This is a genomic window from Staphylococcus sp. SB1-57, assembly GCF_017086425.1.
GTDB classification, from domain to species: Bacteria; Bacillota; Bacilli; order Staphylococcales; family Staphylococcaceae; genus Staphylococcus; species Staphylococcus warneri_A.
In genome coordinates this window covers 749,728-807,398 of record NZ_CP070964.1, presented here as the reverse complement: position 1 = coordinate 807,398, position 57,671 = coordinate 749,728, and the positions used below count along the sequence as shown (strand labels likewise).

Annotated in this window: 58 protein-coding genes, 2 tRNA genes, 3 rRNA genes, 1 pseudogene and 1 riboswitch (2 of these 65 only partly in view); of the genes and pseudogenes, 7 read left to right on the top strand and 57 right to left on the bottom strand. The window is 33.9% G+C overall.

From position 1 onward, the window contains the following. From leuC to ilvA, 3 genes and pseudogenes are all read left to right on the top strand, one after another. A protein-coding gene (gene leuC, locus JX000_RS03955) for a 3-isopropylmalate dehydratase large subunit (protein WP_206140908.1) crosses the window boundary here: on the top strand, positions 1–1,080 show its 3' portion. The gene continues 291 nt to the left of window position 1, outside the view; only the last 1,080 of its 1,371 coding nucleotides appear in the window; its start codon lies beyond the left edge, outside the window; the stop codon is at positions 1,078–1,080. Next, complete coding sequence (gene leuD, locus JX000_RS03950) at positions 1,081–1,650, top strand: 3-isopropylmalate dehydratase small subunit (protein ID WP_002452029.1); 570 nt, start codon at positions 1,081–1,083, stop codon at positions 1,648–1,650. A gap of 12 nt (positions 1,651–1,662) precedes the next feature. Continuing rightward, a pseudogene (ilvA, locus tag JX000_RS03945) lies at positions 1,663–2,930 on the top strand (threonine ammonia-lyase IlvA). A 460-nt stretch (positions 2,931–3,390) separates the two neighbouring features. Here the strand turns inward: ilvA and rrf are convergent. From rrf to JX000_RS03840, 21 genes are all read right to left on the bottom strand, one after another. Continuing rightward, positions 3,391–3,505 (bottom strand): 5S ribosomal RNA (gene rrf / locus JX000_RS03940). A 70-nt stretch (positions 3,506–3,575) separates the two neighbouring features. Next, positions 3,576–6,497: ribosomal RNA gene (locus tag JX000_RS03935) — 23S ribosomal RNA — on the bottom strand. A gap of 380 nt (positions 6,498–6,877) precedes the next feature. Beyond that, a 16S ribosomal RNA gene (locus JX000_RS03930) occupies positions 6,878–8,430 on the bottom strand. The 16S, 23S and 5S rRNA genes sit together here with 2 tRNA genes alongside, the layout of an rRNA operon. A 118-nt stretch (positions 8,431–8,548) precedes the next feature. After that, positions 8,549–8,622: transfer RNA gene (locus tag JX000_RS03925), tRNA-Gly, on the bottom strand. A gap of 23 nt (positions 8,623–8,645) precedes the next feature. Beyond that, positions 8,646–8,731 (bottom strand) — tRNA-Leu (locus JX000_RS03920). A 274-nt stretch (positions 8,732–9,005) separates the two neighbouring features. Then, entirely contained in the window at positions 9,006–9,464 is a 459-nt protein-coding gene (locus JX000_RS03915) for a SprT family protein (RefSeq protein ID WP_124227710.1), read from the bottom strand. Then, positions 9,457–11,607 (bottom strand): Tex family protein, encoded by a 2,151-nt coding sequence (locus JX000_RS03910; RefSeq protein WP_206140907.1) that lies wholly within the window; start codon positions 11,605–11,607, stop codon positions 9,457–9,459. Before JX000_RS03910 ends, JX000_RS03915 begins: the two co-directional genes overlap by 8 nt. Before the next feature lie 212 nt (positions 11,608–11,819). After that, on the bottom strand, positions 11,820–12,590 hold the full coding sequence (gene sigB, locus JX000_RS03905) for an RNA polymerase sigma factor SigB (protein WP_002451621.1): 771 nt from the start codon (positions 12,588–12,590) through the stop codon (positions 11,820–11,822). Continuing rightward, on the bottom strand, positions 12,565–13,044 hold the full coding sequence (gene rsbW, locus JX000_RS03900; protein WP_206140906.1) for an anti-sigma B factor RsbW: 480 nt from the start codon (positions 13,042–13,044) through the stop codon (positions 12,565–12,567). Before rsbW ends, sigB begins: the two co-directional genes overlap by 26 nt. 1 nt (position 13,045) lies before the next feature. Beyond that, a complete protein-coding gene (locus tag JX000_RS03895) occupies positions 13,046–13,372 on the bottom strand; it encodes an anti-sigma factor antagonist (RefSeq protein ID WP_002466754.1) in 327 nt (108 codons plus the stop codon). Between the two features lie 94 nt (positions 13,373–13,466). Continuing rightward, positions 13,467–14,468 (bottom strand): SpoIIE family protein phosphatase, encoded by a 1,002-nt coding sequence (locus JX000_RS03890; RefSeq protein ID WP_075778711.1) that lies wholly within the window; start codon positions 14,466–14,468, stop codon positions 13,467–13,469. Between the two features lie 326 nt (positions 14,469–14,794). Continuing rightward, complete coding sequence (locus JX000_RS03885) at positions 14,795–15,157, bottom strand: type II toxin-antitoxin system PemK/MazF family toxin (protein ID WP_002451625.1); 363 nt, start codon at positions 15,155–15,157, stop codon at positions 14,795–14,797. Beyond that, the gene (gene mazE, locus JX000_RS03880; protein ID WP_002451626.1) at positions 15,154–15,324 is read right to left on the bottom strand and encodes a type II toxin-antitoxin system antitoxin MazE; all 171 of its coding nucleotides are present in this window, start codon (positions 15,322–15,324) and stop codon (positions 15,154–15,156) included. Before mazE ends, JX000_RS03885 begins: the two co-directional genes overlap by 4 nt. 91 nt (positions 15,325–15,415) lie before the next feature. Continuing rightward, the gene (alr, locus tag JX000_RS03875; protein ID WP_002451627.1) at positions 15,416–16,564 is read right to left on the bottom strand and encodes an alanine racemase; all 1,149 of its coding nucleotides are present in this window, start codon (positions 16,562–16,564) and stop codon (positions 15,416–15,418) included. Positions 16,565–16,615: 51 nt separating this feature from the next. Beyond that, positions 16,616–16,990, bottom strand: coding sequence for a holo-ACP synthase (acpS, locus tag JX000_RS03870; protein WP_206140905.1), 375 nt, complete (start codon positions 16,988–16,990; stop codon positions 16,616–16,618). A 32-nt stretch (positions 16,991–17,022) separates the two neighbouring features. Next, the gene (locus JX000_RS03865; RefSeq protein WP_002451629.1) at positions 17,023–17,520 is read right to left on the bottom strand and encodes a PH domain-containing protein; all 498 of its coding nucleotides are present in this window, start codon (positions 17,518–17,520) and stop codon (positions 17,023–17,025) included. After that, entirely contained in the window at positions 17,507–19,033 is a 1,527-nt protein-coding gene (locus tag JX000_RS03860; RefSeq protein WP_206140904.1) for a PH domain-containing protein, read from the bottom strand. The genes JX000_RS03865 and JX000_RS03860 overlap by 14 nt, the downstream gene beginning before the upstream one ends. Further along, entirely contained in the window at positions 19,026–19,499 is a 474-nt protein-coding gene (locus tag JX000_RS03855; protein WP_002451631.1) for a PH domain-containing protein, read from the bottom strand. Before JX000_RS03855 ends, JX000_RS03860 begins: the two co-directional genes overlap by 8 nt. A 197-nt stretch (positions 19,500–19,696) precedes the next feature. Continuing rightward, entirely contained in the window at positions 19,697–21,226 is a 1,530-nt protein-coding gene (gene cshA, locus JX000_RS03850) for a degradosome RNA helicase CshA (RefSeq protein ID WP_015364831.1), read from the bottom strand. Between the two features lie 298 nt (positions 21,227–21,524). Beyond that, the gene (locus JX000_RS03845) at positions 21,525–22,886 is read right to left on the bottom strand and encodes a UDP-N-acetylmuramoyl-tripeptide--D-alanyl-D-alanine ligase (RefSeq protein WP_206140903.1); all 1,362 of its coding nucleotides are present in this window, start codon (positions 22,884–22,886) and stop codon (positions 21,525–21,527) included. A gap of 15 nt (positions 22,887–22,901) precedes the next feature. Continuing rightward, positions 22,902–23,972, bottom strand: a complete 1,071-nt coding sequence (locus JX000_RS03840) for a D-alanine--D-alanine ligase (RefSeq protein WP_206140902.1) — start codon at positions 23,970–23,972, stop codon at positions 22,902–22,904. Positions 23,973–24,330: 358 nt separating this feature from the next. Between JX000_RS03840 and JX000_RS03835 the strand changes: the two genes are divergently transcribed. After that, positions 24,331–25,521, top strand: coding sequence for an FtsW/RodA/SpoVE family cell cycle protein (locus JX000_RS03835; protein WP_049425344.1), 1,191 nt, complete (start codon positions 24,331–24,333; stop codon positions 25,519–25,521). Between the two features lie 142 nt (positions 25,522–25,663). Here JX000_RS03835 and JX000_RS03830 read toward each other — a convergent pair whose 3' ends face one another. The 3 genes from JX000_RS03830 to csoR all read right to left on the bottom strand — a co-directional run bounded on the left by JX000_RS03830 (position 25,664) and on the right by csoR (position 26,451). Next, positions 25,664–25,801, bottom strand: coding sequence for an Lmo0850 family protein (locus tag JX000_RS03830; protein WP_002451636.1), 138 nt, complete (start codon positions 25,799–25,801; stop codon positions 25,664–25,666). A 178-nt stretch (positions 25,802–25,979) separates the two neighbouring features. After that, the gene (locus JX000_RS03825; protein WP_206140901.1) at positions 25,980–26,147 is read right to left on the bottom strand and encodes a heavy-metal-associated domain-containing protein; all 168 of its coding nucleotides are present in this window, start codon (positions 26,145–26,147) and stop codon (positions 25,980–25,982) included. A 10-nt stretch (positions 26,148–26,157) separates the two neighbouring features. Then, a complete protein-coding gene (csoR, locus tag JX000_RS03820; protein ID WP_002451638.1) occupies positions 26,158–26,451 on the bottom strand; it encodes a copper-sensing transcriptional repressor CsoR in 294 nt (97 codons plus the stop codon). A 188-nt stretch (positions 26,452–26,639) separates the two neighbouring features. Here csoR and cls point away from each other — a divergent pair, with 188 nt between their 5' ends. Then, positions 26,640–28,124: a cardiolipin synthase gene (gene cls, locus JX000_RS03815; protein WP_124227716.1), complete on the top strand. Its 1,485-nt coding sequence runs from the start codon at positions 26,640–26,642 to the stop codon at positions 28,122–28,124. 129 nt (positions 28,125–28,253) lie between these two features. Beyond that, positions 28,254–28,898 carry an HD domain-containing protein gene (locus JX000_RS03810; protein ID WP_206140900.1) on the top strand — a complete coding sequence of 215 codons (645 nt, stop codon included), beginning with the start codon at positions 28,254–28,256 and terminating at the stop codon, positions 28,896–28,898. A 39-nt stretch (positions 28,899–28,937) separates the two neighbouring features. Here the strand turns inward: JX000_RS03810 and yidC are convergent, their stop codons facing one another. The 7 genes from yidC to JX000_RS03775 form a co-directional block, all read right to left on the bottom strand. Beyond that, a complete protein-coding gene (gene yidC / locus JX000_RS03805; RefSeq protein WP_002451641.1) occupies positions 28,938–29,807 on the bottom strand; it encodes a membrane protein insertase YidC in 870 nt (289 codons plus the stop codon). An 88-nt stretch (positions 29,808–29,895) separates the two neighbouring features. Beyond that, positions 29,896–30,537 carry a thiamine phosphate synthase gene (gene thiE / locus JX000_RS03800; RefSeq protein WP_206140899.1) on the bottom strand — a complete coding sequence of 214 codons (642 nt, stop codon included), beginning with the start codon at positions 30,535–30,537 and terminating at the stop codon, positions 29,896–29,898. Then, on the bottom strand, positions 30,538–31,329 hold the full coding sequence (thiM, locus tag JX000_RS03795; RefSeq protein WP_002451643.1) for a hydroxyethylthiazole kinase: 792 nt from the start codon (positions 31,327–31,329) through the stop codon (positions 30,538–30,540). Beyond that, positions 31,322–32,143 (bottom strand): bifunctional hydroxymethylpyrimidine kinase/phosphomethylpyrimidine kinase, encoded by an 822-nt coding sequence (thiD, locus tag JX000_RS03790; RefSeq protein ID WP_002451644.1) that lies wholly within the window; start codon positions 32,141–32,143, stop codon positions 31,322–31,324. Before thiD ends, thiM begins: the two co-directional genes overlap by 8 nt. After that, complete coding sequence (gene tenA / locus JX000_RS03785) at positions 32,136–32,825, bottom strand: thiaminase II (RefSeq protein WP_002451645.1); 690 nt, start codon at positions 32,823–32,825, stop codon at positions 32,136–32,138. Before tenA ends, thiD begins: the two co-directional genes overlap by 8 nt. Positions 32,826–32,901: 76 nt before the next feature. Next, positions 32,902–33,003: riboswitch (TPP riboswitch) on the bottom strand. A 162-nt stretch (positions 33,004–33,165) separates the two neighbouring features. Further along, positions 33,166–33,897, bottom strand: coding sequence for a transglycosylase family protein (locus JX000_RS03780; RefSeq protein ID WP_206140898.1), 732 nt, complete (start codon positions 33,895–33,897; stop codon positions 33,166–33,168). Positions 33,898–34,312: 415 nt separating this feature from the next. Further along, positions 34,313–34,690 (bottom strand): single-stranded DNA-binding protein, encoded by a 378-nt coding sequence (locus tag JX000_RS03775; RefSeq protein WP_107532713.1) that lies wholly within the window; start codon positions 34,688–34,690, stop codon positions 34,313–34,315. A gap of 187 nt (positions 34,691–34,877) precedes the next feature. Here JX000_RS03775 and JX000_RS03770 point away from each other — a divergent pair, with 187 nt between their 5' ends. Then, positions 34,878–35,318: a YwpF-like family protein gene (locus tag JX000_RS03770; protein ID WP_002451648.1), complete on the top strand. Its 441-nt coding sequence runs from the start codon at positions 34,878–34,880 to the stop codon at positions 35,316–35,318. Between the two features lie 46 nt (positions 35,319–35,364). Here the strand turns inward: JX000_RS03770 and fabZ are convergent, their stop codons facing one another. The 26 genes from fabZ to JX000_RS03640 all read right to left on the bottom strand — a co-directional run. Further along, on the bottom strand, positions 35,365–35,805 hold the full coding sequence (fabZ, locus tag JX000_RS03765) for a 3-hydroxyacyl-ACP dehydratase FabZ (RefSeq protein ID WP_002451649.1): 441 nt from the start codon (positions 35,803–35,805) through the stop codon (positions 35,365–35,367). 43 nt (positions 35,806–35,848) lie between these two features. Then, complete coding sequence (murA, locus tag JX000_RS03760; protein ID WP_002466773.1) at positions 35,849–37,114, bottom strand: UDP-N-acetylglucosamine 1-carboxyvinyltransferase; 1,266 nt, start codon at positions 37,112–37,114, stop codon at positions 35,849–35,851. Between the two features lie 111 nt (positions 37,115–37,225). After that, positions 37,226–37,459: a DUF1146 family protein gene (locus JX000_RS03755; RefSeq protein WP_002451651.1), complete on the bottom strand. Its 234-nt coding sequence runs from the start codon at positions 37,457–37,459 to the stop codon at positions 37,226–37,228. A 151-nt stretch (positions 37,460–37,610) separates the two neighbouring features. Continuing rightward, complete coding sequence (locus JX000_RS03750; RefSeq protein WP_002451652.1) at positions 37,611–38,015, bottom strand: F0F1 ATP synthase subunit epsilon; 405 nt, start codon at positions 38,013–38,015, stop codon at positions 37,611–37,613. A 19-nt stretch (positions 38,016–38,034) separates the two neighbouring features. After that, a complete protein-coding gene (gene atpD / locus JX000_RS03745; protein WP_002451653.1) occupies positions 38,035–39,447 on the bottom strand; it encodes a F0F1 ATP synthase subunit beta in 1,413 nt (470 codons plus the stop codon). Between the two features lie 21 nt (positions 39,448–39,468). Further along, positions 39,469–40,335 carry an ATP synthase F1 subunit gamma gene (gene atpG, locus JX000_RS03740; protein ID WP_049423687.1) on the bottom strand — a complete coding sequence of 289 codons (867 nt, stop codon included), beginning with the start codon at positions 40,333–40,335 and terminating at the stop codon, positions 39,469–39,471. Between the two features lie 30 nt (positions 40,336–40,365). Beyond that, positions 40,366–41,874, bottom strand: a complete 1,509-nt coding sequence (gene atpA, locus JX000_RS03735; RefSeq protein WP_049423690.1) for a F0F1 ATP synthase subunit alpha — start codon at positions 41,872–41,874, stop codon at positions 40,366–40,368. 22 nt (positions 41,875–41,896) lie between these two features. Further along, positions 41,897–42,436 (bottom strand): F0F1 ATP synthase subunit delta, encoded by a 540-nt coding sequence (locus tag JX000_RS03730; RefSeq protein ID WP_002451656.1) that lies wholly within the window; start codon positions 42,434–42,436, stop codon positions 41,897–41,899. Continuing rightward, positions 42,436–42,957 (bottom strand): F0F1 ATP synthase subunit B, encoded by a 522-nt coding sequence (locus JX000_RS03725; RefSeq protein WP_002451657.1) that lies wholly within the window; start codon positions 42,955–42,957, stop codon positions 42,436–42,438. Before JX000_RS03725 ends, JX000_RS03730 begins: the two co-directional genes overlap by 1 nt. 95 nt (positions 42,958–43,052) lie before the next feature. Next, positions 43,053–43,265 (bottom strand): F0F1 ATP synthase subunit C, encoded by a 213-nt coding sequence (gene atpE, locus JX000_RS03720; RefSeq protein WP_001048816.1) that lies wholly within the window; start codon positions 43,263–43,265, stop codon positions 43,053–43,055. A gap of 40 nt (positions 43,266–43,305) precedes the next feature. After that, a complete protein-coding gene (gene atpB, locus JX000_RS03715) occupies positions 43,306–44,034 on the bottom strand; it encodes a F0F1 ATP synthase subunit A (protein ID WP_002451658.1) in 729 nt (242 codons plus the stop codon). A gap of 25 nt (positions 44,035–44,059) precedes the next feature. Beyond that, the gene (locus JX000_RS03710; protein ID WP_206140897.1) at positions 44,060–44,410 is read right to left on the bottom strand and encodes an ATP synthase subunit I; all 351 of its coding nucleotides are present in this window, start codon (positions 44,408–44,410) and stop codon (positions 44,060–44,062) included. Between the two features lie 164 nt (positions 44,411–44,574). Then, complete coding sequence (gene wecB, locus JX000_RS03705; protein WP_037552380.1) at positions 44,575–45,693, bottom strand: non-hydrolyzing UDP-N-acetylglucosamine 2-epimerase; 1,119 nt, start codon at positions 45,691–45,693, stop codon at positions 44,575–44,577. A 40-nt stretch (positions 45,694–45,733) separates the two neighbouring features. Continuing rightward, a complete protein-coding gene (gene upp, locus JX000_RS03700; RefSeq protein ID WP_002451661.1) occupies positions 45,734–46,363 on the bottom strand; it encodes a uracil phosphoribosyltransferase in 630 nt (209 codons plus the stop codon). 36 nt (positions 46,364–46,399) lie between these two features. Next, a complete protein-coding gene (glyA, locus tag JX000_RS03695; protein WP_124227722.1) occupies positions 46,400–47,638 on the bottom strand; it encodes a serine hydroxymethyltransferase in 1,239 nt (412 codons plus the stop codon). A 22-nt stretch (positions 47,639–47,660) separates the two neighbouring features. Then, positions 47,661–48,185, bottom strand: coding sequence for a TIGR01440 family protein (locus JX000_RS03690; protein WP_002451663.1), 525 nt, complete (start codon positions 48,183–48,185; stop codon positions 47,661–47,663). 92 nt (positions 48,186–48,277) lie between these two features. Continuing rightward, positions 48,278–48,718, bottom strand: coding sequence for a low molecular weight protein arginine phosphatase (locus JX000_RS03685; protein WP_002451664.1), 441 nt, complete (start codon positions 48,716–48,718; stop codon positions 48,278–48,280). Further along, the gene (locus JX000_RS03680; RefSeq protein ID WP_002451665.1) at positions 48,715–49,758 is read right to left on the bottom strand and encodes an L-threonylcarbamoyladenylate synthase; all 1,044 of its coding nucleotides are present in this window, start codon (positions 49,756–49,758) and stop codon (positions 48,715–48,717) included. Before JX000_RS03680 ends, JX000_RS03685 begins: the two co-directional genes overlap by 4 nt. Positions 49,759–49,926: 168 nt before the next feature. Continuing rightward, positions 49,927–50,763 carry a peptide chain release factor N(5)-glutamine methyltransferase gene (prmC, locus tag JX000_RS03675; RefSeq protein ID WP_206140896.1) on the bottom strand — a complete coding sequence of 279 codons (837 nt, stop codon included), beginning with the start codon at positions 50,761–50,763 and terminating at the stop codon, positions 49,927–49,929. Further along, positions 50,750–51,826, bottom strand: coding sequence for a peptide chain release factor 1 (prfA, locus tag JX000_RS03670; RefSeq protein ID WP_049423703.1), 1,077 nt, complete (start codon positions 51,824–51,826; stop codon positions 50,750–50,752). The genes prmC and prfA overlap by 14 nt, the downstream gene beginning before the upstream one ends. Continuing rightward, entirely contained in the window at positions 51,826–52,425 is a 600-nt protein-coding gene (locus JX000_RS03665) for a thymidine kinase (protein ID WP_002451668.1), read from the bottom strand. Before JX000_RS03665 ends, prfA begins: the two co-directional genes overlap by 1 nt. Positions 52,426–52,674: 249 nt before the next feature. After that, positions 52,675–52,932, bottom strand: a complete 258-nt coding sequence (locus JX000_RS03660) for a type B 50S ribosomal protein L31 (RefSeq protein WP_002451669.1) — start codon at positions 52,930–52,932, stop codon at positions 52,675–52,677. A gap of 111 nt (positions 52,933–53,043) precedes the next feature. Then, positions 53,044–54,360 (bottom strand): transcription termination factor Rho, encoded by a 1,317-nt coding sequence (rho, locus tag JX000_RS03655; RefSeq protein WP_124227724.1) that lies wholly within the window; start codon positions 54,358–54,360, stop codon positions 53,044–53,046. A 264-nt stretch (positions 54,361–54,624) separates the two neighbouring features. After that, positions 54,625–56,052, bottom strand: coding sequence for an aldehyde dehydrogenase family protein (locus JX000_RS03650; protein WP_002451671.1), 1,428 nt, complete (start codon positions 56,050–56,052; stop codon positions 54,625–54,627). A gap of 274 nt (positions 56,053–56,326) precedes the next feature. Then, on the bottom strand, positions 56,327–56,665 hold the full coding sequence (locus JX000_RS03645) for a winged helix-turn-helix transcriptional regulator (protein WP_002451672.1): 339 nt from the start codon (positions 56,663–56,665) through the stop codon (positions 56,327–56,329). Positions 56,666–56,752: 87 nt separating this feature from the next. After that, positions 56,753–57,671 carry the 3' portion of a UDP-N-acetylglucosamine 1-carboxyvinyltransferase gene (locus JX000_RS03640; protein WP_124227726.1) on the bottom strand. It continues 341 nt past the right edge of the window, so 919 of the gene's 1,260 nt are visible here — the last part of the coding sequence; the start codon falls outside the window, past its right edge — the gene reads right to left on this strand; it ends in the stop codon at positions 56,753–56,755.

Below are 57,671 nucleotides of genomic sequence, written 5' to 3'. Positions count from 1 at the left end.
GATATGGGATCAGATGAACAAGGTATCGTGCATATGGTTGGTCCTGAGACTGGATTAACACAACCAGGAAAGACCATTGTATGTGGCGATTCTCATACTGCTACACATGGGGCATTTGGTGCCATTGCTTTTGGTATCGGAACTAGTGAAGTAGAACATGTCTTTGCTACACAAACACTTTGGCAAACTAAACCAAAAAATTTGAAGATAGATATCAATGGAAACTTACCTAAAGGTGTTTATGCCAAAGATATTATTCTTTATCTTATTAACCAATTCGGTGTAGACTTTGGTACTGGTTATGCTTTAGAGTTCACTGGTGAAACAATCAAAAAGCTTTCAATGGAAGCTAGAATGACCATATGTAATATGGCTATTGAAGCAGGTGCTAAATATGGAATCATGCAACCAGATGAAACTACATTTGAATATGTAAAAGATAGACCATATGCTAACAATTTCGACCAATCCATATCTGAATGGAAACAACTATATTCTGATGAGGATGCTATTTTTGACAAAGTCATTGAAGTAGATGTTTCTGATTTGGAACCTCAAGTAACTTGGGGTACTAATCCAGAAATGGGCGTTAATTTTAATACTCCCTTCCCTACAATTAAAGATTCTAATGACGAACGTGCTTATCAATATATGGGACTCGAACCAGGACAAAAAGCTGAAGATATCGAATTAGGATATGTCTTTTTAGGATCATGTACTAATGCTAGAATTACTGATTTAATCGAAGCTAGTCATATTGTGAAGGGCAATCATGTACATCCTAATATTACAGCTATTGTTGTACCCGGATCTCGAACAGTTAAAAAAGAAGCAGAATCAATGGGACTCGATAAAATATTTAAAGAAGCGGGCTTTGAATGGCGAGAACCAGGTTGTTCAATGTGTCTGGGTATGAATCCAGACCAAGTACCTGAAGGCGTCCATTGTGCGTCTACAAGCAATCGTAACTTTGAGGGCAGACAAGGTAAGGGAGCAAGAACTCATCTCGTTTCCCCTGCTATGGCCGCTGCAGCAGCAATTAATGGGCGATTTGTTGATGTTAGAAAGGTGGTCGTATAGATGGATATCAAACCAATCACAACATATACAGGGAAAATTGTCCCTCTCTTTTACGATAATATTGATACAGATCAAATTATACCTAAAGTTCATTTAAAACGTATTTCAAAAACTGGTTTTGGTCCATTTGCGTTTGATGAATGGCGCTATTTACCAGATGGAAGCGATAATCCAGACTTCAATCCAAACAAACCCGAATATCAAGGAGCTAGTATTTTAATCACTGGCGATAATTTCGGTTGCGGTTCAAGTAGAGAACACGCTGCTTGGGCATTGAAAGACTATGGTTTTAGTATCATCATTGCTGGAAGTTATAGCGATATCTTTTATATGAATTGTACTAAGAATGCGATGCTCCCTATCGTATTAGATAAACCTTCACGTGAACATCTTGCAACATTCAACGAAATCACAATTGATTTACCAAATCAAACTGTATCATCACCAGAACAAACCTTCCACTTTGATATTGATGAAACTTGGAAGAATAAACTGATCAATGGTCTTGATGATATTGATATTACTTTACAATATGAAGATTTAATTGAAAAATATGAAAAAGCACATTAAGGTGGGAATATTATGACAGTAAAAACAACAGTTTCAACCAAAGATATTGACGAAGCTTATTTACGTCTTAAGAATATAGTTAAAGAAACGCCTTTACAATTAGATCACTATTTATCTCAAAAGTATGATTGTAAGGTATATTTAAAAAGAGAGGACTTGCAATGGGTACGTTCCTTTAAATTACGTGGTGCTTATAATGCTATTTCAGTCCTTTCTGATGATATTCAAAGTAAAGGGATTACATGTGCTAGTGCTGGAAACCATGCTCAAGGTGTCGCCTACACAGCTAAAAAACTTAATCTAAAAGCTGTCATTTTTATGCCCGTCACTACGCCTTTACAAAAAATTAATCAAGTTCAATTCTTTGGAAATGGCAATGTTGAAATTAAATTAACTGGTGACACATTTGACCATTGTTTAGCAGAAGCGCTTGAATATACTAAACAAAATAATATGACATTTATTGATCCATTTAATAATGTTTATACTATTGCAGGTCAAGGTACTTTAGCTAAAGAAATGATTACACAATCTCGCGAGGAAAATATCAATTTTGATTATTTATTTGCAGCTATTGGCGGTGGTGGTTTAATTTCAGGTATTAGTACTTATTTTCATGATTATTCTCCACAAACTAAAATCATTGGAGTAGAACCTGCTGGAGCTAGTAGTATGTATGAATCTGTAGTAGTTAATAACAAAATTGTAACATTAGAAAACATTGATAAATTTGTTGACGGTGCATCAGTCGCTAGAGTCGGTGATATTACATTTGAAATTGCTAAATCTTTCGTACATGACTATGTGCAAGTGGATGAAGGTGCAGTTTGTTCAACAATTCTAGATATGTATTCTAAACAAGCAATTATTGCCGAACCAGCTGGAGCATTAAGTGTAGCAGCATTAGAAGACTATCGTGAATCAATCAAAGGAAAAACAGTAGTTTGTATCGTAAGTGGTGGTAATAATGATATTAACCGTATGAAAGAAATTGAAGAACGTTCATTATTATACGAAGAAATGAAGTATTATTTCATTCTTAATTTTCCACAAAGACCTGGTGCACTTAGAGAATTCGTTAATGATGTACTAGGACCACAAGATGATATTACTAAATTTGAATATCTAAAAAATCATCTCAAAATACTGGTACTGTTATTATAGGCATTCAACTAAAAGATCACACAGATTTACAACAATTAAAAGAAAATGTAAATCAATTTGATTCTTCAAACATTTACATTAATGAAAATAAAATGCTATATTCATTATTAATTTAAAACGGACGAAGCTATGTAAACGTGCATGGCTTCGTTTTAGTTTATACTTTGAACTATTAGCTCGACTAAGCTCGTTGCACTCATTCTTCAATTCATCATCTAAACGCATTTGCTCTGCGTTGACTTTCTTTTTTGAATATAAAAAAAAGAGACCTTACGGTCTCAATTATATTTGCGCGGCATGAGCTATTAAGTAAGTAAAACATGTGATTTTCAATCACTGTTTTGCTTTAGAACGTTAGTCTGCTACCTTCGGCGCTAAGGAGCTTTTTCAACTTGAGAGAAATACGCTTATACTTCTTCATTTTCATCTCTCCCTTACTCACTTAGCTCGACTAAGCTCGTTGCACTCATTCTTCAATTCATCATCTAAACGCATTTGCTCTGCGTTGACTTTCTTTTTTGGGCATAAAAAAAGAGACCTTACGGTCTCAATGCGGCTCATCGCATCCTATTATTTGCCTGGCAACGTCCTACTCTAGCGGAACGTTAGTCCGACTACCATCGGCGCTAAGGAGCTTAACTTCTGTGTTCGGCATGGGAACAGGTGTGACCTCCTTGCCATTGTCACCAGACAAATGGAATGTATTATACATTCAAAACTAGATAGTAAGTAAAATGATTTTGCGTCGCAAAACATAAATTTTGATTAAGTCTTCGATCGATTAGTATTCGTCAGCTCCACGTGTCACCACGCTTCCACCTCGAACCTATTAACCTCATCATCTTTGAGGGATCTTATAACCGAAGTTGGGAAATCTCATCTTGAGGGGGGCTTCATGCTTAGATGCTTTCAGCACTTATCCCGTCCATACATAGCTACCCAGCTATGCCGTTGGCACGACAACTGGTACACCAGAGGTATGTCCATCCCGGTCCTCTCGTACTAAGGACAGCTCCTCTCAAATTTCCTACGCCCACGACGGATAGGGACCGAACTGTCTCACGACGTTCTGAACCCAGCTCGCGTACCGCTTTAATGGGCGAACAGCCCAACCCTTGGGACCGACTACAGCCCCAGGATGCGATGAGCCGACATCGAGGTGCCAAACCTCCCCGTCGATGTGAACTCTTGGGGGAGATAAGCCTGTTATCCCCGGGGTAGCTTTTATCCGTTGAGCGATGGCCCTTCCATGCGGAACCACCGGATCACTAAGTCCGTCTTTCGACCCTGCTCGACTTGTAAGTCTCGCAGTCAAGCTCCCTTATGCCTTTACACTCTATGAATGATTTCCAACCATTCTGAGGGAACCTTTGAGCGCCTCCGTTACCTTTTAGGAGGCGACCGCCCCAGTCAAACTGCCCACCTGACACTGTCTCCCACCACGATAAGTGGTGCGGGTTAGAAAGCCAACACAGCTAGGGTAGTATCCCACCAATGCCTCCACGTAAGCTAGCGCTCACGTTTCAAAGGCTCCTACCTATCCTGTACAAGCTGTGCCGAATTTCAATATCAGGCTACAGTAAAGCTCCACGGGGTCTTTCCGTCCTGTCGCGGGTAACCTGCATCTTCACAGGTACTATGATTTCACCGAGTCTCTCGTTGAGACAGTGCCCAAATCGTTACGCCTTTCGTGCGGGTCGGAACTTACCCGACAAGGAATTTCGCTACCTTAGGACCGTTATAGTTACGGCCGCCGTTTACTGGGGCTTCGATTCGTAGCTTCGCAGAAGCTAACTACTCCTCTTAACCTTCCAGCACCGGGCAGGCGTCAGCCCCTATACATCACCTTACGGTTTAGCAGAGACCTGTGTTTTTGATAAACAGTCGCTTGGGCCTATTCACTGCGGCTCTTCTGGGCGTTAACCCTAAAGAGCACCCCTTCTCCCGAAGTTACGGGGTCATTTTGCCGAGTTCCTTAACGAGAGTTCGCTCGCTCACCTTAGAATTCTCATCTTGACTACCTGTGTCGGTTTGCGGTACGGGCACCTGTTATCTATCTAGAGGCTTTTCTTGGCAGTGTGAAATCAACGACTCGAGGAAACAATTTCCTCTCCCCATCACAGCTTGACCTTATGAGTGCCGGATTTGCCTAACACTCAGTCTTACTGCTTGGACGTGCAATCCAATAGCACGCTTCGCCTATCCTACTGCGTCCCCCCATCGATTAAAACGATACTAGGTGGTACAGGAATATCAACCTGTTATCCATCGCCTACGCCTGTCGGCCTCAGCTTAGGACCCGACTAACCCAGAGCGGACGAGCCTTCCTCTGGAAACCTTAGTCAATCGGTGGACGGGATTCTCACCCGTCTTTCGCTACTCACACCGGCATTCTCACTTCTAAGCGCTCCACATGTCCTTGCGATCATGCTTCGACGCCCTTAGAACGCTCTCCTACCATTGTCCTACGGACAATCCACAGCTTCGGTAATATGTTTAGCCCCGGTACATTTTCGGCGCAGTGTCACTCGACTAGTGAGCTATTACGCACTCTTTAAATGATGGCTGCTTCTAAGCCAACATCCTAGTTGTCTGGGCAACGCCACATCCTTTTCCACTTAACATATATTTTGGGACCTTAGCTGGTGGTCTGGGCTGTTTCCCTTTCGAACACGGACCTTATCACCCATGTTCTGACTCCCAAGTTAAATTGATTGGCATTCGGAGTTTGTCTGAATTCGGTAACCCGAGAAGGGCCCCTCGTCCAAACAGTGCTCTACCTCCAATAATCATCACTTGAGGCTAGCCCTAAAGCTATTTCGGAGAGAACCAGCTATCTCCAAGTTCGATTGGAATTTCTCCGCTACCCTCAGTTCATCCGCTCACTTTTCAACGTAAGTCGGTTCGGTCCTCCATTCAGTGTTACCTGAACTTCAACCTGACCAAGGGTAGATCACCTGGTTTCGGGTCTACGACCAAATACTAAACGCCCTATTCAGACTCGCTTTCGCTACGGCTCCACATTAGCTGCTTAACCTTGCATCAAATCGTAACTCGCCGGTTCATTCTACAAAAGGCACGCCATCACCCATTAACGGGCTCTGACTACTTGTAAGCACACGGTTTCAAGTTCTCTTTCACTCCCCTTCCGGGGTACTTTTCACCTTTCCCTCACGGTACTGGTTCACTATCGGTCACTAGAGAGTATTTAGCCTTAGGAGATGGTCCTCCCAGATTCCGACGGAATTTCACGTGCTCCGTCGTACTCAGGATCCACTCAAGAGAGTATATATTTTCGACTACAGGATTATTACCTTCTTTGATTCAACTTTCCAGATGATTCGTCTAATATATACTTTTGTAACTCCGTATAGAGTGTCCTACAACCCCAACAAGCAAGCTTGTTGGTTTGGGCTCTTCCCGTTTCGCTCGCCGCTACTCAGGGAATCGATTTTTCTTTCTCTTCCTCCGGGTACTAAGATGTTTCAGTTCTCCGGGTCTGCCTTCTGATATGCTATGTATTCACATATCGATAACATGACATAACTCATGCTGGGTTTCCCCATTCGGAAATCTCTGGATCAACGCTTACTTACAGCTCCCCAAAGCATATCGTCGTTAGTAACGTCCTTCATCGGCTTCTAGTGCCAAGGCATCCACCGTGCGCCCTTAATAACTTAATCTATGTTTCCATCCTACAGGAAACGCGTTATTAATCTTGTGAGTGTTCTTTCGAACACTAGCGATTATTTCTTATGAATTCAAGCTTTAAAACTCTAATTCACTCGGTTTTGCTTGGTAAAATCTGTTTTACTTACTTATCTAGTTTTCAATGTACAAGTTCTATTTCCAGTCAAGCGTTTGCATACTGCTTTGTTATCATTACTTTAAATACCCATTTACTCTAGTAAACTCCGCTTTAAAGTAACTCAACGCATTGTCTGCGAATCGCTTTCTTTGAAAAAGAAGATATGTTGAATGTTATATAAACATTCAAAACTGAATACAATATGTCAATGTTATTCCTTCATCTTCTACGAAGATGTTCCGAATATATCCTTAGAAAGGAGGTGATCCAGCCGCACCTTCCGATACGGCTACCTTGTTACGACTTCACCCCAATCATTTGTCCCACCTTCGACGGCTAGCTCCATAAATGGTTACTCCACCGGCTTCGGGTGTTACAAACTCTCGTGGTGTGACGGGCGGTGTGTACAAGACCCGGGAACGTATTCACCGTAGCATGCTGATCTACGATTACTAGCGATTCCAGCTTCATGTAGTCGAGTTGCAGACTACAATCCGAACTGAGAACAACTTTATGGGATTTGCTTGACCTCGCGGTTTAGCTGCCCTTTGTATTGTCCATTGTAGCACGTGTGTAGCCCAAATCATAAGGGGCATGATGATTTGACGTCATCCCCACCTTCCTCCGGTTTGTCACCGGCAGTCAACTTAGAGTGCCCAACTTAATGATGGCAACTAAGCTTAAGGGTTGCGCTCGTTGCGGGACTTAACCCAACATCTCACGACACGAGCTGACGACAACCATGCACCACCTGTCACTTTGTCCCCCGAAGGGGAAAACTCTATCTCTAGAGCGGTCAAAGGATGTCAAGATTTGGTAAGGTTCTTCGCGTTGCTTCGAATTAAACCACATGCTCCACCGCTTGTGCGGGTCCCCGTCAATTCCTTTGAGTTTCAACCTTGCGGTCGTACTCCCCAGGCGGAGTGCTTAATGCGTTAGCTGCAGCACTAAGGGGCGGAAACCCCCTAACACTTAGCACTCATCGTTTACGGCGTGGACTACCAGGGTATCTAATCCTGTTTGATCCCCACGCTTTCGCACATCAGCGTCAGTTACAGACCAGAAAGTCGCCTTCGCCACTGGTGTTCCTCCATATCTCTGCGCATTTCACCGCTACACATGGAATTCCACTTTCCTCTTCTGCACTCAAGTTTTCCAGTTTCCAATGACCCTCCACGGTTGAGCCGTGGGCTTTCACATCAGACTTAAAAAACCGCCTACGCGCGCTTTACGCCCAATAATTCCGGATAACGCTTGCCACCTACGTATTACCGCGGCTGCTGGCACGTAGTTAGCCGTGGCTTTCTGATCAGGTACCGTCAAGATGTGCACAGTTACTTACACATTTGTTCTTCCCTGATAACAGAGTTTTACGATCCGAAGACCTTCATCACTCACGCGGCGTTGCTCCGTCAGGCTTTCGCCCATTGCGGAAGATTCCCTACTGCTGCCTCCCGTAGGAGTCTGGACCGTGTCTCAGTTCCAGTGTGGCCGATCACCCTCTCAGGTCGGCTACGTATCGTTGCCTTGGTAAGCCGTTACCTTACCAACTAGCTAATACGGCGCGGATCCATCTATAAGTGACAGCAAAGCCGCCTTTCACTATTGAACCATGCGGTTCAATATGTTATCCGGTATTAGCTCCGGTTTCCCGAAGTTATCCCAGTCTTATAGGTAGGTTATCCACGTGTTACTCACCCGTCCGCCGCTAACGTCAAAGGAGCAAGCTCCTTATCTGTTCGCTCGACTTGCATGTATTAGGCACGCCGCCAGCGTTCATCCTGAGCCAGGATCAAACTCTCCATAAAAAATTATGATGTTTGATTAGCTCATAAAACTAAATTAATTGTTGTAACTTTCGTTACATTATTGGAATTAACGTTGACATATTGTCATTCAGTTTTCAATGTTCATTTAAATAAATCATGGAGCGGGTGATGGGAATCGAACCCACAACATCAGCTTGGAAGGCTGAGGTTTTGCCATTAAACTACACCCGCATATATAACTTCAAAAGTTATTTTGGTGCGGCCGAGAGGACTTGAACCTCCACGGGATTTCTCCCACTAGGCCCTCAACCTAGCGCGTCTGCCATTCCGCCACGACCGCTGGCAAAACGCATTCAAAAGTTTATCGATTTCTCAATAGCATAATAAATTGTAAATCATTTATTAAACGATGTCAATAACTTTTTAACATTAAATTAATAAAATTAATTATCTTGTAATGTTTGCTAATTTATTAATGCAACGCTATTTATAATAAATCATTGTAAAAGTAATGTCAATACTTATTTGAAATATAAAGAGAGAGCACTTAATTAATTTTCTTAATAGTACTCTCCCTCAAATTCATATCTATTTACTCTTAGATTTATAATGATTTAATTAACCTTTTTTCTATTTAACCTTAATTTTCCACCGCATTTGCCACATCTCATGATACTTATATTTACTTTTTTTATTCTTAAATATTTTGTACCACAATTAGTACAAATATATTCATAGTTAGCACGTGTTTCATATGATTGAGTTGGACTGCAATATCTTGGTGCACCAACTTTTGCACTTAAATTTTTAAAGTCTCGATCTTTATGTTTATAACCTTTATCTAAAATATGCAAATGATAATGACAAAGTTCATGTTTTATAATATCGATAATGGCTTTTTTACCATAATGCTCATATTGTTTTGGATTAATTTCTATATCATGTGTTTTTAGTAAATATCTACCGCCAGTTGTCCTTAAGCGTTTATTAAAATACGCATTATGCTTAAATGGGATTTTAAAATATCTTAAGGAAATATCACATACTAAACTTTGTAATTCCTGATCATTCATATGGATTAATCATCGTCAATGAAACTTTATCTTTTTGTGTATCTATGCTAAGTATCCAAACATCGACAATATCTCCTACACTTACGATGTCCATAGGGTTCTTCACGAATTTTTTTGATAGTTTTGAGACATGGACAAGTCCGTCTTGTTTGACGCCAATATCAACAAATGCTCCAAAATCTACAACATTTCTAACAGTTCCACTGAGTTTCATTCCTTCTGATAGATCCTCTATTGATAAAACATCTGATTTTAAAATTGGTGTTTCAAATTCATCACGTGGATCTCTATTTGGTGCTTTTAAAGATTTTATAATATCTTCTAAAGTTGGTATACCTATATTTAATTGATCAGCAATTTCATGTACATCAATTGAATCTAATGTGCTTTTTAATGTTTCACTACCTACATCTTCAACTTTAAGATTTAATTGGTTTAGTAATTCATATGTTACTTCATAACTTTCTGGATGGATAGATGTATTATCTAACGGTTCTGAACCATCTACAATTCTCATGAAACCTATACTTTGTTCGAATGTCTTGGCACCTAGACGCTTAACTTTAGCAATATCTTTATGATGTTTAATAGCGCCATTTTCTTCTCTATATTCTATTAGATTTTGTGCAATTTGTGATGAAAGTCCTGATACATATTGTAATAATGAACGTGAAGCCGTATTAACATCTACGCCAACTTGGTTTACTGCTGTTTCGACAACAAATGTTAGTGCTTTCTCTAATTCTTTTTGGTTCACGTCATGTTGATATTGACCTACCCCTATTGATTTTGGATCTATTTTGACTAATTCACTTAAAGGATCTTGTACCCTTCTTCCTATTGAAACGGCACTTCTTTCTTCAACTTGGAAATCAGGAAATTCTGCACGCGCAATTTCTGATGCTGAATATACTGACGCACCTGCTTCATTTACTATAATAAATTGCACATTAAGATTATATTTCTTAATTACATTATCGATGAATTGTTCTGTTTCTCTACTAGCCGTACCGTTTCCAATTGCAATTAATTGAACATCATAATCATTAATCATTTTTACTACTATTTTTTCAGCTGGTTCAATTTTATTCACTGGAGGATGTGGATATATCACATTCTTAGCCACAAATGTGCCATATGGATTAATAACCGCTAGTTTACATCCTGTTCTAAAAGCTGGATCTACACCTAGTATTTGCTTCCCTTTCATCGGCGGTTGTAATAGTAAGTTTCTTAAATTCTCACTGAAAACATCTATAGCATGGTTTTCAGCTTTTTCTGTTAAATCGCCTCTGATTTCTCGTTCAATAGAAGGCATTATTAATCTCTTGAGACTATCTTTAATTGCATTTCTTACAATTTCTGTCGCTTCATTTTCACCTTTTATTTCTTGTTTTTCGATGTCTTTTTCTACTTGTTCTGTATCAAATTCTATTTTTACAGATAATATTTTTTCTTTTTCTCCTCTATTAACGGCTAAAACCCTATGATTAGCTATCTTTTTAATCGGTTCTGCATAATCATAATACATAGAGAATATTTCTTTTTCATCTTCAGCTTTTTTCTTTTTAGTAGTTACGATTTGTCCGTGTTGATATACATTTTTTAATATTCTTGAACGATATTTAGGGTTGTCAGAAATTTGCTCTGCAATGATGTCTTGTGCACCTTGAATAGCTTCTTCAACGCCTTTTATTTCTTCATTAATAAACATTTGAGCTTTTGATTCAACATTTTCATTTAGTTTAGGCTGTAACAACCAAGTAGCAAAAGGTTCTAAACCTTTTCTTTTCGCTTCAGTGGCACGTGTTTTTTTCTTTTGTTTATAAGGTCTATATAAATCCTCAACACGTTGTAATTTAGTTTGTTTAAGAATATTGTTTTTTAATTCATTAGTTAGCATACCTTGTTGCTCAATACTATGAATAACTTCTTCTTTTCTTTTTTGTAAATTGACCATGTATTGATATTCATCTGATATTTGTTTAATTTCTACTTCATCTAAACCACCAGTTTGTTCTTTACGATATCTCGCAATGAACGGAACGGTATTTTTATCTTCTAAAAGTTTTAATACTGAAGTGATTTGTTTTTCTGAAAAATTATATTTTTCAATAATTGATTTTATTAAATGATTGTCCATAGTTCTACCACACTTTTTCTTTAATTTATCTTTTTATTTTAACATAGTTGCTTTCTGTAATTATTAATACTAATACTCTTATTATCAAGTATTATAAGTATAAAAACAAAAATAAGATTACTATTTCTTCAACAGTACCTCACATTATTGTGTGGCTTCTGACTAAAGAAATAATAACCTTATAAATATTAATGTTAACTATTTTTAAATATTTATTGTTTAGCTGCTTCTTGCAACTTTTTAATTGCAGTTCGCTGTAATCTAGACACATGCATTTGGCTTAGTCCTATACGCTCACCAGTTTCTTTCTGACTTAATCCTTCAATGAATGTACACTGAATGATTTCTTTCTCTCTGTCAGATAATATTGGTAAAATTCTTTCAAGTATCATGCGCTTTTCTGTAAGATCATAATTATCATCTTGTTGACCCATAATATCTAATAAGGTAACTGTAGACCCGTCTTTGTCCGCTTCAATTGAATGGTCTACACTTAATGCATTATAGCTTTGGCCCATTTCCATAGCTTCAAGTACTTCTTCATCTGTAACTTCCAAACGAGCAGCAATTTCACTTATTGAAGGTGAACGTTCTAATTCATTTGTAAGTTCATCACTTACCTTCTTTATGCGTGGACCTATTTCTTTTATACGTCTAGGTACATGAACACTCCATGTTTTGTCTCTTAAATATCTTTTTATTTCACCAATAACAGTTGGCACTAGGAATGCTTCAAATTTTCGATCAAATGACAAATCAAATCTATTTATAGCACCTATTAAACCAACCATTCCCACTTGAACTAAATCTTCATGATGTGATTGACCTTTAGAATATTTATAAGCTAATGATTCAATTAGTTTACGATAGTGCCTTACTAACTTATCTTGAGCTCCGCTATTTTGGTCTTCTTGGTGTTCTTTAATCCATTGGTTAATCTGTTCAGGTGATACATCATTAACTGATTTCGACTCTTTCGTCATTATTTCGCACCTGCTCTTTTTTTATATACTTAATCATACTTATAGTAACACCAGACTTTTTGTAAACAGTTACTTCATCCATTAGTGACTCGATTAAGAATAATCCTAATCCACCCTCACGTAAGAAATCTATATTTTCGTTATCATTATAAGGCCCTAAATTAGATTTAGTTGTCTCATAATCAAAGCTTTCACCTTGATCTGAAATCACAATCTTAATTTTATCTTCAAAGACTTCAAAGCACAAATTAATCATGCCTGTTTCGGGATTATGTCTATATGCATGTTTGACTGCATTCGTAACTGCTTCACTTACAGCAATTTTTGAATCTTCTATATCATCATATGATGCACCTGCTCTAGTAAACACTCCAGATAATGTTAATCTAATTAAACTTACATATTCGGCAGAAGCTGGTAACCGCATTTCAATATAATCTTGTTTAGATTGCATGTTACTCTACCTCCGTTCCTTCATTAACATGCATTAAATCTTTTAATCCGGTAATATCAAACAATCTTCCTATACGGTCAGAAACGCCTAAAATATATAAATCTTTACCGTTTTGATTTAATGCTTTAAGTGTGCCTACAAAAAGACCCAAACCTGTTGAGTCCATATAACTAACATTTGCTAAATTTACATGAATATCGTGTGTACCTTCCTGTCTCATTGGTACTAACACTTCTTCTAACTCAGGTACTGTATAAACGTCTAATTCTCCGCCAACTTTAACTTCATAATATGTATCATGTGTGACAGTCTCTATATTAAGATTCATTTGGTTACACTCCTAATTATATTTCAAATCTTCTAGTTTACTATTCAAGAATAATTATACCCAAAGTCAACGTTGCTTAATCATAAAATAAAAATTAATTTACTCTTTTAATAATTAAAATAGTCATATCATCTTTTTTATTAGGATTTTGTACTTTTAATATTGCTTCATAAATAATTTGAACAATATCTTGAGGGTGCATATGTTTATATTTCTTGATTAAATTTAATAAAGTATCTTTCTGGATGAATTCGCCTTCTTTATTTCTTGCTTCTGTGACTCCATCAGTAAATATAATCACCAAATCATCAATATAGATTGGTATTTCCTGCTGACTATATCTAGTTTGTTGATTAACACCTAAAACACGGCCTCTTACTTCAATTTCTTGAAACTCTTCAGTTTCGGCTCTATATACATAACCTGGTTCATGACCAGCTGAACTGCAATATAATAAATGGTTCATTTCTTCATACAAACCATAGAACATTGTAACAAACATATTTTGGTTGACGTTTTTTTCGACAACTCTATTGAGCCTCTTTAACCCTTCACTTGGCAATTGAGAATGTCCATATGAGTCCATACCGAACTTTATCATACTCATTGCTAAAGCAGCCGGTATACCTTTTCCAATGACATCTGCAACTGCAAAACTCATAGTACCATCATTGTGATCTATTAAGTTAAAATAATCTCCACTTACCTTTTGAGCTGCAACTGATATTACACCAATTTGAATACTATCGAATTGAGGAATATCTGTTTTCAACATAGTTTGTTGAAGTCTAGAAGCTAGATCTATTTCTTTATCGTGGTATTGAAGTTTGTTTACTAATTTTTGATAATCTCTATAACTGTAACCAAATCCTTTAACTACTTCTTGAAGGACATCTAAAGTATCAAGCGCTTCGTGATCAGTAACGTTTAATGAAGATATATAATTTTTATGTATTTCAACAATATCTTCTGGCAAAATGTCCTTTTTTATAACTTCATTAGTAAACTCTTCACACTTTTTTATTAATTGAGTTTTATTATTCGTGCTTAAACTTTCATCAATCAATTTTTTATAATCTTTTTTAAATTCTTCCACGATTTTGCCTCCTCAATACGACTTCAACGCTCAGTTTCTAACGTTCAATCAAAATATCTTTCTTTATAATTAGTAAAAAAGACTAAAACCTCGATACATCTAAAAAAGACTTTAGGAATGGAATACCTAAAGCCGTAAAACTTAAGACATCCTTTTATAATAAATAATACTTCGAAATAACTATCATTGCTCATAAAATGTTAAAAACTAAATGCTCAACGTTATAAATAAATCTATTTATATATATTTAAGCAGTTGTAATTATTATAAAGTTATTGTCTTTGATCTCATTATTTTATTTGTATTGGAATAATACATACAATTAATTATGTCTTAGAATGATTGAAATTATGTAAACCTAGACTGATGTCTAGGGCGTAATCTACTTCTTTCATTTTGTTATCAGACAAATATGTGAGTTTTTCTTTCAAACGATTTTTATCTAAAGTACGAATTTGTTCTAGTAAAATGACTGAATCCTTATCAAGTTTGTACTTTTTCTTTTCAATCTCAACATGTGTAGGTATCTTAGCTTTATTAATCCTTCCAGTAATTGCAGCTACAATTACAGTGGGACTATATTTATTACCTGTGTCATTCTGAATAATGACTACGGGTCTCACTCCCCCTTGTTCTGACCCTTGAACAGGCGATAAATCCGCTAGATAAACGTCTCCTCTTCTAATCATTCATTCTTAGCATTAGAAGTTAAATATGTTTCATTGCAATCGCACGCTTCACATTCAATAGGAAAAGCTTCGGTTGCTAGGGAGAGATTTAAATCAGCCATTTGTGCATAACCTTCTTTTAAAGATTGCTCTAAACTGTAACTTCTATTTTGATTAAAAGATAACATACAAAGAACCTCCATCTGATTCCAAAAGTTGCATTATTAAGATTTCTTAATTTAACTTAATAATAACAAATTTTGAAATCAGTGACTATACTTATTTTAATAATTCATTAGATATCTCTGTATTATCTTCTATGTGATAAATGCGTGGTAATCGTCTTGATAAATTGCATAGAACTTCATAATTTATTGTATTTTGCTGCTTAGCTAATGCTTCAACAGATTGTTCTGTATCTACATGGTTATCTAACAGAATTACTTTATCTCCGACTTTTACTGTATCTGGAATTTTGACCATCGTTTGATCCATACATACTCTTCCTATTACTTCGCATTGTTGACCGTTCACATTGACATATGACCCTTGCATAGAACGTAAATAACCATCTGCATAGCCAATTGGTAATACAGCTATTCTCGTTGGTTCCGTTGCAGTATAAGTACTGCCATAACTTACAGAATCACCAACATTCAATGTTTTTGTTTGTACAATTTCACTCACTAATTGTGCACTTGGTTTCAAATGTACTTTAACGTTTTCTTTCACATATTCAGAAGGATAATATCCGTATAGTGATATACCTAAACGAATCGCATTACAGAACTGACCATCCATTAATAGAGAACCTGCTGAATTTTGTGTGTGTATATAATGTGGTTTTTCTACTTGTTCTACAAGTTCTTTGAATTTTTGATATTGTGTAGCCATATCGTCTCCAGGTTCATCAGCACATGCAAAATGAGTATATACACCTTCAAATACAAGTTGGTCATATTTACTAATAATATCTACAACTTCTTTGTATTCTTCAACATCTTTCATACCTAGTCTACCCATACCTGTATCAAGTTTTAAATGTAACCAAAGTGCTTTCTCATTTTCATCTGATATGTTCTTAATGGATTCTTTTAACCAAGATTTTGAAGGGACTGTCAATGCGACACGGTGTTGGATAGCTTTATTAATATCTTTAGGCGGAATTACTCCTAAAATTAAAATTTTAGCTTTAATGCCATGCATACGTAATTCTATTGCTTCGTCTAATGTTGCAACTGCAAAAAATGAAGCACCATTTTCCATTAAGTGTTGTGCAATTCTAACACTACCTAAACCATATCCATTGGCTTTAATGACTGATATAACAGTCTTATTAGCATGCAATTTATCAAAAGTTTGATAATTAGATAAGATTGCATTCAAATCTATATTTAAATACGTCGATCTGTAAAATTTTTCTGACATAATGTCATTACCTCCTTTAAAACCTAACAACATAAATACAAATGAGTTAGTTCACACATCATGATTATCATCTTGTTTCTCTAAAAGAACTTGACTCATCGCGTAATTTTCAGTGTGGGTAATACTCACATGAACTCGAAAACCACTATAGTCTATGCATGGTTTGCCTAGATAATCGTTATAGCAGTTGATATCATGAAATGCTATTGTTTTCCCTAATCCAGTTCCTAAAGCTTTACTAAACGCTTCTTTAGTAGCAAATCTTCCCGCAAGATATTCAATTTTTCTTTTTTGTTGTGAAAAACTATTAAATTTGATTTGCTCTTCTTTAGATAGAATTCGTTCAACAAACTTTTGATTTTGCTTATTATAAACATTTTTTATTCTCTCAATTTCTATTAAATCTAATCCAATACCATATATCATAGGACGCCTCGTTATCTTTTATCATTCTATTCTTATAATTTTACATCATTTTGATTTAGATTTTCACTATTTCGTCTTTCTTTAATTAAATGTTTGATTTCTTCAGCTTTTTCTTTGTTTATAAGTAATAATTCAGAGTTACCTCCTGCTGTTGATAAAGTGACTGTAGCTAGTTGATATTTTCTCATAATAAAGCCTTCGCTTATATCAATATTTTGAATTCTAAAAAACGGTATAATATTAGTATTAATAAAGATAATCCCTTTTCTCACATGTATCTCGTTATTCTTTATTTTATATCTGAAATTCTTATATCTAAATGTTGGTATAACGAATAACATTGTAATACTGCATACAATAAAGAGTGTTATACCTCCAATAGCGATTGACCAGTTATCTGTTAAATGTAAAAATTTCCAATTTAGAATTAGAATACAAATCAAAATAAGAAAAAGTATGATCAACAAAATAGAATTAGCTAAAACCATAGATTTCTTAGCATTAACATCCATATAATTATAATTCGACACGTTGATCACCTCCTACATACCATGTTTTAAGGGTTTCTATTGATTTTTCATCTGAGAATTTTAATCCAATTGTTTGATTTGAAGCACCTTTAGAAATTAAGAAGTTGAAATTACCTAAATGATTTCTTATTAAAAATGGATGAGTTTTAATTTCCATTCCAATAATTTTATCGTATTTTAAATAGTATCTTTTAATACTAAACAAGTTCACTTTCTGTACTGTCATTTCGTCATTTTCAAGTTGAAATCCAGACAAATGAATATAAAGTAATGCTTCAATAATTAGTGCTAAAATCATTATACAAACTATAAATAAAGCCCAAGCTGACCAATAATATAGTCCTATAATACCAATTAAGATTAATACCAACGAAGGGATTAAAAAATGTCTATGAAAACCTCTCCAAGGCATACCGATATGAGCAGGCTTGAACTCCACTTCTGGAATTAATGCCTTAATGATTCTATATGCCTCTTTACTCTTTATGAATGGAATAATCATTATATTTCCACCTACAGTTGAATCATCTTCCATCTTCTCTTCAAAATCACTCGTAATCAATACGTGTATAGCTGTAAAACCGAATAACTTTCTAATATATGATTGATGTTCGACAACTGCTTGAATACGCTCTGTAGGTACGGTAACGTTCTTTTTAGTAAACAAACCATATTGAATTTTCAATTGATGATTTTCTTGTGTTAGTGTATATCCGAAATATTTAATGAAATTGATAATTGCACCTATAATATAACTCGCAACTAATATCACTCCAATGATGATACTTACGATTAATACAATGGCATTAGCCAAATGAGTCATTTCTTCAGTAATACTTTTCCACGGAATGATATTGGACACACTACCTATGATAGGTGAAATAGTTGCTATTGCGATTCCTATAGCACCACTTGTTAATGACATTAAAATTAAATCTCTGATTGATAACTTAAATACACGACGTTTTTTGGGTTCCTCATTAAATGATTCTTTCTTATGTAATTCATTATTCTCTTCAGTATTATGAAAATCATTTGTTTCTATTTCAATCTGAGAATTATCTAACTGAGTTTGAATATTTTTGATTGTATGTTCTAATTCAATACTTTGTGATTTGGATATAGTTGATAATTCTATACCATCACTTGGTGTTTTTATTTGTAATTGCACACCACCTACTATTTGATTAATCATACTTTGTGAAGTGTCTACAGATTGAATACGACTGATATCTAACTCTTTACGTTCTTTGTTAAATATGCCCGTTGTTAATATAAAGTGGTTATTTTCAATCCAATATCTTGTCTGATACACTTTCAATATTTGTCCAATAAACGATATTAAGAAAAATATAGACAACACTGCCGGTACAATATACTCACGAATATTAGTAAAATCAAAGTCTTTAAAGTTAAAAACTAAAAATACAATAATTACAATAATATTTTGTTTGAACGCTTCAATTAAGCCTGATATATAAGAAATAGGGTGTAATTTTTGTGGGCTAAACATCATATTCAGCTCCCCTCAATTGACTAAAAATTTGATCTTCTATATATTCTGCTTCCTTTTCAGAAACAAATGGTAATTCAATCGAATGACCTGCAGAAACAAATGAAATTTCATTAATTTTAAATAATTTAGCTAGTGGGTTAGTTCTAATTTGTAAAAATTGAAGTCTTTCTACTTTAGTGATGTCTTGACGTTTAAAGAAAAAAGTAGACTTCACCTCTAAAATATTATGATGAATTCGATAATATAAAAAGTGATAATTTACAACAGGAACGTAAAAGAATCTAATTAAACTTATCCCCCATAAAAGAAAATATATGTATATGATAAAGTGCCACCAATTAAATTGATTCCATAAATAAAATAGAATTGTAAAAATAATAATTTCAATAATCAAGTTAAGCCCTGAAGTTAAAAAATAGTATGTCAATGTATTTCTGGGACTTTTATGAAATGTATTATCCATCAATAAGCTCCTTTTCATTTTAGTCACATTATATCATAGACAAATTACCTTCTAAATGCTCCTCATTACTTATTAACGTTCTTTAAACCCAAATTACTTTAGTATATTTTAGAAACAAATAAATAGAGCATACATTTAACCGAAGCTAAATGTATGCTCTATTTTTAATACAAATATATTGAGTATTGATAAATTAATTATTTCTGATGGTCAGCAAATGTGCGACCTTTCATTGTCTTGTTTGACCCTTGAGATGATTTATCTTTACGGTCAAATTTTTTGTTACCGTTTTTCTTAGAAGCAAAACCTTTTGATGAACGTCTATTTTTGTTATCAAATTTACCGCCACCGCGTTTATTATTGCCTCTTCTAGAGTTATTATTACCTTTTGAATTACGACCTTTACGTGAAAGTGGTTTTTCAAAAGTTAATTGAACTTCAACTTCATCATTAGCTTCAACTAACTCTTGTAATAATGATGCAACTAACTCAACATCATTGTACTCTTCAAGTAGTTCAGTTGAAATTCTTTGTAAACGAGGTTCATTGTCTTTAGACATCCAGTTTTGTACTTTTTCTTTAATATCGTCTTCACGTGCTTTCAATACTTCTTTACGATGAGGTGGTCTTAAAGCAGTCATTCTTCTATTGTTAGCATCTTCGATTTGACGAATATAATCCATTTCGATTGGATTTACAAAAGTAACAGCGATACCTTCTTTACCAGCACGACCAGTACGTCCGATTCTATGCGTGTAACTTTCAGTATCTTGAGGGATATCAAAGTTATAAACATGACTAACGCCAGAGATATCTAAACCACGTGCCGCTACGTCAGTTGCTACAAGAATGTCAATTTGATCATTTTTGAATTTTTTCAATACTTCTAAACGTTTAGCTTGCGTAATGTCACCATGTAAACCTTCAGCTTTATAACCTTTAGAAAGTAACGCGCTTGTTAACTCATCTACACGACGTTTTGTACGACCGAACACAATAGCTAGTTCTGGTTGATGTACATCTAAGAAATTAGTGAAAGTATCGAACTTTTCTAATTCTTTAACAATTGTATAATATTCGTCGATTTGTGGATCAGACATTTCATTATTCATTGTTTTAATAATTTTTGGTGTTTTCATGAATTGTTGTACTAACGTTTGAATAGCTTTTGGCATAGTAGCTGAGAAAAGCATCGTTTGACGTTGTTCAGCCGGGATTTTATCCATGATGAATCTCATATCATCGATGAATCCCATGTTCATCATTTCATCCGCTTCATCTAAGATAAGTGTGTGAATATCGTTAGTTTTTAATGTACGTCTATTTAAATGGTCAATGACACGTCCTGGTGTACCTACTACGATTTGTGGTCCTTTTTTCAAGGCTTTAATTTGGCGCTCGATTGGCATACCACCAAATACCGTAACAACTTGTACGTTTTGACCTTTACTAAATACTTTTAATTGCTCTGCAACTTGCATAGCTAATTCTCTAGTAGGCGCTAGAATTAACGATTGAACACCTTGTTCTCCAACAACCTTTTCAATTAAAGGTATACCAAACGCACCCGTTTTACCAGTACCTGTTTGTGCTTGTCCAAGGATGTCATGTCCTTCTAACGCATAAGGGATACTATCTTTTTGGATAGGAGTTGGCTCTTTAAACCCCATAGATTCAAGTGTTTGAACCGTTTTATCCGAAATCCCTAGTTCTTTAAAATTTTGCAAAATAATTCTCCTTTTACATGTTTATTTCTCAATATACTTTTTTGCATATATGTTCATTTATGTTTTATCAACTTCTTAATAGTACCACCTAACATTTATTATAGCAATAAAGCAGTTGGCATATCGTGGTGAATCATGTCCTTTTATTATGAAATTTTTCCTTTTAAACTGGTGTTTTATATAATTTGGAAGCGTTTCATAAATATATTTTATTTTTTAAATAAAAATAATAAGACTACTATGTTATTCCCAATTATATGAGAAATTAACATGAGTCTTACTACAATAACATAAAGCATTATTTAATTAATGCATCTACTACTTCTTCTAATTTCATACCTCTTGAACCTTTAATTAAGACGTTATCATCTGGTTGAACGATATGTGTCATATAAGAAATAAGTTTTTCTTTATCATTAAAATGATGTGCTTCATCAACATATGACTTACCTGTATTGTGTATAAATGTTGCTTCACTACCAAATGTAATTAATTGATCGATGTGTTTATTCTGTAAATAAGTTCCGACTTCTTCATGCATACGTTGACTATTGTCACCTAATTCAAGAACATCACCAAGCACAATAATCTTTCGTCCATTCATGTTACTTAACGTATCTATAGCAGCTTTCATACTTGTTGGACTTGCATTATATGCATCATTAATGACAGTAACTTGTTGTTCTGTTTCATGAACTTCCATTCTCATGCCTGTTAATTTAACACGTTTGATATTGTGTTGAATTGTTTTATACGAAAGTCCTAATTCTTGCCCTACTGCAATGGCAATAGCAGCATTTTTCATATTATGAATACCTAATATAGGTAATTCATATTCTTGTTGATGATTAATTGTAAATGCAATGCCTTCTGTTTCAACTTGATCATTTACACTACATACTAATGAATTGCCTTGTTCTAACCCAATGCTAATACATTTAGCTTCTTTAATTTGTTCGACATGCGGTTTTAACAAAGGTTCATCACCATCATAGATAAATGTACCATTTGATTTTAAGCCAATTGTTATTTCTGATTTAGCTTGAGCAATGCCTTCACGTGAACCTAAATCTTGCATATGTGACTCACCAATATTAGTAATTACAGCAATGTCTGGTTCAGCAATAGTAGATAATAATTCAATTTCATGGAATCCTGACATTCCCATTTCTAAAATAGAAATATCAGTGTTTTTATCTAAATCTAAAATAGTTAAAGGCATACCAATCTCATTATTGTAGTTACCTTGTGTCTTTTTCACATTAAACTCTGTATTAAGTACACATTCAATCATATCTTTAGTTGTTGTTTTACCATTGGAACCTGTCACAGCAATGACCTTTGGATTAACATATTTTAAATATGCTTTAGCTAAATCTTGTAATGCTTGCAACGTATCGTCTACCCATATAATAGGTCCTTCTATATCCTTGGGCAGTGATACATCTTTTTGATAAAATGATGCACCTGCTCCATCTTTGAGTGCTTGTTCAACGAAACGATGACCGTCAACGTTTTCACCTTTAAAAGGTATAAATAACATGTCTTTTTTTATCGCTCTGGAATCAATTGTGACACCTTGAATTGATTGATGAAGATATTGCTCATCTATTTCACAATCAATCCATGCCTTAATTTGTTTTAATGTTACGTTAATCATTTCAAGCAACCTCGTTTAATCTATTTTATATTTATTTTTCTTTTTATCTTCGTGTCTTTCTTTAGCTAAATCTATTAATTTTGCAATTAAATCTGCATATGAAAGACCCATGTTTTCCCATAGACTTGGATACATACTAAAAGACGTAAAACCTGGCATTGCATTTGTTTCATTAATATAAATTTGATTATCTTCAGTAACAAAGAAATCTGCACGTACTAAACCTGAACAGTCCGTAGCTTTAAATGCTTCTAATGCCATATTTCTTAAAGTCATTTGTACATCTTGATCTAAATCTGCAGGGATTTGTAATTGTATTTTTCCATCTTTATATTTTGATTTATAATCATAAAACGCTACATCTTTAACAACCTCACCTGGCCATGTTGTTTCAGGATAGTCATTGCCTAAAACTGCAACTTCTATTTCACGTGCATTAACACCTTGTTCTATCACTAATTTACGGTCAAATTGGAATGCTTCTTTAATACCTGATTTTAATTCATCTTCATTATTACATTTACTAATACCTACACTTGAACCTAAGTTTGCAGGTTTAACAAATACTGGGTAACTTAATTTATCATTAACTAATTTAAGAATATTATTCTCATATTTTTCAAATTCACTTCTTAAGAAACTAATGTATGGTAATTGTGGTAACCCTCTATGTTCAAACAATTGTTTCATAACTAGTTTATCCATTGAACTTGATGCTGCTAAAACACCATTTCCTACATAAGGAATTTCGAGCACTTCGAATAATCCTTGAATTGTACCATCTTCTCCATTTGGGCCATGTAATAATGGAAACACAGCATCATATGATTGTCCTAAACTTCCCTTACTTAATAATTGAGAAATTTCACCGGTAGGAATATTATCGATTCTTAAATCCTCTGTTGATTCAATTTCACTAGTGATGTTATCTTGTTTCTTCCATTCACCGTCATTTGTTATATAAATAATATCAACTTGATATTTATCTTTATCAATCGCATTTAATACATTCTGGGCAGTTAAGATTGATACATCATGTTCTGCACTTTTTCCTCCGTAAACGATACAAATATTTTCTTTTGTCATTTCGTTTTTCCTCCAATAAACGCTATGGAATAACGTCTTATCATTTTAATATCTACTTTTAAATATATGTATTTTTAATATACAAAGTCTTCTCTGAAACTTAATATTATCATATTTGATAGGACTTTTGCATTTTATAATCTATTAATATAAATGGAAAAGTTACTTAACCTAACCAATCTTCACTCTAAATATATCATTTGAAATAAAATGGTTAGTTCATTTGGACTTGATATTCTAGCAAATTTCTATAAAGTCATGTAAAATCGTTATATAATTATGGATGATAGATGAATGATTATCAATATTGATAATTCATTACCAAATATCTCATCACGTGTAGTAAAAGGAGTAAATTATGAAATATTCATCCCGTCAACAGCCTAACAAACATTGGCTACTTAAAGTAGACTGGATTTTAGTAGCAATCATTACATTGTTAGCTATATTAAGTGTTACATTAATTAGTTCTGCCATGGGCGGTGGACAATATAGTGCTAACTTTGGAATCAGACAAATAATGTACTATATTCTAGGCGCAATAATGGCCATAATAATTATGTTTATTTCACCTAAAAAAATAAGAAATTATACATATTTGCTTTATGGAATTTTTTGTATTTTATTATTAGGACTTTTAATATTACCTGAAACACCTATCACACCAGTTATTAATGGTGCCAAAAGTTGGTATAGCTTTGGACCAATTAGTATTCAACCTTCTGAATTTATGAAAATTATACTTATATTGGCTTTATCTAAAGTAGTGGCACGACATAATCAATTTACTTTTAACAAGTCATTTCAATCTGATTTGACATTATTTTTCAAAATCATAGGTGTTTCTATTATTCCAATGGCGTTGATTTTATTACAAAATGATTTAGGAACAACGTTGGTTATTTGTGCAATCATTGCCGGAATCATGCTAGTTAGTGGTATTACATGGAGATTACTTGCACCTATCTTCATTGCGGCAATCGTAATTGGTTCGTCAATTATACTTACTATTCTTTTCAAACCATCATTAATAGAAAATTTATTAGGTATAAAGATGTATCAAATGGGACGAATCAATTCATGGTTGGATCCATACTCATATAGTAGTGGAGATGGTTATCATTTAACCGAATCACTAAAGGCCATTGGTTCAGGTCAACTATTTGGTAAAGGTTATAATCATGGTGAAGTTTATATACCTGAAAATCATACCGATTTTATTTTCTCTGTGATAGGCGAAGAAATGGGATTCATAGGATCAGTTATTCTCATTTTGTTATTTTTAATTTTAGTCTTTCATTTAATTAGATTAGCTAGTCGGATTAATGATCAATATAATAAAGTATTCATTATAGGATATGTATCACTAATTGTTTTCCATGTTTTACAAAATATTGGAATGACAGTTCAATTGTTACCAATTACTGGTATTCCTTTACCATTCATTAGTTATGGTGGTAGCTCATTATGGAGTTTAATGACTGGAATTGGTGTCATCTTATCCATTTATTATCATGAACCTAAAAAATATGAAACTTCAAAAGAATAATTTATATCAAATAAAAATAGAGTCAGTCCGTGAAAGGACTGACTCTATTTCTTTACTAAAAAATCGCCCTTTTGAAACGACGACTCGACTCACATTTACAATTTAAGTGCACTTACTAACCAAAATCCTAAATCAAGTTCACTTATTTACATTCGTGACTGATTTGATTTGTTGTAGGTAACGTATTAATAATGTCTAAACGAGATTTAGTTTTTTTAATATTTACACCTAATGATGATAATAAACTGACTACATTTTGAATTTTCTCTGAATTCTTCACTAATAACACCTCGTTTGGTTGACTTCATAACTAATCATACCCCAATTCAGACTACTTTACTACATGATTTTTAAAATTTAATATAATCTTTACTTTTTATAACTTAAAAATATGTTCAATAAACTGAATTTGCGTATTATCAATAGAGGACTTTATATCCAGCATCATAAATTTCTTTTTAAATACTATTTAAATTCGCAGGTGTTTCAAATTCTATTGAAATGTTTCCAGTATTGATATCGATTTCAACTTGATATACACCTATCATTTCAGTTAAAAGATTTTTTACAGATTCAGATTGTTCTTGTGTTTCTATACCAGCTGTATAAACAATTTTTTGTTGCACTTAATATCCCTCAATCTTTCATAAGTTTTTGAAAAGTAACGAGTAGCTCTTCCATTGCCTCTTCTTGATGTCCTTGATTAACTTTTTCTGCAATACAACTTTTCATATGTTGTTCTAATAATTTAGTAGCTACGCTATTTAATGCAGAACGTGTAGCTCTGATTTGAGTTAACACATCATCGCAATATACATCTTCTTCTATCATTCGATTAATAGCTCTCACTTGACCTTCAATACGGTTTAATCTCGATTTTAAATTTGCTTTACTTTGTTCAGAGTGATGCGCATGATCTTGTTCTGTCACTTGAGTCACCTCTTTATTGATTTCCCTACTATCCTACTTCTCTAATACTATTTAGTCAATAATAGAAACACTTATTAATACAATCAGTATAATGATAAAAAGATGACTTCATGGTACAATTATGTAGTTAAAAACTTTTGTTAAATCAATTAAATTTTAATACAAATAATATAATAAGGAGGTATTTTATGGTCGAAATATTCACGATGACTTTCGCTCATTCCAATCTTATTATCAATATTATTTTGATTGGTGCTTTTATTTTGAACTTAGCCTTTGCCTTTACCATTATTTTTATGGAAAGACGTAGTGCTAATTCAATATGGGCATGGTTATTAGTCCTTGTATTTTTACCTTTATTAGGTTTTATATTATATCTACTTTTTGGCCGTCAAATTCAAAGAGATCACATTTTCACATTGGATAAAGACGATAAAGTTGGCCTTGAAATGATTGTTGATGAACAACTTAAAGCCATAAAAGATAAAAACTTTTCAAAGGGAAATCATCAAATTGTTAAGTTTAAAGAAATGGTTCAAATGTTGTTATATAATAATGCAGCTTTTTTAACAACTGATAATGATTTAATGATATATACTGACGGTCATCAAAAGTTTGATGATTTATTAGAAGATATTAAAAATGCTAAAGATTATATACATATTCAATATTATATCTTTCACAGTGATGAACTTGGAAAGACCATTTTAAAGGCTTTAGAAGATAAAGCTGAAGCTGGTATTGAAGTTAAAATGTTATATGATGATATGGGTTCAAGAGACTTAAGGAAAAAGGATTTGAAAGCATTTCGTGAAAAAGGTGGTCATGCAGAAGCTTTTTTTCCATCGAAACTTCCACTTATTAATTTACGAATGAACAATCGAAATCACCGTAAAATCGTTGTGATAGACGGTAAAATAGGATATGTGGGTGGATTTAACGTTGGTGACGAATATTTAGGTAAATCTAAAAAGTTTGGATATTGGCGCGATACACATTTACGTGTTGAAGGAGATGCAGTTAACGCTCTTCAATTAAGATTCATCCTAGACTGGAACTCTCAATCTACACGTGACAATATTACTTACGAAGAACGCTATTTCCCAGATGTCAATTCAGGTGGTACTATTGGAATACAAATCGCTTCTAGTGGTCCAGATGAAGAATGGGAACAAATTAAATATGGATATTTAAAAATGATTTCTTCTGCTAAAAAATCAATTTATATCCAATCACCTTATTTCATTCCTGACCAAGCTTTTTTTGATTCAATTAAAATTGCTGCACTTGGGGGTGTAGAAGTCAATATTATGACTCCAAATATGCCTGATCACCCTTTTGTTTATTGGGCAACTCTAAAAAATGTAGCTTCCCTCTTAGAAGCTGGCGTCAACGTATATCAATATAATAATGGATTTTTACATTCCAAAACATTAATTATTGATGATGAAGTCGCAAGTGTTGGTACTGCCAATATGGACCATAGAAGTTTCACGCTAAATTTTGAGGTGAATGCCTTTATATATGACGAAGGTATTGCTCGTTCTTTAAAACAAGCCTTCATTGATGATATGAAAGTTTCCGATCAATTAACTAAAGAAAAATATGAATCGCGTAGCTTATGGATCAAATTTAAAGAAGGTATATCACAACTCTTATCACCCATTTTATAATACAGTATTCACAATAAATAAGATTTTATCGATTGTATAGATAAACAAATATATGTAATTAGAATAAATACAAACCTGAGACCCATACCTATTGTTGTCTCAGGTTTTCATTATGAAAGGATGAATTGAATGAATAATGAAGAACGAATTCAAATGGCTTTCAGATATATGCAAGCATTTCATAAAAATGATTATAGTGGTCATGATGTTGAACATGTTAATCGTGTACACGCATTAGCAAAGTATATTGCTAAGAAAGAAGGTTTTGAACATTCATTTATCATTGAACTCTCAAGTATACTACACGATACGATTGACCCTAAATTAGTAAATGAACAACAGGCTAAAGCTAAATTAATAGAGTTTTTAAGAGAAATTGAATTATCTGAAGATGATCAAACTCATGTTATACATATTATTGAGAATATGAGTTATAAGAATGGTTCAAACAACTATATTGAATTATCAACTGAAGGTCAAATTGTCAGAGATGCCGACCGTCTAGATGCCATTGGTGCTATTGGTATTGCTAGAACATTTCAATTTGCAGGTTATTTCAATGAACCAATGTGGACGGAAACAATAATGCCTAATGATTTTAGTGAATCAACTCTAACACAATTACCACCTTCTGCTATAAAACACTTTTATGAAAAATTATTTAAACTTAAAGATTTAATGCATACTCAAACTGCTAAGCATATTGAAGCACAACGTCATGAATTTATGAAGTCATTCGTTTCCCAGTTTTTTGACGAATGGCACTATATATAAGAAAAACCAGCAAATCAATGATTTGCTGGTTTATTTAAATTATTTTTTATTTTTCTTAGATACGACTTGAGTATTTTTACCTTTTTTATTTGATGACTTACCGTCTTGATCAAATTTTTCAAGTAATGGTTCAACTTCTTTTTTAGCAAGTTTAGAATAGTACATATTAGCAAAATGTGTTTGTACAACTAAAAATGCTGCACTGACTGACCAATATAAACCTAATGCTGATGCTGAACTTAACGCAATCCAAATAATCATAATAGGTGATACAATCATCATCATATAACCCATTTGACGTTGTTCTTGAGGCATCGTTTTACTTGAAACATATGCTTGTATAAAGTAAAGCACACCTGCAATAATTGTAATCCAAATATCTGGTTTAGTTAAATTAAACCATAAAAAATGAGGGTGTACAGATAAGCCATTAACTAACTTGTCCTTAAGTACAAAGTATAACCCCATGATAATAGGCATTTGAATTAGCATCGGTAAACAACCCAACATGCTCTTCATTGGATTCATATCATATTTTTTATAAACTTCCATTAATTCTTGGTTAGCAGCCATTTTCTCTTCTTGAGTACGTGCACGTTTAACCTTTTCCTGAATACCATCTACTTCAGGTTTAGCAACTTTCATTTTTTCACGCATCATATGACTATTTTTGTAGTTTGATAACATGAATGGAAGTAACACAAGACGAATAACAAATACTAAAATGATAATAGCTAAACCATAATCATTGTGTAAAACATCGTTACCCAACCACTGTAATAAGTGTTTCATTGGATCAACGAACGTATTATAGAAAAATCCACTACGAGCTCCAGGTTTTGAATAATCACAGCCTGCTAAAAAGACCATTAAACCTAAAAACAAAGGTAGCAACGCTTTTTTCTTCATTTTTCCACCTCTATTGTAATATTCACATAGGATTTATTCTATCATACTCATACTCTAGGATAAAACAAAAAGTGGAAAAAATTAAAGATTAATCGAAATATTTCTTGAATTCATTAACAGTGTTGTCAATATTATTACTTTTGCTAATTGCTGAAATCACTGAAATGCCATCAGCACCTGCATTTGCAATGAGGGCAACATTCTCCTCATTAATACCTCCAATAGCAACCATAGGAAAATCACCCATTTTTTGTCTTAACTGTGTAATCATATCTGGACCTACTGGAGCACTAGCATCACTTTTAGATGGTGTTTCAAACATTGGTCCAACTCCGATGTAATCAACATTAGTGAGATCTGATTTTTCATACTCATTTAAATTTCCAACACTTAGACCGATAATCTTTTCTTGAAAATCATTTGCAAGAGCTCGAACATCTTCATCATCTTGACCAACATGTATACCATCAGCATTAATGCTCTTGGCTAATGAGACATCATCGTTAACAATAAATGGTACATCATATGATTGACATAGAGCTTGTAATTCTTTAGCTAATTTTTCTTTCTTCGAGCCAGTTAAAGCTTTATCACCTTTTTCTCTAAATTGAAACATCGTAATACCAGCTTCTAAAGCTTGTGTTAGGATACCTTGAATAGTTTGGTGTTCAGGTATATCTTGGGTGCCACATATAAAATATATTTTTAAATCTGTTGCTTTAAATGACATTTATTCAACCTCTTCTTTTCTAACATATTTTTCAAAGGTTTGATAATCCAATAAATACATTTGATCTAGTAATTCTGGTAAAAATGAGCCAGGACCTTTGACATGATCTGCGTTTTCAGCAATTTCACCAGCTATATTATAAAAACTAACCGCTTCTACAAGTGTTTCTTGTTGAGGATGATTATTTCTAAATAAGAAACTAGTAATAATTCCACCTAATAGGCAACCAGCACCTGTAATTTTAGCAGACATAGGAGAACCATTTGAAAGTTGAGTCACTTTGCCATCTTGAACTACAATATCTTCTTTACCTGTGACTACAATTGCAGTGTGATATTTTTGATGAGCTTTCTTGGCAATTTCTATTGCATTTAGTGAACTATCTCCATCAGTCCCCTTCATTGTTGTATTGGTATCAATGAGTGTCAATATTTCTGAAGCGTTCCCTTTAATCACTGCAACTTTTACTTCACTTAAAAAGTTTTTACAAAAATCTTTTCTATATTGTGACGCTCCTACTGCGACAGGATCAAAAACAATTGGTGTACCAAGTTGATTTGCAATTTTACCTATCTTAATTAAATCTGCTTCATTATTATGCGTAAGCGTACCAATATTAATTAGTAATCCACTTGCAACTTGATAAAAATCTTCAGCCTCTTCTGGTGCCTCGCTCATTGCCGGACTTGCACCAATACTTAATAGACCATTTGCAGTAAAATTCTTAACTACATCGTTCGTATAACAAACAATTAAAGGATTCTCATTTCTAAGCTTTTCTAAATTATTCATCATCTAAACCTACTTTCTTTAGATACGCAAAATGATTGACTGGGCCACGACCTTTACCAATCTCAGGGGTATATTTGATACTCAAAGAAATAAATGTTTTAGCTTTTTCAACTGCTTCATAAATACTACGACCTTTAGCTAATTCAGCAGCAATGACAGCTGAAAATGTACAACCTGTTCCATGAGTATGTTTAGTATCAAATCGTTCATCTTCAAATGTGTATACGCCATCTTTTGTAAATAAAAAATCTTTAGCATTATTTAAGTCGGCAGAATGTCCACCTTTAATGATTACACCTTTGCTGCCAATGTCATTGATAAATATATCTCCTGCTTTTCGAATGTTTTCTTCAGTATCAATCTTTATACCAGTGATTTCTTCCGCTTCTGGAATATTAGGTGTAACAACATCAGCTAAAGGTAATAATGTACTTTGCAACTTTTGTTTGGTTTGATCATCCATCAACGAATCCCCACTTTTGGCTAGCATAACAGGATCAATCACGTATGGAATTGTAGGATAATCTTCTAAATAACTTTTGATTAATTGCATCGTCTCTTCTGTAGCAATCATCCCTGTCTTAATTGCATGAGGAAGTTCATCATTAAATACACTATCCAATTGTTCTTTAACCCATGATGTCTCTAGATTATGAATATGTTCTACGCCCATCGTATTTTGAGCGACAATACTCGTTATTGCTGCCATTCCATAAACGCCGCAAGAATGAAATGACTTCAAATCAGCCATTACTCCAGCACCGCCAGTTGGATCAGTACCTGCAATAGTTAAAGCAATTTTAGGTTTATTCATATTTGTCACCTCTAAAATTCCATTTTTCATCTACGTAGGCCATATTGAAAAAGTTTCTTTCATGAATAGTACTTTGTAAGAAATTCTCCTTAATCTCTTCTTTTTCTTCTGAAGTACAATTCTCTGTTAAACGATCCATTAATTCATCAAATAAATTTACTAGTGCATCCATTTCTGTACTATAAAATTCAAACCAATTAGACGTAATTGAATCTTTATTAAGTTGATTGTCTTTTATCGCTCTTTTACCAATTACCGCATATACATATGGACATGGTGCCATTGCTGCAATCGTATATGCTGCATTTTCATGTGCATAGGCATTATAGTACATATGCTTAATATAATGATCACCACTTGGTGGCCATACTTTTTCTTTAACAATCTCATGATATGGTTCATTTATGAATGAAGCTAAAATTTCATGTGCTTCTACTTCTCCTTCTAATAAAAATTCAATCTGTTCCACTAAAAATTTAACGTCATCCATATTATGCACTTTAGGAATTAATAGTGCATATAGATTAGCAAACTCTTTTAAGTAAGATGCATCTGCACGTAGATATTGTCTTACCGCTTGTTTAGATAATTCACCATGTAATAAATCTTGTATGAAACCATCATTATAAATATCCTCAATAATAGGTTCTGCTGCCACTCTTAAATCTTTAGAAAAACTCATAAAATTTCCTCCTTGAAATAAAAAAACTACTTTCCAAACTGGAAAGTAGCAAAATTAAGGCACGACCTAATACCGTTAATATGTTACACTACTTTCCTCCGTTGGTACTAACCAAATCAGGTTTTAAGGGTCTGAATTAAATTCATCTCAGCCTTTATAGGCGCCCCTAGTAGTTCTATTTTTAATCATTTTCAATTATTACAATAGCAAATGTAACACATAAATTCAATTATTAAAAAATGTATAACAATATACCTTTTAATAAACATATAACTAAGTCAAACTATTTACCAACTAAAAAACACCCTATCTAATGATAGGATGTTTAATAAAAATTAAATTATGCAGTTACCCATTGGCTTGGGCCAGCTGTATCGTATAATTTTTGAGCTGCTGCGTCTTGAACATGTTCAGGAGCGCTAGAAGCTGGTTGACCTTTGTACTCAGCTGGAGCTACTGAATCCCATGTAGATTGTAAGAATTGATACTTACCTGAAGCACCTGTTGATGGGTTTGTAGCGTGGATGTCGCCACCTGATTCACGTTGTGCGATTTGTTTTAAGTGATCATTTACGTTTACTGATGAACCACTTGAAGCTTCACTTGAGCTTGACTCATTGTTTGAAGTAGTAGCTTCTTGTTGTGGTTGTTGAGTTTGCTCAGTTTGTGGAGCTGAAACTTGTTCAGGTTGAGCTGAGTTTGATTGTTGTTGGTTACTTACTTCTTCTGCAGAAGTTTGGTTAGTTGATGCTGAAGCTTGTTCACTTACATCTTGTTGTGGTTGAGCTTGAGTATTTGAAGCTTCATTTGATTGACCAGATTGGTGGAAATCCCATGAGAAGTTTGTACCATCTGATTCAAAATGATATGTGAAACCATTATAATCGAATGTATAGTTATAAGCGCCTTCTTGGATAGGGCTTTCATTTAATGATTGATCATTTGATTGTGCTTTTTGAGCTAATTCAGCTTCGTTGATATTTGCTTCACTTGCGTGTGCGTCGTGTCCAGCGTTACCTGCTACAACGCCTAATCCTACTGCTAATGATGATGCGATAATTGTCTTTTTCATTATTAAAAAATCCTCCTAAAAGTGATTTGTTTTCTTTAACTAATTTACAAATACAACTTTAACATCTATAAATACACTGCAGGTTACAGCCAAATAAAAAAGGAAGCCTTTTTTTTACGTCCTAATTACATCGTTTAGAGGTGTAATATTAATATATATACCTTTTGAAAACTGCCATGACAGTTTATAAAGGTTATATATCTGTGATATGTATGTAATAGAAATGAAATCTATCAGATAATTCTGACGCAAATATGTCATTTTTAAAGTAAAATATGGATACAAAAACGACCTTTTTCTATTTAAAAAAATTAAAAAAGGTCGCTTGAGTATAATTGAAAGATGATAATTTATATTAAGATAGGATAAAAGTATAAATAATTGGGAGTTATTGAATAATTAATGGCTGTCTAACCTATATGAAGCATTCATTTTGTGCTTCATTATATTCATTAGAGAGGATATTGGATTCTTTTGTCTTAGAGGACATAAATTTAATTGTTTCTACATAAACTTCAGTTACAAAATGTGTCTGATTATCTTTTTCATACTTACGTGATCGCATTTGGCCAGTAATACCTACTAAAGATCCTTGAGATGTAAACTTTTCAATATTCGTAGCTGTTTTCCCAAAGGCTTTGCAATATAGATAATCGCATGCGATTTCATTATTCTGATCTTTATAATTTCTTTCCGTAGCAACGCAAAATGTTGCTACTTTACTACCTTCCTCCTTTTCATAAATTTGGGCATCCTTTGTAAGTCTACCAACTAAAACTATTTTATTTAACATGTGTCACCTCCTCTTAAGTTATATAATAATCACATCTCTTTATACCGTCAAAAAGCTATTTTATCGAAAGATATAGCTATTCACCCTTCATATTTGATATATTTAAAGAAAATAATCAATATTTAAATCAGTTGATTAATAATAAATCACTTTTTGTAAATATATAAATAAATGGGATGTGGACTTTATGAAGACATTTAAAGCTGTACGTTTTCAAATTGTAAGTGAAAATGGCGGTGTAACCGAATATGAATTAGAAGATGGCGTGATTATAAATAAGGAAGGTAGTGGAACAGGATGGCTTTTAGAAATTGTCATTTCTAATGAACACTATCATACATTTAAAGATTATATGGATAGTGATCAATTGTTAGATATACGTGTGGTCATAACAAGACCTGCCAATGATCCAGCATTATTTGATGCTACTGTGAAAAGTGTAACTCAGTTTGAAAAGACTATGTCAATAGTATTCGAATGTCATATTTATACCCTTAGACAAGTCTACGCAGAAAGCTTACTAGAAGAATTAGTAGATGATGGGCTAACTGGTGAAGAACTAAAGAAAACATTTAACCGTATGATGCAATCTAAGCCTAAACTTAAAGATGAAAAATTCGAGAGGTAAATTCAAAAACCTACACTCATGTTCAAACATGAGTGTAGGTTTTGTTTTACTTAGCATCTTGAATTGCAAAAGTTAATTCACAACTACATGCTAATTGACCATCTACTGTTGCTTTAGCAGTACCTTTACCAATTGGTCCTTTAATTTTTGTTATTTCTACTTCTAACATAAGTGTATCACCAGGAGTTACTTGTCTTTTAAAACGACATTTATCTATACCTGCAAAAAGCGCAATCTTACCTTTATTTTCTTCACTATTTAACATAGCCACTGCACCAGTTTGGGCCAATGCTTCTGTAATTAATACACCAGGCATTACAGCATAATCTGGAAAATGCCCTTGGAAGAATGGTTCATTACCTGAAACTTGTTTTAATCCCACACAACGTTTACCTTCTTCGTATTCTACAACTCTATCTATCAGTAAAAATGGTTGTCTATGTGGTATGATTTGTTTGATTTGATTATAATCGAAAATTGTTTCCATGATGTTTAACCCTCCAAGTTTGAACAAAAGTTAATACTTTAAATTAATCATTAATACGTTCGATATTAGCACCTAATGATTTTAATTTACCATGTAAATCTACATAACCTCTATCTAAATGTTTTAATTCAGTAACTTGAGTTGTACCTTCAGCTACTAAACCAGCTAATATTAGTGCCGCTGCCGCTCTTAAATCAGTTGCTTTGACTTGTGCACCTTGTAAATCACTCTTACCTTCGATTTTAGCACTTCTACCTTCAACGTCGATATTAGCGTTCATTCTACGGAACTCTGCAACATGCATAAATCTGTTTTCAAAAACTGTTTCTGTAATTACTTTATGGCCATTGGCAGTTAATAATAATGCCATCATTTGAGATTGCATATCTGTAGGGAAACCAGGGTGCGGTAATGTTTTTACGTCTACAGGTTTTAAATCTCCTTCAGCAGATACACGAATACCATCTTCTTGATAATCTAATTTGACGCCCATTTCTTCTAACTTATAAACTAAGCTAGACATATGTTCTTTAATAGCACCACGAACAAAAATATCTCCTCGTGTAATTGCACCAGCGATAAGTAAAGTACCCGCTTCAATTCTATCTGGAATAATAGAATGCTCTACACCTGTTAAATATTCAACACCGTGGATTGTAATAGTGTCAGTTCCAGCACCCGTAATTTTTCCGCCCATTTCATTTATATAATTAGCTAAATCAACAATTTCAGGTTCTTTAGCAGCATTTTCTAATACTGTTTTACCGGATGCTAATGACGCTGCCATAATTAAGTTTTGCGTTCCACCTACACTTGGGAAGTCCAAATGAATTGAAGCACCTTTTAAACCATCTTTTGCATTTGCATAAATGTTTCCATTTTCTAAATGTATTTCAGCTCCTAGTGCCTCGAAACCTTTGATATGTTGCTCAATTGGACGACTTCCAATCGCACAACCACCTGGTAATGCTACTATTGCATGTCCTAAACGTGCCAATAAAGGACCCATAACTAAAATACTTGCACGCATCTTACTTACATATTCATACGGTGCCTCTTCATTTAAAGTTTTTGTAGCATCTACTACAACTGCATTTTCATCTTTTTTATATGTAACATCTGCATTTAATGTTGATAATACATTATTAATTGTTTCTACGTCACTTAATGCAGGTACATTAACTAATTTACTTGTACCTTTAGAAGCTAATAGTGAAGCTGTTAATACAGGTAAAACTGCATTTTTAGCACCTTCTACTTTAACTTCGCCTTTTAATTGGTTACCACCATTAATTACTATTTTATCCATCTTAAATCCTCCACTTAAATCTCCTAGTTATTTACATTTCCCTACTATATAAAATCTATTATTCATTAATATATTATATCCGTTTTTCAATATGAAAAAACCAAAAACGCACTATTTCATTATATATTTTAATTGAGTGGAAAACTGTAATAAATCAATTATGAAATTACTCACACTCGTTCCCAACATGATAGCTATAAATATCATACAAATTTGAACTTGTGTAGCATAACCTTTTTTAAAAAATTGGTCTAGACGAATTGCATTTAATGCCCAATATGCAATACATATACATATCACATGTAATACCAAATGTATGATTGCAAACTGTCCAAGATAATCCATAGTTAACTCCTTAGAATTGATTACTGTATAACATTGTACATGAAAAAAGTTAATAATGATACTACAATTAACTGCAAATAATGGAAGATTTATATGTATAGTAAAAGGCTTGGAAACACCACATCTGGTCAATTTCCAAGCCTTTTATCATTTATTTAAGTTCAGCCACACGTAAACGGTTATTTGCTCGTTCTAACGCTCTTTTGGCTCTATTAATGTCACTATTATCATCATCATTATCTAAATGCGATTCTGCTCTTGATTTAGCTAATTTAGCTCTTTCAACATCAATTTCAGTAGCAGTTTCAGCTGTTTGGACAATAATTGATAGTTGATGTTGTCTAACTTCTACAAACCCATCACTAACTGCTATATATTCATTTCCATTATGAAAATTTACTTTGACATAGCCAGTCTTTAATGCAGAAACGGTTGGAATGTGTCCATTCATCACACCCATTTCGCCAGCTGTAGTTTGTAAAACAGCTAGTTCTACATCATCTCGTTCATAGACAGAACCATTAGGAGTGACAATATTTAGGCTTAATGTATTCATTATCCATACCTCCTAATTATTAGACTTCAACACCCATGTCTTTAGCTTTCGCAATAACGTCTTGCATGCTACCTACTAAGCGGAATGCATCTTCCGGAATATGATCATATTTACCTTCTAAGATATCTTTAAAGTCCGCTACAGTTGTTTTAACAGGAACGTAAGATCCTTTTTGTCCAGTGAACTGTTCTGCCACGTGGAAGTTTTGTGATAAGAAGAATTGAATTCTACGTGCACGTTCTACAGTTTGTCTATCTTCTTCAGATAATTCATCCATACCAAGAATTGCAATGATATCTTGTAATTCTCTGTATTTTTGTAATGTAGATTGAACGCCACGAGCAACTTCATAATGCTCTTGACCAACAATAGATGGTTCTAATGCTCTAGAAGTTGATGCTAATGGGTCTACTGCCGGATAAATACCCATTTCAGTTAACTTACGCTCTAAGTTTGTAGTTGAGTCTAAGTGTGCAAAGGCAGTTGCTGGAGCTGGGTCAGTATAGTCATCGGCAGGTACGAATACTGCTTGGATAGATGTTACAGAACCTTTATTTGTAGATGTAATACGTTCTTGTAATTGACCCATTTCAGTTGCTAATGTTGGTTGATAACCAACCGCTGAAGGCATACGACCAAGTAATGCAGATACCTCAGAACCAGCTTGTGTAAATCTGAAAATATTATCGATGAATAAAAGTACGTCTTGCCCTTGTTCATCACGGAAGTATTCAGCCATAGTTAAACCAGATAAAGCTACACGCATACGTGCACCAGGTGGTTCATTCATTTGTCCGAATACCATCGCTGTTTTCTTAATTACACCACTATCACTCATTTCATAGTATAAATCATTACCTTCACGAGTACGTTCACCTACACCCGCGAATACTGAAATACCACCATGTTCTTGTGCAATATTGTTAATTAATTCTTGAATTAAAACGGTTTTACCTACACCGGCACCACCAAATAGTCCAACTTTACCACCTTTAATGTATGGTGCTAATAAGTCTACTACTTTAATACCTGTTTCAAGAATTTCTACTTCAGTAGATAATTCATCGAAACCTGGTGATTGTCTATGGATTGGATCACGACGTACTGAATCATCAATTTTCTCTTCTAAGTCAATTGTTTCACCTAGTACATTAAATACTCTTCCAAGCGTTTCATCGCCAACAGGTACACTAATATCTTTACCTGTGTCTTTAACATCCATGCCTCTTTGAACACCATCAGTTGAATCCATTGCAATTGTACGTACAACATCATCACCTAATTGTAGTGCAACTTCTAATGTTAAGTTTAACGTTCCGTCTTCTTTTGGAACTTCAATAATAAGGGCATTATTAATATCAGGGACTTCGTTATGTTCAAAACGAACATCAATGACAGGACCCATAACTTGAGTTACACGGCCAATTCCCATGCTATTTTCCTCCTTTTAATTTTATTCAAGTGCTGCTGAACCACCAACAATTTCAGTGATTTGTTGCGTGATAGCTGCTTGTCTAGCTCTGTTATATTCTAATGATAAGTCATCAATAAGTTCTGTAGCATTATCAGACGCATTTTTCATTGCTGTCATACGTGAAGCATGTTCACTTGCCTTAGCGTCTAATATCGTACCGTATATTAAGCTTTCTACATATTGCGGTAAGATAACACTTAAGATAGATTCTTTATCAGGTTCAAATTCATATGTAGACATATGACCATGACCTTGACTTGAATCTTCTTGAGATAATGGAAGAACCTTTTTAGTAGTAGGTTTGTTTTCTAACACACTTACATAATGACTATAATATATATTTAACTCATCAATATTTTCTTCACTGTATAAATCAATTGCATGTTTTGCAAGAGCTTGAATAGATTTAAATGAAGGTTGGTCTGGTAAATCAACTAGTGAACTTTCGATTTCATAACCACGTGTTTTTAGGAAATCAACACCTTGTTGACCTAATACCACAATACTATATTCACTACTATCATTATGCTTTTGTTTGATGTCAGTTACTAATCTTTTAAGTACATTAGCACTGTATGCACCAGCTAAACCTTTATCACTTGTGATAACAAGATAACCACTACGTTTTACATCTCTTTCTTTAAGCATAGGATGGCTAGAACTTTTATTTGATCCAGCTACAGCTGTAATAGCATCTTGCATTTTATCCATATAAGGCTTGAATTGTTTAGTATTTTTCTCCGCTCTACGTAATTTAGAACTTGATACCATGTTCATCGCCTTAGTAATTTGCTTCATCTTTTTGGTTGATTTTATACGTGTATCTATTTCTTTTAAAGAACCCACTATCTCACCACCTTTAATTACTATTCTTTATTATTCAGATTTACTAAAACTTTTTTTGAATTCCGTAATTGCAGTATCAAATTTATCAGCATCTGGTAAGCCACCAGTTTCTCTGATTTCTGATAATAAATCAGTTGCATTTGAAGCTGCCCAGTGGTTTAGTTCGTCTTCAAAACGAGTAATATCTTCAACTGGAATATCGTCTAAATATCCTTTTGTTAATGCGAAGATGATTAATACTTGATTTTCAACAGGAAGTGGTTTGTTTTGATCTTGTTTTAAGATTTCAACTGTACGTTTACCACGCTCTAATTTTCTAGCTGTGAATTCATCTAAATCAGAACCAAATTGAGCAAATGATTCTAATTCTCTATAAGAAGCAAGGTCTAATCTTAAAGTACCCGCAACCTTCTTCATAGCTTTAATTTGTGCTGAACCACCAACACGTGATACTGATTGTCCAGCGTTAATCGCAGGTCTTACACCTGAGAAGAATAAGTCAGATTGTAAGAAAATTTGACCATCAGTAATTGAAATAACGTTTGTTGGAACATAAGCAGAAATGTCTCCAGCCTGAGTTTCAATGATAGGTAACGCTGTAATAGATCCTCCGCCTAAGTCATCGTTCAATTTAGCTGCTCTTTCAAGTAATCTACTATGTAGGTAGAAAACATCACCTGGATACGCTTCACGACCTGGAGGTCTACGTAATAATAATGAAAGTTCACGGTAAGCTGATGCTTGTTTAGTTAAGTCATCATACACGATTAATACGTGCTTACCATTAAACATGAACTCTTCACCCATTGTTACACCTGCATATGGTGCAATGTATAGTAATGGAGCAGGTTCTGCTGCTGATGCTGAAACAACGATTGTGTAATCTAAAGCTCCAGCTTGTCTTAATTTTTCAACGTTCGCTCTTACTGTTGAATCCTTTTGACCAATTGCAACATAGATACAAATTGTATCTTCAGTTTTTTGGTTTAAAATTGTATCAATTGCGATTGTTGTTTTACCAGTTTGACGGTCACCGATGATTAACTCACGTTGACCACGACCAATTGGTACTAATGCATCAATTGCTTTAATACCAGTTTGTAAAGGTTCATCAACTGACTTACGATCCATAACTCCAGTTGCTTTCTTCTCTACTGGTCTAGTTTTAGTAGCATTGATTGGACCTTGTCCATCAATTGGTTGACCTAATGGATTTACTACTCGTCCAATAAGTTCCTCACCTACTGGTACTTCCATAATACGTCCAGTACGTTTAACTTCGTCCCCTTCACTAATTTCAGTGTATGGTCCTAAGATAACCACACCAACATTAGATTCTTCAAGGTTTTGTGCTAAACCAAGCACGCCGTTTTGGAATTCTACTAGCTCACCAGCCATAACGTCGTTTAGTCCGTGAATTAATGCGATACCATCACCAATTTGTAATACTGTACCAACATCTGTAACGGACATTTCTGACTCATAATTCTCAATTTGTGAGCGAAGTAATGCACTGATTTCTTCAGCTTTTATGGCCATCTATGTCACTCCTCTTTATTAATTAGTTAGCTCTTTTAAATTTACGTTGTAATTGAACAAGATCATTTTTAACACTGCCATCCATAACAGTCGTGCCGACCTTAACTCTAAAACCACCAATTAAGTCTTGATTAATTTTAGTATTCACAATTACTTTAGATAAGTTTGTTTGTTGTTTAACTAGTTCAACGATTTTAGAAATTTCATCATCGTTTAAATCATAAGTAGATTCTATTAATGCGAAATCTTGATTATTATGTTGATTATACTGAGATTGAAAAGCTTTAAATACATCTTCAATATATGAAATATGACGATTTTCGGCTAATACTTTTAACATGTTAACAATATATTGATTAGCGTCACCATAAACATTTTCTACAAAACTTTGACGTTTTTGTAATGTTAATTTCGGATTACTATCAATAGCTTTTAAGTCTTTAATATAATCGAAAGAGGAATGACTAATTACTTCCAATTCCTCATAAATATTATCTAATTGATTTGTATCTGCAGAAACATCGAATAATGCCTTTGCGTATTTATCAGCGATTTTTGCCATTATTTATCGCCTGCCTCTTTTAGATACTTTTCAACTAATTCTTTTTGATCTTGCTCTGAAATTTCTTTTCTAAGAACCTTAGAAGCAATTAAAACAGATAGTTCTGATACTTGATTATTGATATCTGCAATTGCACGTTCTTTTTGACTATTAATTTCACTTTGAGCTGTTTCAATCATGCCGTTAGCTCTCACATTAGCTTCATGAATGATTTCTTCATGTTGTTTACGAGCTTGAACTTTCGCATCTTCTAGAATTCTTTGAACTTCATCTTGAGTTTCTTTAAGTGTCTGTTTATTTTCTTCTTCAAGTTTTTGTGCATTTAATTTAGCTTGTTCAGCATCGTCGATATCTTTGTTAATATCACGTTCACGTTTGTCCATTACTTCTTTTAATGGACCCCAAGCAAACTTTTTCAATAACGCTAATAGGATAATAAAAGTAACGATTTGTACAATTACAGTACCCCACTCAACGCCTGAAGCTGCACCAATAACGAACATATTAGCTGTTGCAGTCACGGGATCATGACACTCCTTTCGTCAAAATAATCATTAAGCAATAAAAAATAAAACGAACGGCGAGAGTCTAATAGACTTCGCCTTAAATAAATGTCTTATCCAGCAAATGTCATGAATGCAATTACAACACCGATGATAGGTAAAGCCTCAACTAAACCAACACCAATGAACATAATACCCATTAATTGACCACGAGCTTCTGGTTGACGTGCTACACCTTCTACTGTTCTAGAAACGATAAGACCGTTACCAATACCTGCACCTAATGCTGATAAACCAATTGCGATTGCCGCTGCGATTAAATTCATAATAAATTTTCCTCCTAAGATTGTATATAATTTTTAAAATTTAGTGTCCATCTGCCACTTTATGTGACATGTAAACCATTGAAAGCATAATGAAGATATATGCTTGGATTGAACCTACAAAGATTGAGAATCCTTGCCAAACAATTAAACCAGGAATACCAATGATCCAACCCCAAGCTGGTTGATTTGTTACAAGTCCAGCTAATAGGCTAAGTAATAACTCACCTGCAAAGATATTACCATATAAACGTAGTCCAAGTGTTAGGGTTGAAGTAAATTCTTCAAAGACGTTTATAATTGCAAGTGGCCAAAACGGTTGAATGTAACCTTTAAAATAATTCTTAGTACCACGCATTTTAATACCATAAAAATGTGTTAAAAGAATTACTGTTGTAGACAATGTCAATGTAACTGTTGCATCAGCTGTCGGTGATTTCCACCATAAATAGTGGTCTTTAGTTACAATTGAGAATGGTAAACCTAGCATGTTTGCAATAAAGATGTATAAAATCAAAGTCACTGCTAAGAAGTGAAAATGTCCACCTTTTTTCCATGCCATATTACCTTCAATGATTCCTCTAACAAAGTCAAAAATCCATTCAATGAAATTTTGTTTGCCAGTTGGTCGTTTCTTCAGATTGCGTGTGCAAATAATAGCTAATAGAAAAACGATCACTGCAGTAATTAGCACCATCATTACACTTGCCATGTTAAAAACAAGGTCAAAGCCGAAAACATCCCAACTTACTTTCGGATGTTTATGATCCATATTCTCACCTCTTTCGTATTGAATTTTACTCCCTATTAAGTAGAGGGCGACATATGATTACAATATAAGAAATCATTAGCCCTATTAACACCCCGAAGATATTGATGTGATCTTTAAAGAAAAACCAAATTGAACACACAACTATAGCGACTAAATATCTCCACATGTTGCCTGTAGATATATGATTAGTATCTGCTTTCTGTGCGTGGAATAAATAACTCTCAAAGATGTATGTATTGATTAAAGAACCACATGTGCCAATAATCAATCCAAGTAAAAATGGATGGGGTGAAAAGAGATACAATATACCTAATAATATCAATAAATAAAGATAATATTGTATATATTGTTTAAAAATGATGTAGAAACGACCCATTTGTTTGCCTCCGAGTGTCTTATACAATCATGTAAACCGTTCCACTCATACAATCTAAATGATAATATAGTGGCCACAACGGTGTCAATTCTATTCAAATTGTTGTTAAATTTTAAAGCAAAATTGTCACAAATTGGCCACATTTAAACGGTATACATTTTTTATTAATTGAAATCTGTTGGTTTTTCCTTTGTTAAATTAAAATAATACTTTATATGATTCACTATTCTTTCAGAAGATTTACCATCTCCGTATGGATTTTTAGCATTACACATGCATTGATAGGCTTGCTGATCTTCTAAAAGTTGCTTAGTTTCTTTATAGACATTATCTAATGACGTACCTACTACTTTTAATGTGCCAGCATCAACGCCTTCAGGTCTCTCAGTATTATCTCTTAAAACTAATACCGGTTTGTGTAATGAAGGTGCCTCTTCTTGAATACCACCAGAATCTGTAAGAATTATATATGCTTGTTTAGCAAAATTATGAAAATCTAACACATCTAATGGTTCAATGAGTTCTATTCTTTCGTGATTCCCTAAAATTTCTTGAGCGATGTTTCTAACTTTAGGATTCATATGAACTGGATATACAACTACTAATGCTTTATCTTCTTCCACAAGTTTTCGAACAGCCTTAAAAATATTTTCCATTGGCTCTCCAAGATTTTCTCTACGATGAGCAGTTAGTAACAAAATTTTCTTGTTTTTGTGCTTTTCAAGTATCTCAGATTGATAATCATCATTAACTGTATAATTCAAAGCGTCAATTGCAGTATTTCCAGTCACTACAACTGTTGTTTCTTTCTTACCTTCATCTAACAGATGCTTTTTGGCATTTGAGGTAGGTGCAAAATGAATATCAGAAAGTACACCTACCATTTGTCTATTCATTTCCTCAGGATATGGTGAATATTTGTCAAAACTTCTCAAACCTGCTTCAACATGGCCAATCGGTACTTGATTATAAAATGCTGCTAAACTTCCTGAAAATGTAGTTGCTGTATCTCCATGAACTAATACCATATCAGGATTAATACGCTTGATTATTGACTCTAATTCCATCATAGCTTTTGATGTAATTTCTGAAAGTGTCTGACCTTCTTTCATGATATTTAAGTCATAATCAGGTTGTATATCAAATGTGTTTAATACAGAATCTAACATTTCTCTATGTTGTGCTGTAACGACTACACATACTTCTAATTGATTATCATTTTCTATTGCTTTGACTAGTGGCGCCATCTTGATAGCTTCCGGTCTAGTCCCAAAGATTGTCATAATTTTTTTCTTCAAACGTATCTATCTCCGTTTTCATTATCTATTTAGTACCAAATAATCTATCTCCTGCGTCACCTAATCCTGGTGTGATATAAGCTTTATCATTAAGTTTCTCGTCTAAAGCAGCAATATAAATATCAACATCATCATGTGCTTCTTTCATTTTTTCTACACCTTCTGGTGCTGCTATTAAACACATAAAACGAATATTTTTGGCCCCTTTGTTTTTTAATGAAGTAATAGCCTCAATGGCAGAAGCTCCAGTAGCTAACATAGGATCTACAACAATAATTTCACGTTCATCAATATCTTGAGGCATTTTAGAGAAGTATTCTACCGCTTCAAGAGTTTCGGGATCTCTATAAAGTCCAATATGGCCTACTCTAGCTGCTGGTACTAAACTTAAAATACCTTCTGTCATACCTAATCCTGCTCTTAATATAGGTACAATAGCTAATTTTTTACCTGCTAAACGTTTAGCTGTCATTTTAGTTACAGGTGTTTCAATTTCAACATCTTGTAACTCTAAATCTCTTGTTACTTCGTAAGCCATAAGCATGCCCACTTCATCAACTAGTTCTCTAAACTCTTTCGTTCCTGTATGAGCCTCACGAATATAACTTAATTTATGTTGTATTAATGGATGATCAAATACATGTACTTTACTCATTTTCATTTCCTCCAATATTCTAAAAATCCCTTAATATTATTGATATAAAGGATATTGTTCAGTTAAAGCTAAAACACGTGATTTTGCTTCATTTAACTTAGTTTCATCTTCATGATTTTTTAATGCTAAGCTAATAATTTTAGCAACCTCTTCAAACGCTGCTTCATCAAATCCACGCGTAGTGGCTGCTGGTGTTCCTAATCTAATACCACTTGTTACAAAAGGTTTCTCTTGATCAAACGGGATAGTATTTTTATTACAAGTGATTCCAACTTTATCAAGTGTTTCTTCCGCTACTTTACCAGTGATATTCACAGAACCTTTAACATCTACAGCTATTAGGTGATTATCAGTACCACCTGATACAATTCTAAAACCTTCTTTAGATAATGCTTCTGCAAATGCTTTGGCATTTTTAATCACTTGATTTTGATATACCTTGAAATCATTATGTAACGCTTCACCGAAAGCAACTGCTTTTGCAGCAATCACATGCTCAAGTGGTCCGCCTTGGATACCTGGGAACATAGTTTTATCAATTGCCTTTTTGTATTCCTCTTTACAAAGAATCATTCCTCCACGTGGTCCACGTAAAGTTTTATGCGTTGTTGTTGTCACAAAGTCAGCATATTCGACAGGATTTTGATGTAACCCTGCAGCTACTAACCCTGCAATGTGTGCCATATCCACCATTAATTTAGCGCCTACTTCATCAGCGATTTCTTTGAATTTTTTAAAATCAATTTGTCGAGAATAAGCAGATGCACCTGCAACGATTAATTTAGGTTTATGTTCAATGGCTAACTTACGTACTTCATCATAATTAATAAGTTCTGTATCTTTATCTACGCCATATTCAACAAAATGATATGATTTACCACTAAAGTTTACTGGAGATCCATGAGTTAAATGACCACCATGACTTAAGTTCATACCTAAAACTGTATCTCCATAGTCTAAAGCTACTAAATATACAGCCATATTTGCTTGAGATCCTGAATGTGGTTGCACATTGACATGCTCAGCACCAAATAGTGCTTTAGCACGATCAATAGCAACTGATTCAGTTACATCTACAAACTCACAACCACCATAATAGCGACGACCTGGATAGCCCTCAGCATATTTATTGGTTAATACTGAACCCTGTGCTTCCATAACAGCTTCAGAAACAAAGTTTTCTGATGCAATTAACTCAATATTATTATTTTGTCGATTAAACTCTTGCTCAATGGCTTCAAAAATTACTTTATCTTGCTTTTCGATGTAAGACATATAAACCCCTTCTTTCAACTAATTAATTATACTTTGCACGTTCGCCACCAATTTTCTTAGGTCTAGATGTCGCAATGGTAACGATTGCTTCCCCAACTTGCTTTACACTTGTTCTAACCGGTACGCAAACATGTTGAATATGCATACCTATTAATGTTTGACCTATATCTATACCTTTAGGCACGGTGATATGTTCAACAACGATTGGGTCTTCCATATGTTGATATGCATAAGTTGCTAAACTACCGCCTGCATGAACATCTGGAACAACAGTAACTTCTTCCATTGTCAGTGGATTAAAATCGGATCTTTCAATGGTGATTGCTCTATTGATATGTTCGCATCCTTGAAATGCAAACGAAACCCCTGTTTGTAATTTAATTTCGTTTAAATCATTAAATATTGACTCAGCTACCTCCATTGACCCTACTGAACCAATGCATTCACCTAACACTTCAGAAGTTGAACAACCAATCAAACATATTTCACCTTCATTAAAAAATGACATCGCTTTTAATTCTTCTAACAACATTGAAAAATCTTGCATTTAAAACCCACCCCCTTAAAATAAAAAAAAGGAACATAGCAAACTTGCTATACTCCCTTATTATAACGTATTTAAAGCGTAACATATACTAATTATATATAATTCTCTTGCAGATCTTTTGGATTAATTTTACTAATTAAGTCATAAATTTGTTTATAAGTATTCAAATAAATCTTTTTATCCCCACCATATGGATCATTAACTTCAGATTCGTCACCTACAAATTCGATTAAAGTAAATATATTTGTAACTGAACCATATTGCGATTTCAAAATTGCTTTATGTGATTGTGACATGGTTAAAATAAGATTTGCTTCAATATCTTTTTCAGAAAAAGATTGTGTTAATGATGGCTGTGGTAATTCTTGTTCATGTATGATTTCTTCTGACAGTTTTGAAATCGGTTGATGATCTAAAGCAAATATACCTCTTGATTCTACTGTAATATTTTCATTTTTAAATAAAGATTTTGCTATACTTTCAGCCATTGGACTTCGGCAGGTATTGCCTGTACAAACAAAAATCACTTTCATAATGACGCCTCTTTCACAATATTATTTCCAGCAGCTTTCAACATGCGATTCATAATCGCTTCAGATTGATCACTTTCATCAAATCCGTAAATATATGCGTGAGTGATATCTGCACGTTGATCAATTTCATGCAAAATACTATAAAGTAAATGATTGGCTTGTTTAATATCTGTTACATTGTCACATAATTTTATATATATCGCTTCTTTAGGTAGAAAATGTGACAAACTATCAGGCACTACAAACGCCACCTGTTTCCATTTATTATGGTCTAGAATTTTTTTGTTTAATTCTTTTAAAATGGTTACTGGGGTATCTGGTGAATAATGCTTGTATTTCATTCCTGGTGCAATGGGTTGAGAAGCTTCATTATAATTTGATGCCTCTATGCAATTGGGAAGTACGTTTTCAATCATTTTCTTAGTTATTGAACCTGGACGTGCAATTCTAAACGGGTATTGTGTACAATCCAACACTGTACTTTCCAAACCTTCTTCACTTTGATCACCATTAATAATCCCATCAATTCTACCATTCAAATCTTGGAATACATGTTCAAACGTTGTTGGGGAAGGTCTACCACTAATATTAGCACTTGGCGCTGCAATTGGTTTATCAATATGTTGTAATACACTTCTGCCAATGGGGTGGCTTGGCATTCTCACTGCAATTGAATTCAAACCACCAGTTACTTTTGGGCACAGATAACCTGACTTGAGAGGTAATATAAATGAAATAGGTCCCGGCCAAAATGCTTCCATTAAACTCTGAACCTTAGGCTCTAATGTATCGACAAAATCATTCATCTGCGACATATCATGGATATGTACAATTAATGGATTATCAGACGGTCTGCCTTTTGCTTCGTAAATGTGACTAACAGCTTCTTGATTAGTAGCGTCTGCACCTAACCCGTATACTGTTTCGGTTGGTAATGCAACTAAACCACCGTTTAATACTGTGTCTTTAATTTCCAATACGTCTGTACTTTGTAGAATATCATTTCTGTATGTTCTTAAATCCCAAATTTTGGTTTCCACTTTTCTTTTACACCTCTCTTTCTTTGATTAACAAAACATAAAGGTGGGATAGCTTATCATCTTTCAATATTCAATTGAAAGAAAGCCCATTCCCACCCGATAGCTATGTTAAATACATTTAAGAATTTAATAATTAAAAGTAATCCATTTATTTAAATGAGCGTGACTTTACCATTTAATTTCTAAAATTCTATCTAGTTGATTAATATCTTTATAAATTGCGACTGCCTTATCTGGGTACATATCATTCACTATCTCTTTTAAAGTCTGACCTTGGTTATAACCAATTTCAAACACTACATGTGCGCCTGGTAATAACACCTTAGGTAAATCATTTAGAATCGATTGATAAATAGCATAACCTTGACTCTTTGCAAATAATGCTTGATGTGGTTCATAGTCTACGACTGTTTTAGCCATATCTTTGACTTCTTTGACATCAATGTATGGCGGATTTGATATCAGACCATTTACTTTAATATTTCGTTCTATCAATGGCTTTAACGCATTACCTTGAATGAAATCAATGTTCTCTCCGTGTTGTTCTGCGTTTAATCGTGCCACTTCTAATGCATCTTCATATAAATCGGTAGCTATTACGCTTAAAGTAGGCTTTAACTTTTTTAATGTGATGCCTAATACACCGCTGCCTGTCCCTATATCTGCTATTGCATCGCCTTCGTTACAAAGGTTTAAAAAATGTAACATTACTTCTTCAGTTTCAGGTCTAGGAATGAGACAACGATCAGATACTGTAAATCGGTATCCATAAAAAGATTGAAACCCTACAATATATTGAATAGGTTCTCCAGATAGCATTCTTTGTAAATTTAAACCAAGTTTAGCTTTATCAGCAACCGACATTTCATCATTCATATGAATAAGATAGTCTGTACGTGACCAATTAAATGTATCAAGTAATAACCACTCAGCTCGTGTTTGTTCATAGCCTTTCTCTTTTGGTAATGAAATAGCATTTGCTAAGTAATCTTTATAACTCACCATTGTTTAATTCTTTCAATTTATCTGTTTGTTCAGATAATGTTAGGGCATCGATAATCTCATCTAAATTACCTTCCATAATCTGACTCAGTTTCTGCAATGTTAAGCCAATTCTATGATCAGTTACACGACTTTGAGGATAGTTATACGTTCTAATTCTTTCTGAACGGTCACCTGTTCCTACTGCTGATTTACGTTGTGATGCATATTTTTGTTGTTCTTCTTGCAATTTCATATCATACAATCTTGCTTTTAATACTTTCATCGCTTTTTCACGGTTTTGTATTTGTGATTTTTCTGATGAAGTAGCAATGACACCTGTTGGTAAGTGAGTGATACGAACAGCTGAATCTGTTGTATTGACGTGCTGACCACCTGCACCACTAGAACGATACGTATCAATTTTTAAGTCTTCATTTCTAATTTCGATTTCTACATCTTCTACTTCTGGTAATACTGCGACTGTAGCTGTTGACGTGTGAATACGACCACCTGACTCTGTTTCAGGAACACGTTGAACACGATGCGCACCATTTTCAAATTTAAGTTTGCTGTATGCACCGTTACCGGATACTGAGAAACTGATCTCTTTATAGCCACCATGGTCACTTTCTGATGCTTCAACAATTTCTGTTTTAAAGTTGTGCGCTTCAGCATACTTAGAGTACATTCTCATTAAATCTCCAGCAAAAATTGCTGCTTCATCACCACCAGCTGCAGCACGAATCTCAACGATAACATCTTTTTCATCATTTGGATCTTTAGGAATAAGTAATAATTTTAATTGTTCTTCCATTTCAGGAAGTTCATTTTTTAAACTTGAGCTTTCTTCTTTTAACATTTCAATTTCTTCTTTATCAGAAGTCTCATTTAGCATTTCTTCGATATCTGCTAACTCTTCTTTTTTACTTTTATAACTTCTATAGACATCTACAGTTTTTTGCAATTCTGCCTGTTCTTTTGAATATTTACGTAATTTATCTGAATCGTTCACGACATCTGGGTCGCTTAACATTTCATTTAATTGTTCATATCTTTCCTCTACAATTTCTAATTGATCAAACACTACATTTCCTCCTTCTCATTTTCACTTGGCGCTACAATATGATGCGCTCTACATCTTGGTTCATAACTTTCATTAGCACCTACTAAAATAATTGGATCATCTGCTTTAGCGGGTTGACCATCTATAAGTCTTTGAGTTCGACTTGAAGGCCCTCCACATACCGCACATACAGCTTGCAATTTTGTAACATGCTCACTTAATGCCAATAATTCAGGCATTGGCTCGAACGGTTCGCCTTTAAAGTCCATATCTAATCCAGCCACAATGACTCGATGACCTTGATCAGCAAGTTGTTGTATGATACTTACAATATTTTCATCAAAAAATTGAACTTCATCTATACCGATAACATCTGCATGAGATATGTCATGATTTAAAATTTCTCTAGCTGTTGAAATATTTATAGCTTCAATTGCATTGCCATTATGTGAAACTACCTTTTCTTTATGATAGCGATCATCAATTGCTGGTTTAAAAACAATAACTTTCTGTTTAGCGTAAATTCCCCGTCTAAGTCGACGTATAAGTTCTTCTGATTTACCACTAAACATACTTCCGGTAATACATTCAATCCATCCGGAATGATAAGTTTCATACATTAAGCGTTCCACCCTTTTTCAAAACATAATCGCTTAATTATATCATATTTTAAAATATCATAAATGCTATTTTTGCAATCTATTCTATTATACAATAATAACTCGAAAAAGTTAGCTACAGTAATATTCTATAACTTACTCATTTCTTTATTACTCTTATGTTGAATAGCAAGTCATCTCTAAATATAACTATAATAAAAAAACTGCCTACATAACCATTGATATGGTGTAGACAGTCTAAACTTAAAATTAGTTGTTGTTTGATTTGAGACCAAACTTTTTGTTGAAGCGTTCCACACGACCATCCGCAGCAGCGAATTTTTGACGTCCTGTATAGAAAGGATGTGAATCAGAAGAAATGTCTAAACGAATAACTGGGTATTCATTTCCATCTTCCCACTCCATAGTTTCTGATGATGTTTTAGTAGAACCACTTAAGAATTTAAAGTTTGTAGTAGTATCTAAAAAGATAACTTTATGATACTCAGGATGAATTCCTTGTTTCATTGTTTTCAGCTCCTTTGCCCTGAACCATCTGGAACAGAGTTATTTGTGAGTTTTTACCCAATACTTGGTAATTATAATAGTAATTAATGTAAAACGCAACCCTTTGTAAAATTAAATAATAGGTTTACCTGTTTTTGTGCTTTCTTCTGCTGATTTTTGTAGTTGTTCAAAGAAATCTTTATTATTTTTTGAACGTTTTAACTTACGAATAAATCTCTCTGTAAAATCCATAGAATCCGTGAATAGATTACGAAGTTGCCATAATGTATCTAACTCTGCCTTGCTAATTAACAGTTCTTCTTTACGTGTAGAACTTCGACCAATGTCTATAGCTGGGAAGATACGTCGTTCAGATAGTTTACGATCTAAGTGAAGCTCCATATTACCTGTACCTTTGAATTCTTCATAAATCATATCGTCCATTCTTGAGCCTGTATCTACTAAAGCTGTAGCTAAGATAGTTAAACTACCACCCGCTTCTATATTTCGGGCTGCACCGAAAAAGGCTTTTGGTTTATGCAGAGATGCTGGATCAAGACCACCAGAAAGCGTACGGCCACTTGGTGGAATGACTAAGTTATAAGCTCGAGCTAATCGAGTAATTGAGTCCATTAATATAATGACATCTTCCCCTATTTCTACAAGGCGTTTAGCTCTCTCTAATAATAATTCTGCAACTTTCACGTGATGTTGTGGTGGTTCATCAAACGTTGAATGTACAACTTCAGCTGATTCAACTGAACGTTCTATATCAGTTACTTCTTCAGGTCTCTCACCAACTAACAAGACAAATAATTTGGCTTCTGGTTTATTGGTAATAATTGCATTAGCAATTTCTTTAAGTAATGATGTTTTACCCGCTTTAGGTGGCGCAACAATGAGCCCACGTTGTCCTAAACCAATAGGAGTTACTAAATCCATGATTCGTGTTGAATAATTTTTTGGTTCAGTTTCAAGTAAAATTCGTTCTTCTGGATACAAAGGCGTCAACGCTTGGAAGTGAGGACGTTTTTTTACTTCTTCAGCATTTTGATCGTTAACAAAGTCCACTTGTAGTAATCCATAGTATTTCTCATTATCTTTAGGTTTACGAACTTTACCTGTTACTTTATCGCCTCTTTTAATTTCAAATCGACGAATTTGACTTGCTGAAATATAGATGTCTTTTTCACCCTTAGAATAATTAACAGTTCTTAAGAAACCATAACCATCGGGTTGGATATCATCTAAAATACCCTCCATATAATAATTGCCATCTTTCTCCATTTGAGCTTCCATGATAGCTAATACAAGTTCTTTCTTATTCAATTTACTATAATTAGTTAATTTTAAAGATTTAGCTTTCTGAGTGAGTTCTTTAGTAGTGTTGTTTTTGTATAGTTCGTGGAAAGATTCATATTGAGGAGAAGTTCGTTCTCGTTCAGGCATAGACTTGCACCCATTTCCTTATTTTTTATGTTAAAAAGATTGTGATGGAACATAGATGGCTTTTAATTAGCATTTACTAAAAAAAAGCCTTTTGAAGTGCTTATCACGACTTTGTTCATCATAACCTTCTAAATACTAGAATAACTATAGCAAACTTTTAATTTAAATACAAAACGAATTTTGTATTTAACATATTTAAAACAATGCACGTTACGTCATAACGTAACGTGCATTCACAAAAATTTGATTCATAATATTTTTTAATTATTTGAAATAACCTGCAATTGATTTTACTTCTAAGAATTCTTCAATTCCGTAGTCGCCCCATTCACGACCTAATCCAGATTGTTTATATCCACCAAATGGTAAATCTGGTTTACGTCCAGCTTCATTAATTTCAACTGTTCCTGCTTCAATAGAACGTGCCACTTTGTGTAATGTGTCTTTATCATTACCAATAACATAACCAGCTAGACCATATTTCGTATCATTCGCTATTTTAATTGCTTCGTCTACATCATTATAAGTGATCACTGACATAACAGGACCAAAAATTTCTTCTTGAGCAATAGTCATATGATTATCAACGTTAATGAAAATAGTAGGACGAGCAAAATATCCTTTTTCTAAACCTTCAGGTTTACCAGGACCTCCGTAAAATAATTCTGCACCTTCTTCAATACCTTTATCAATATATGATTGAACTTGGTCAAATTGTTTTTTACTAATAATCGGTCCAACTTGTGTACCTTCTTCTCTAGGATCACCGACTTTGACTGAACTAAATTGTGCTTTCACAGCTTTTAAGAAGTCTTCTTTAATACTATTTGGTACTAATACACGTGTACCTGCAGTACATACTTGTCCTGTATTATTAACAACTTTACCTGTTGTCGCTTTAGCCGCTTCTTCAATATCAACATCATCTAAAACGATATAAGGTGACTTACCACCAAGTTCTAATGATACTTTTTTGAAGTCTTTAGCTGCTTTTTCCATAATTTTTGAACCAGTAGGACCTGAGCCTGTAAATGACATCATTCTAACTTTAGGATGTTCACTTAACGGATTACCTACACCTTCACCGTCACCATTAACAAGGTTAAATACGCCTTTAGGCACGCCTACTTTATCAAAAATTTCAGCTAAGATAACAGCAGCGAACGGTGTTTCTTCTGATGGTTTTAAGACAACAGCGCTTCCTGCTGCAAATGCTGCAGCTAATTTAAGTGATGTTTGATTAGTTGGGAAATTCCAAGGTGTAACTAAACCTGCTACGCCGATAGCTTCTTTCACAACTAAATCATCACCACGTTGTTCTTCAAATTCAAAACTGTCTAATGCATCTCTCGCTGCAGTAAAATGATTAAGTCCCATTTGATAATGTACTTTTTCAGAAACTGATAACGGCGCACCAAGTTCATCAGTAATCGCTTGTACAATATCTTCTTTTCTATTTTCATATTCTTTAACGATTTTATCTAGTAAATCTCTTCTATATTCAACCGTACTATGACGGAAATCTAAATATACATTATCTGCAGCTTCAACTGCTTTATTAACATCTTCTTCATTACCTTTAGCCACTGAACCAATGACCTCTTCAGTTGCAGGGTTAATTACTTCTATTGTTTCTCCACTAGCACTATCAACCCATTCACCATTAATATATTGTTTAGTGAAATGTCTCATCAAACTTCACTCCTTAGATTTGTTATACAACTATTCTAACCATTTTGTTACAAAGTTAAACATACCTGCTCATTGATTCAATTGCACTTAATCATTTTAAAATTTAAAATTTATGAAATAACAATCGAATTCACTCAATCTGTAAAATGGCATAGAAAAAGAGCGAAGCAATACATGATTGCCTCACTCTTACAATACATCTTCTTATTAAAATTAATCATAAGGATGTTGTCGTAATCTAGAAATTAAACAATTCTAAGTACAACTGTCTGAATTATTTTACAGGTTCTGCTTCTGATTCTAGATTAATATTATTTTGTGCCCATTCTTCAATTGGTTTTAAAGCGTCAGCTAATGAACTACCTTTTTCTGTCAATTCATAAATAATGGTTACTGGACTAGTGGAAACGATTCTTTTTTCAACTAATCCCCAGTCTCCTAATTCAGTCAGTTTAATACTTAGTGCACGAGGCGTGATTGTTTTCAAGTCTCTTTTCAAATCGGAAAAATGTGCAGATTGGTCTTCGCATCTAGATAAATAGTTGATGATTAAACCGTTCCAACTGCGTCCTAATATTTTAAAAGTTTCTTCTAAATAAGGACATACTTCCATAAATCTCACCTCTCACTCATATATCTTAATACTAATGCACTAAAATCTGTGCTTATAATTTTAAGTATATTTATTATACCACATTTTTTAAACTGTTTCAGTCCAAATTTCTGCACCGAGCGCTTTTAAATGTTCAACAATTTGAGTATACCCACGATAAATGTGTTTAACGTTGTATATAGTTGTAACGCCTTCCGCGATTAAACCAGCTACTATCAAGCATGCACCTGCTCTTAAATCACTCGCATAAACTTCAGCCCCATTAAGAGTGGATGGTTTAATCGTTGCTGTGCCATTATCTTTATTAATGTTAGCACCCATTTGTTGTAGTTCTTCAACATGCTTGAATCTTTCAGGATAAATTGTATCTGTAACAAATGATGGACCATTTGCCATAAATAATAATGGTGTAATCGGTTGTTGTAGGTCTGTTGCAAATCCTGGATATACCAGTGTTTTAATATCAACACTATGATACGGTTCGCTCTTTCTAATAATAGCTTTTTCATCGTTTAATTCGATATCGACACCTAATTCTTTTAATTTAGCTGTCAATGCTTCAACATGTCTTGGCACTATATTATTAATGACAACTTCTTCTCCCGCAGCTGCCGCCATACACATGTATGAGCCTGCTTCAATACGGTCAGGTATAACTTGATACTCTGTACCGTGTAATGTATCTACGCCATTAATTTTAATTGTCGTTGTACCGGCACCTTTAATTTGTGCTCCCATACTAATTAAAAAATTAGCCACATCTACAACTTCAGGTTCTTTTGCTGCATTTTCAATAACAGTTTGTCCTTCTGCATGTACCGCAGCTAACATAATATTAATTGTAGCACCAACACTCACCATATCTAAAAAGATATTAGCTCCTTTTAATTGTTTAGCTTCAATTTTCATTGACGTGTCACTAGATTCATCGATTTCTGCACCTAATGCCTTAAAACCTTTAATATGTTGATCGATTGGACGTGGCCCTAATGGGCAACCACCTGGA

Bases quoted from the DNA above. Each gene is read 5' to 3' on its own strand.
- JX000_RS03665 (WP_002451668.1), bottom strand. From the start codon at position 52,425: ATGTATGAAACTTATCATTCCGGATGGATTGAATGTATTACCGGAAGT.
- JX000_RS03755 (WP_002451651.1), bottom strand. From the start codon at position 37,459: ATGGATTATCTTGGACAGTTTGCAATCATACATTTGGTATTACATGTG.
- upp (WP_002451661.1), bottom strand. From the start codon at position 46,363: ATGAGTAAAGTACATGTATTTGATCATCCATTAATACAACATAAATTA.
- thiE (WP_206140899.1), bottom strand. From the start codon at position 30,537: ATGTCATTTAAAGCAACAGATTTAAAAATATATTTTATATGTGGCACC.
- atpA (WP_049423690.1), bottom strand. From the start codon at position 41,874: ATGGCCATAAAAGCTGAAGAAATCAGTGCATTACTTCGCTCACAAATT.
- JX000_RS03860 (WP_206140904.1), bottom strand. From the start codon at position 19,033: ATGTTTAGCCCACAAAAATTACACCCTATTTCTTATATATCAGGCTTA.
- JX000_RS03910 (WP_206140907.1), bottom strand. From the start codon at position 11,607: ATGGACAATCATTTAATAAAATCAATTATTGAAAAATATAATTTTTCA.
- JX000_RS03775 (WP_107532713.1), bottom strand. From the start codon at position 34,690: ATGTTAAATAAAATAGTTTTAGTTGGTAGACTTACAAAGGATGCCCAA.
- murA (WP_002466773.1), bottom strand. From the start codon at position 37,114: ATGGATAAAATAGTAATTAATGGTGGTAACCAATTAAAAGGCGAAGTT.
- glyA (WP_124227722.1), bottom strand. From the start codon at position 47,638: ATGTCTTACATCGAAAAGCAAGATAAAGTAATTTTTGAAGCCATTGAG.
- yidC (WP_002451641.1), bottom strand. From the start codon at position 29,807: ATGAAGAAAAAAGCGTTGCTACCTTTGTTTTTAGGTTTAATGGTCTTT.
- leuD (WP_002452029.1), top strand. From the start codon at position 1,081: ATGGATATCAAACCAATCACAACATATACAGGGAAAATTGTCCCTCTC.
- JX000_RS03840 (WP_206140902.1), bottom strand. From the start codon at position 23,972: ATGACAAAAGAAAATATTTGTATCGTTTACGGAGGAAAAAGTGCAGAA.
- JX000_RS03710 (WP_206140897.1), bottom strand. From the start codon at position 44,410: ATGGGTCGTTTCTACATCATTTTTAAACAATATATACAATATTATCTT.
- alr (WP_002451627.1), bottom strand. From the start codon at position 16,564: ATGTCAGAAAAATTTTACAGATCGACGTATTTAAATATAGATTTGAAT.
- rho (WP_124227724.1), bottom strand. From the start codon at position 54,360: ATGCCTGAACGAGAACGAACTTCTCCTCAATATGAATCTTTCCACGAA.
- JX000_RS03845 (WP_206140903.1), bottom strand. From the start codon at position 22,886: ATGATTAACGTAACATTAAAACAAATTAAGGCATGGATTGATTGTGAA.
- JX000_RS03730 (WP_002451656.1), bottom strand. From the start codon at position 42,436: ATGGCAAAAATCGCTGATAAATACGCAAAGGCATTATTCGATGTTTCT.
- JX000_RS03895 (WP_002466754.1), bottom strand. From the start codon at position 13,372: ATGAATCTTAATATAGAGACTGTCACACATGATACATATTATGAAGTT.
- JX000_RS03810 (WP_206140900.1), top strand. From the start codon at position 28,254: ATGAATAATGAAGAACGAATTCAAATGGCTTTCAGATATATGCAAGCA.
- fabZ (WP_002451649.1), bottom strand. From the start codon at position 35,805: ATGGAAACAATTTTCGATTATAATCAAATCAAACAAATCATACCACAT.
- JX000_RS03855 (WP_002451631.1), bottom strand. From the start codon at position 19,499: ATGGATAATACATTTCATAAAAGTCCCAGAAATACATTGACATACTAT.
- JX000_RS03835 (WP_049425344.1), top strand. From the start codon at position 24,331: ATGAAATATTCATCCCGTCAACAGCCTAACAAACATTGGCTACTTAAA.
- atpD (WP_002451653.1), bottom strand. From the start codon at position 39,447: ATGGGAATTGGCCGTGTAACTCAAGTTATGGGTCCTGTCATTGATGTT.
- tenA (WP_002451645.1), bottom strand. From the start codon at position 32,825: ATGAGTTTTTCTAAAGATTTAAGAGTGGCAGCAGAACCTATTATTGAG.
- JX000_RS03750 (WP_002451652.1), bottom strand. From the start codon at position 38,015: ATGAATACATTAAGCCTAAATATTGTCACTCCTAATGGTTCTGTCTAT.
- JX000_RS03660 (WP_002451669.1), bottom strand. From the start codon at position 52,932: ATGAAACAAGGAATTCATCCTGAGTATCATAAAGTTATCTTTTTAGAT.
- JX000_RS03915 (WP_124227710.1), bottom strand. From the start codon at position 9,464: ATGAATGATCAGGAATTACAAAGTTTAGTATGTGATATTTCCTTAAGA.
- cls (WP_124227716.1), top strand. From the start codon at position 26,640: ATGGTCGAAATATTCACGATGACTTTCGCTCATTCCAATCTTATTATC.
- prmC (WP_206140896.1), bottom strand. From the start codon at position 50,763: ATGGTGAGTTATAAAGATTACTTAGCAAATGCTATTTCATTACCAAAA.
- atpB (WP_002451658.1), bottom strand. From the start codon at position 44,034: ATGGATCATAAACATCCGAAAGTAAGTTGGGATGTTTTCGGCTTTGAC.
- atpE (WP_001048816.1), bottom strand. From the start codon at position 43,265: ATGAATTTAATCGCAGCGGCAATCGCAATTGGTTTATCAGCATTAGGT.
- JX000_RS03690 (WP_002451663.1), bottom strand. From the start codon at position 48,185: ATGCAAGATTTTTCAATGTTGTTAGAAGAATTAAAAGCGATGTCATTT.
- thiM (WP_002451643.1), bottom strand. From the start codon at position 31,329: ATGAATAATTTAGAAAAGCTTAGAAATGAGAATCCTTTAATTGTTTGT.
- JX000_RS03650 (WP_002451671.1), bottom strand. From the start codon at position 56,052: ATGAGACATTTCACTAAACAATATATTAATGGTGAATGGGTTGATAGT.
- JX000_RS03780 (WP_206140898.1), bottom strand. From the start codon at position 33,897: ATGAAAAAGACAATTATCGCATCATCATTAGCAGTAGGATTAGGCGTT.
- JX000_RS03885 (WP_002451625.1), bottom strand. From the start codon at position 15,157: ATGATTAGAAGAGGAGACGTTTATCTAGCGGATTTATCGCCTGTTCAA.
- mazE (WP_002451626.1), bottom strand. From the start codon at position 15,324: ATGTTATCTTTTAATCAAAATAGAAGTTACAGTTTAGAGCAATCTTTA.
- JX000_RS03770 (WP_002451648.1), top strand. From the start codon at position 34,878: ATGAAGACATTTAAAGCTGTACGTTTTCAAATTGTAAGTGAAAATGGC.
- wecB (WP_037552380.1), bottom strand. From the start codon at position 45,693: ATGACAATCTTTGGGACTAGACCGGAAGCTATCAAGATGGCGCCACTA.
- JX000_RS03645 (WP_002451672.1), bottom strand. From the start codon at position 56,665: ATGGAAGTATGTCCTTATTTAGAAGAAACTTTTAAAATATTAGGACGC.
- rsbW (WP_206140906.1), bottom strand. From the start codon at position 13,044: ATGCAATCTAAACAAGATTATATTGAAATGCGGTTACCAGCTTCTGCC.
- thiD (WP_002451644.1), bottom strand. From the start codon at position 32,143: ATGAATAAACCTAAAATTGCTTTAACTATTGCAGGTACTGATCCAACT.
- JX000_RS03685 (WP_002451664.1), bottom strand. From the start codon at position 48,718: ATGAAAGTGATTTTTGTTTGTACAGGCAATACCTGCCGAAGTCCAATG.
- sigB (WP_002451621.1), bottom strand. From the start codon at position 12,590: ATGACGAAAGAGTCGAAATCAGTTAATGATGTATCACCTGAACAGATT.
- acpS (WP_206140905.1), bottom strand. From the start codon at position 16,990: ATGATATATGGTATTGGATTAGATTTAATAGAAATTGAGAGAATAAAA.